Consider the following 54924-nt stretch of genomic DNA (forward strand, 5'->3'; position numbering starts at 1 on the left):
CGTACAGTTTTTTGCCCATTTCGGGACTCCTCAAATTACAAGAAACAAAAGCGATGGAGTCCCAGAATCACAACAAACAAAACCGCTGTGGCGCGAAACCGACCTATCACCGTTTGCCGGCCCGCAGGAACCTGCAGGAAAGCTGCGGCATTATCTGCCAAAGCACGCCGTTGTGCCGAAAAAAGAAAAATAGTTCACGTTGTTTCAACTCATGGCGCGAATTGGAATGCCTTCCCCGGTGAGCCGTTCGCGGATGTTTTTCGCGAACTGCAAGGCGTGGGCGCCGTCGCCGTGCAGGCAAACGGTCTGGGCATTCACCGCCACCGTGCTGCCATCGACAGCCGTCACTCTGTGGTCTCGTACCAACGAAATGGTTTGGGCAATGGCCTGGGCATCGTCCTCGATCAGCGCGCCCGGGAGCTTTCGGCTGACCAGGCTGCCGTCGGGGTTGTAGCCGCGGTCGGCAAAAACCTCTTCCACCGGTTTCAGGCCGGCGCGGCGGGCCGCGGCGATCATGCCGCTGCCGGCGAGCCCGAAGAACTTGAGCGACGGGTCGAAGCGCCTGACTGCCTCGCACAACGCATCGGCCAGCGCCGGATCCCTGGCCGCCTGGTTGTAAAGCGCCCCGTGCGGCTTGACGTGCGCGAGTGTCCCGCCCTCCGCCTTGACGATCGCGGCCAGCGCGCCGATCTGGTAGAGCGTGCCGGCAATGACTTCGTCCGCAGGCAGGTTCATTTCGCTGCGGCCGAAGTTCTCGCGGTCCGGAAAGCTCGGATGCGCGCCGATGGCCACGCCATTGGCAAGAGCCCAACGGACGCATTGCTGCATCGTCTTCGCGTCGCCCGCATGCCAGCCACAGGCAATGTTGGCCGAACTCACCAGCGCCAGCAGCGCCTCGTCGTTTTCGCAGCCTTCGCCGAGGTCGGCGTTGAGATCGATCGTCATGTTTTTCGCCTCCAGGCTGCGCGCACGTCGTGCGCTCCTCCCACCCCTACCGGGGGCGACACCAGCGGCCCGGCAAAGCCGCTTCCGCGGTGTCTCTCGAATGATGGTGGGTCGACGTCGTGGGGGGAACAGTCTACGTCTGCACGGGCCAGTTTGCGGAAATCAGGCCTTGTGCGACTTGCCGCAGGTAACGCTGTTGTGCGTCCCATGCGTCGCGGGCAGCGACGGCATCGACTTCCACCAGCCGCAGTCGCCCGTTCAGTGGCGCCTGCGCGAGCTTCCAGAGGTCGGCGCGGATCACGACGCCGATGCGCGGGTAGCCGCCGGTGGTCTGTGCATCGCCCATGAGGATGATCGGCTGTCCGGACGGCGGCACCTGGATCGTGCCGGGGATGACGGCTGACGAAAGCATGTCGGCATGGCGCCGGCGCTTCAGTTCCGTCCCGGCGAGCCGACTGCCCATGCGGTTGCTCTGGGTGGTGATGCGCCACTCTTCGCCCCACAAGGCAGCCCGGGCCGCAACCAGGTACTGCTCGTATTCCGGGCCCTGCATCACGCGCAGGGAGATGGGCTCGGTGAGGCCTTCGCCTGCCGCCCAACCGGGCGGGCGCAGGCCGAACTGGCGGCAAGTGCGCTGCGCCTCGTCGAGCGCCGACGGGCCGATCGACAGCTGATCGTTCTTGCGCAGCGCCCGGCCTTGATGACCGCCAAAGCCGGCCTTCAGGTCCGTGCTGCGTGATCCGAGCACCGGCAGGACGTCAATGCCGCCCGCCACGGCAAGCCAGGTGCGCAAGCCCGGCTTGCGGCCAGACGCATTGGTACCGCCCAACTTGAGAGTCTGGCCAGCGCCGACGGCCACGCTCCAGCAGGGCCACAGGCGCTGTCCATCGAGGCACGCGGAAAAGTCGTCGCCGGCCAGCGCGATGCGCGTGTCGGACTCGAAGCGAAGCTCGCAGTTGCCCAGTGTGATTTCCAGCCCCGCCGCGCCGTCCGCGTTGCCGACCAGTCGATTCGCCAGGGTCAGCGCCAGCGTGTCCAGCGCCCCGCCGGGACAGATGCCAAGCTGGCGATGGCCGTGCCGTCCCAGATCCTGCACCGAAGCCAGGATGCCGGGGCGCAAGACGGTGATCATGTCGTCACGCTTTCCGCAACGAAGCGCACGCGGTCGCCAGGCCGCAGCAGCGTCGGCTCCTTCGCGCTGGGGTCGAATATTTCCAGCGACGTGCGCCCGATGATGTTCCAGCCGCCCGGCGAGACCAACGGATAGATGCCGGTCTGCTCGCCGCCAATTCCGACTGATCGTGCGGGCACCGCCGTGCGCGGCTCCGCGCGGCGCGGTGTCGCGAGTTCGGGTGCAAGGCCGCCCATGAACGCAAAACCTGGGAGAAAGCCGAGCAGGTAGACGACGTAATCGCCCGCGCAATGGCGCCGCACCACTTCGTCCGGCGTCAGGCCGGTGTGGGAGGCGACATCGCCGAGATCGGGGCCATCGATGCCACCATACGCCACCGGGATCTGCACCTCGCGCCCTGCGATGGCGCCGGCCTTGAGCTTTGGCCACTGGGCAAGAATGCGCGCGCCGAGCGACTCCGCATCGGCGAGCGCCGGGTCGAACATCAACGTCAGGTTGTTCATGCCCGGCAGCACCTCGCCAACGCCAGGCCATTCCACCGCTTCGGCCGCAAGCGCCCAGATCCTTTGCTGCACCGCCAGTTGCGCAGGTGCCGGCAGTTCGCACAACAAGGCAGCGTCGCCCAGGGCGAAGAGCCGGGGCGGTCTGGATTCGTTCATTCCGCGGGGGCTGCGCGCATCATTCGCGCCCGAGGCTGCGCACCTTGGCCGCGAGCTTTTTCCGCACGCCAGAAGACACGAACTTGTCTATCTCGCCACCCAGCATTGCAATCTCGCGCACGAAGGTGCTCGAGATGAACTGGTATTTGTCGCTCGGCGTGAGGAACACGGTCTCGACATTCGGCATCAGCGACCGATTCATGCCGGCCAGCTGGAATTCATAGTCGAAGTCGGTGACCGCGCGCAGGCCGCGCACCATCGCCTTTCCATTGCGTGCGACGACGAAGTCGCGCAGCAGGCCTGAAAAGCTTTCGACCGTCACCTGGTCCTTGAACGGCTCGACCGCTTCGTGCACCATGCCGATCCGCTCTTCGAGCGAGAACAGGGCCTTCTTGTGGTGGCCAGCCGCCACCGCCACGATGACGTGCGAAAACAGCTGCGTAGCGCGCCGAACCACGTCTTCGTGGCCTAAGGTTATGGGATCGAAAGTGCCGGGGTAAACGGCAATCACGCTGGACATTTGTTTTGCTCCTCCACCGTCGGCCGGTTCGGCTTCGGGTCGGGCGGATTATGCAGCCGCATTGGCCAGCGGGCGCAGCAGATGTGCATGCACTGCGCCTGCCTTCATATAGCGAAAGCCGATGAGGCCCAGCGGCGCGAGTTCGTCGTCGGTCCAGCGCCGCGGCGCCTCGAGATACACCGCGCCGTCGGCATGCAAAGCACGAGCGGCGGCGCGTAGCGCGGGTTCGTACAGGGCCGCCTGCTCGAACGGCGGATCGAGGAACACCGCGTGCAGGCTGCCGACCGGCGCGCGTTCGACGGCTGTCACTCCGTTGCCGCGTTCGATGCGCAGGCTCGGGGCATCGAGCTTGGCCTTGATGGCTTGCAACTGCGCTACCAGGTCCGCGTCCTGCTCGCAGAGGATGACGCTGCCGGCCCCGCGCGATGCCGCCTCGAGCCCCAACGCGCCGGTGCCCGCGAAGGCGTCGATGCATTGCCAGCCCGGCAATTCGCCCCCACCCGCGCCAGCCAGGCTGGCAAGCCAGTTGAACAGCGTCTCGCGCACCCGGTCGGGCGTGGGGCGCAGGCCGGGCTTGTCGGCGACCGCGAGCCGCGTGCGCTTCCATTGGCCCCCGATGATTCGGATCTGGCGCGGCAACGCAGACTTGTGGCGCGGTGCCTTCGCGGGCCTTGCTGCCTTTGCTGCTGGCTTGGCCGTGGCCTTGGGTGCGGTTTCTTTCCTCATCGGGCCGAGCTTAACCGCGGCACGCCTGCTGCGCCTCGCTGCGGGGGGCCAGGCGTCAGGCCGTTATTCCTTGGCGCCGAGAATGACGGTCACCATGCGTTGCGGATGCAGCTTGCGCTGATACGCGGCCTTGATGTCGGCTGTGGTGATGGCGTTCATGCGCGTCGTCCAGGTGTCCAGGTAGTCCAGCGGCAGGCCGTACCAGGCGATGTTGGCCACGTTGCCAAGCAGCTTGCGATTACTGTCGAGGAGCAGCGGAAAGCCACCGATGAGGTTGTCTTTCGCTGCCTTGAGTTCGGCCTCGGTCGGGCCTTCGGCCACGAACTTCTCCAGCACTTCGCGCGAAAGCTTGACCGCCTGGTCCGCCTGGTCCGGCCGGGTCTGGAAGCCGATGCGGAACGCACCCGCATGCAGCCCCGGTGCAAAGCCGCTGTAGATGCTGTAGGCCAGCCCGCGCTTCTCGCGCACCTGCTCGGTGAGGCGCGACACGAACCCGCCACCACCCAGCACGTAGTTGCCCAGCGTCAGCGCGAAGTGGTCCGGGTCGCTGCGCGGATAGCCGGGCTCGCCGATATAGACATGCGCTTGCGCCGAGTCGAACGGAACGCGCTCTTCCTTCGCCCCCGTGAGCGGCATGACCTCCGGCACCACCGGCAGCGCAACGCATCCCGCCGGTTGCGCGGGCAAGCGCGACATCAGCGTCATGGCGATAGCCTCCGCCTGCGGCCGCGTGACCGCACCGACGATGCTCAGCTTGGCGCGGCACGGCGCGATGAGTTGCTCATAGCGGGTGCGCATCACCGCCGTGTCGATGCGCGCCAGCGATTCCTCGGTCACCTCCGCGCCGAAAGGATGGCTGCCGTATACCGCTTGCGAGAACGTGCGCGCAGCGACGGTGTCGGGCTTGGTGTTGGCTTCCTTGATCGCGGCGCCGATTCGTTCGCGCTCGCGCTTCCAGACGTCTTCCGGAAACGAGGGCTCGCCGATCTCGCGCGCGGCCAGCGCCACCGCCTTGTCAAGCAGCGCCGGATCGGACAGCGTGCGCAAGCTGAAGCTGGTGCGCTCGGGACCCGCTCCTGCATCGAAGCTGGCGCCAAGGTCTGCCCAGGCCTCGCCCAGCGCGTTCTCGTCCATCGCCTTTGGATACGGCCCGGAAGCCGGCGCCGCGCGAATGCCTTTCTCGATCATGCCGGCCGTGACGCTGGCCAGCCCGGCCTGCGCCTCCGGATCGCGTCGGCTGCCGGCGTCGAAGTCGAGTTGGAGGTCGAGGATCGGCAGCGAGTCCACACTCGCAAGCCAGACCTGCGCGCCGTTGGACAAGGTCCAGTGTTCGATCGGCACCGCCGCCTGTGCATTCAGGGCGATCAGCACTGCGGCGCTGGCCAGCAAGGCGCGCGTTGCGATTCTTTGGATAGCAAACATGGGAGAGGATGTCTTTCAGCGCAGCTCGCCTGCGGGCGCGGGACGCGGCCGGCGATTCTTGTCGGGCGGCAGTGGCCGCAGGACGGCGACCGTGAGTTGGTCATCGCCGAAATACTTGCCGGCGACCGCCTGCACCTGTTCGGCCGTGACGGCCTGCAGCCTGGACATCATCTGCATGCTCGCGTCCAGAGGCAGCCCCTGGATCCAGTTGCTGCCGAGTTCCCGCGCCTGGGCCATGACCGAGTCCAGCTTGTAGGTTTCGCTGGCCACCCACTGTGTCTTGACGCGCGCGAGCTCGGCCGCGCCGATGCCGTCCTTTGCGACGCGGGCCACCTCTGCGCGCAAGGCTGCCTCGACTTGCTCGGGCGTCTTCCCGGCCGCAGGCACGCCGTCGAGGCCGAACAGTTGCGGGCCTCTACCGATGAAGCCCGCATATGAGCCGGCGGAGTCGGCCACACGGTTCGGCCCCTGCGTCAGCGCGCGGTCGAGCCGCGCGCCCGCGTAGCCGTCGAGCACCGCCGAAAGCACCACCAGCGCCCACGCATCGCTCTCGCCGTCCAGACTCTCGAGCTTCGGCGTACGGAACACCAGCGACACGTACGACTGCTCGGCCGGCGCCTTGAACTCGACGCGCCGGATGCCGCGCTGCTCGGGTTCGATGCGCGGCTTGCGCACGGGCAACGCGCGGGCTGGGATGCTCCCGTAGTATTTTTCAGCCAGCTTGCGCACTTGTTCCACGTCCACATCGCCGGCGACCACAAGGGCGGCATTGGCCGGCACATACCAGCGCTGGTGAAAGTCGCGCACATCCTGGGGCGTCATCGCGTCGAGGTCGCTCATCCATCCGACCACCGGACGGTGATACGGCGACGCAATGAACACGGCCGCGTTCTGCTGCTCGCCGAGCAGCGAACGCGGCTGGTCTTCGGTGCGCATGCGGCGCTCTTCCTTGACCACTTCGATCTCGCGCTTGAACTCGTCGTCGGCCCACTGGTTGTGGGCGAAGCGGTCGGACTCCAGCTTCATCACTTCTTCCAGCTTGCCCATTGGAATCTGCTGGTAGTAACCGGTGTAGTCGCGCGTGGTGAAGGCGTTCTCGCGCCCGCCGAGCGCAGCCACACGGCGCGAGAACTCGCCGGGCTTCAGATCCTTCGTCCCCTTGAACATCATGTGCTCGAGCGCGTGGGCCACGCCCGAAGTGCCGTCGACTTCGTCCATGGCGCCGACGCGCACCCACACCATCTGCACCGCAGTGGGTGCCCGGCGATCGGGCTTGACGATCAGTGTCATGCCGTTGGCCAGCGTGAACTGCTGCGCCCGCGTGGACTGCGCGGAGGGTGGAGATGCGGCGGCGGTGGTCGGGTTTTGCGCAGCGACGGGCATGACCCAAAGCGCAAACAGCGCCGAGGCCAGCACCGCACCGAACGCAGCGCGGCGTGGCGAGGGGCGTTTCATAGAATGGGTCGGATTGTAAAAACGCTGCGATGTTCAGTTTCTTCAAGAAAAAAAAGCCCGAGGACGAGTTGTCTCCGGCACCAGATCCTTCTTTACCTCCCGCGCCCACAGTGGCAGCGGGTACGGTCCAGCAGGAGGTGCCGGCGTTCCTGCGCGACTTGCCGGCAGTATCGGTGCCAGCGCCAACCGACGCGGCCGCCGCTGCACCTGCACCCGTAGCACCCGTAGCACCCGCGCCCACGGCAGCCCCCTTTCTTCCGCCACGCTGGACGCGGCCTCCACCGCCCGCGCCGCTGGCGTTCAAGCCCCCACCGCCTGTTCCGCAGTCGGTGCCGTCGCAGACTCCTGCAGGTACCGAAGTCCCTGCGTTCCTGCGCGACCTTCCTCCCGCACCGACGCCGATTGCACCGCCCGCCGAGCAGCGCAAGCCCTCACCCTATCGCGCCGCGCCTGCGCCCCTGGAGCCTACTGAAGCCGAGCGCGCAGGCTGGCTCGCCAAGCTCAAGACCGGCCTCAAGAAGACCGGCACCGGCATCCAGGCCGTGTTCATCAACGCCCAGATTGACGAAGACCTCTACGAGGAACTCGAGACCGCCCTGCTGATGGCCGACACCGGCGTGAAAGCGACCGAGTCGATCCTTGAAGAACTGCGCCGACGCGTCAAGAGCACCATTGCCAAGGACGCCGCGCAAGTGCGCGTGCTGCTGGCCGATGTGCTGACCGACTTGCTCAAGCCTCTCGAAAAGCAACTCGTCATCGGCGAGCACACGCCCACCGTGATCATGGTCGCGGGCGTGAATGGCGCCGGCAAGACCACGTCGATCGGCAAGCTCACCAAGCACCTTTCCAGCGAAGGTTGCTCGACGCTGCTGGCCGCGGCCGACACCTTCCGCGCCGCCGCGCGCGAGCAGTTGCTGGTCTGGGCCGACCGCAACACGGTCGAGATCGTGAGCAACGAAGGCGGCGACCCGTCGTCCGTGAGCTTCGATGCGGTCAAGGCCGGCAAGGCGCGTGGCAAGGACGTCGTGCTGGTCGATACGGCAGGCCGGTTGCCGACGCAAATCCACCTGATGGACGAGTTGAAGAAGATCAAGCGCGTGGTCACCAAGGCCGACGAAAGCGCACCGCACGAGATTCTCCTGGTGATCGACGGAAACACCGGCCAGAACGCCGTCGCGCAGGTCAAGGCCTTCGACGATGCGCTCGGCCTCACTGGGCTGATCGTCACCAAGCTCGATGGCACGGCACGCGGTGGCGTGTTGGCAGCCATCGCGCGCGAGCGGCCGGTTCCCGTCTATTTCGTGGGCGTCGGCGAGAAGCTGGAAGACCTCGAGACCTTCAGCGCACGCGAGTTTGCGCAGGCTCTGCTGGGCTGAGCCCGGCAAGCTTTCGTAGCCGTTTCGGACACCACCCGGTGAACCACGCGGCGCCAGCCAATGCGCCGACGGTGATCGCAATTCTCCGTAGCTTCCCTCTCTCGCTCATGTGGCCCGCGCTGGCATCATGGCAAGGTTGCCGCATGACGCGGCGCCGGAGCAATCATGGATACCGCGCACGCCCCGCTGACGAGCACTGGTCGCAAGCTGGACCGCCTGCTCGCGCACTACGGCGAAAGCCACCGCAACCCGACCAACGAACTGATCCACTTCATCGCAATTCCGGCGATCCTGTTGAGCATCGTGGGGCTTCTGTACGCCCTGCATCCATGGGTGGCCTATGCCTTCGTCACGGCCAGCCTTGTCTACTACGCGTCGCTGCGCTCCATCGTGCTGTTCGCCACCATGGCTGTGTGCACTGTTGCTGCCGTTGCGCTCGTGCGTTCGCTTGGCGAGCTCGTGGTGCCAGTGTCTGCCACGGTGTTCGTGGTGGCCTGGATCTTCCAATTCATCGGCCACAAGATCGAAGGCAGGAAACCTTCGTTCTTTGAAGATATCCAATACCTCTGGGTGGGTCCGCTGTTCGTGGTGACGCAGCTCTATGTCAGGCTGGGCGTGCGCTGGTAGGGGAGACGAAGGTCTGGGTCTCAACCGACCAGCAAGAGTTCCCTGGGCAATTCGTAGTTGGTGTGGCGGCTCACGTAGCGCAATTCGCAGTCGCCGATACGTATCACATCGCCGTGGCGCAGCGCCCGCTGCTTCACTTTGCGTCCATTCACATAAGTTCCGTTGCTGCTTGCGAGGTCAATTACCCAGGTGGTGCCGCCTTCAACCCGCATTTCGGCATGATGACGACTGACGCTCGGGCGATCCAGTTGAAGATCGTTGGTCACGTCACGGCCAATCAGGGTGTGCTTGTCCGCCAACTCGATCTGTTTCGGCGAGTTGGTTTTCGTCATCAGGAGCAGGCGTGCCATTGGGTAATCTGTGAATGAAATCGGCTTCGGCAAGTGAGGGTGAATGTGCCTGAAGCGATACTTAACGATAAGTAACATTTTAGGATTTAATCCTTTTTGTTACATGAATGCGACAAAAGTGTGCATTTATGTGTCTCCAAAGGACGGCAAAAACTATCGACCCGATAGAAATAAGGGGGGACCCTGACCTTAGCACTCGCTCTAATCGAGTGCTAATATGTCCCGAATGAAAGGAGCTTCCTCAATGACAGCACTGTCTGGAGTCTCTGCCAAGTCACTCGCGGTCGCGAACCCATGGTCGGTCGTGCCACCGCTTGGCAATCTCGACGCCTATATTTCAGTCGCCAACCGCCTGCCGCTGCTCACGCTCGACGAAGAGCAGAGCTACGCGCGCAAGTTGCGCGACAACAATGACCTGGAGGCCGCGGGCGCGCTGGTGCTGTCGCACCTGCGCCTGGTCGTCTCCATCTCCCGCCAATACCTGGGCTACGGCTTGCCGCACGGCGACCTGATCCAGGAAGGCAACATCGGCCTCATGAAGGCCGTGAAGCGTTTCGACCCCAACCAGGGCGTGCGCCTGGTGAGCTACGCGATCCACTGGATCAAGGCCGAGATCCATGAGTACATCCTGAAGAACTGGCGCATGGTCAAGGTCGCGACGACCAAGGCCCAGCGCAAGCTGTTCTTCAACCTGCGGTCGATGAAGCAGGGCTTCAAGGCCGACTCGGCCGCCATCGATGCCGACACGCACCGCGAAACGCTGAGCACGGACGAAGTCGGCCAGGTCGCCGCCAGGCTGAACGTCAAGCGCGAGGAAGTGCTCGAGATGGAAACCCGCCTGTCGGGCGGCGACATCCTGCTCGACCCGAGCCCGTCTGACGACGGCGACGAAGCTTTCGGCCCGATCGCCTACCTGGCCGACGCAACGCAGGAGCCGACGGCGCAACTCGAAATGCGCGCGCGCGACAGACTGTCGAGCGACGGCATCTCGACCGCCCTCGAAGCCCTGGACGAGCGCAGCCGTCGCATCGTCGAAGAGCGCTGGCTGAAGGTGAACGACGACGGCACCGGCGGCATGACGCTGCACGAACTGGCCGCCGACTACGGCGTGAGCGCCGAGCGCATTCGGCAGATCGAAGTGGCAGCGATGAAGAAGATGAAGAAGTCGCTGGCAAGCTTTGCCTGATGGGGCTTGCGCGCCTTCGAAACGAGCCCGGCCAAGCGCCGGGCTTTTTCATGGGCGGCAGGCGGCCATTCGGCCCCGATGGAGCGCCGCCTACGCTTTTGACAACGTGCGCAGCGCGCGCTTCACGATGTACTTCGTTGCCGGTGCATCCGACGCCGCCAGCCAGCGCGCGCCCACAGCCTCCACCCACTCGCCTTGCGTCTTGCTGGCATCGTTGAGCCAGTTCGCGACCGAATTCTGAACATAGCGGCTGTCGTCGGCCTTCAGCGCTTCCAGCAGCGGAAGGGCCAGCCAGGGTTGCGCCTTGAGCGCTTCGATCTGCGCGCACCACACGCCGCGCGGGCGCGTCAGTTCGCTTGCAAACCGGCGGATGTTGGGATCGGGGTCACGCACCCACGGCGCAAGCAGTGCCAGTGCTTCATCGAGCGATTCGACGACTGCATCGCGCACCGACATCCACGCAATTTCGCGCACACCGAAGTGCGGGTCGGCAGCAAAGCGGCGCACCGCCTGAAGTTGCTCCGGCAGACCCATCCCGGACAACGCGATCCACTGCGCGGCCCAGCAGCGCGCCACGTCGCTCGGGTGCGTGGCGACGCGATGCGCGACGGCGTCGCGCGCGGGATGCAGCGCGGTGATGTCGTAGAGCGCGCGCGCAATATGGCCGTGCCGCTTCAAGGGCTTGAAGCTGGGCAGCATTGCGAGCGTGTCGTCGAGCCGTTCGTGCGCCGCATCGATGCCGATCTGGCCAGCCACGCTACGGGCCAGCCGAGGAAGATCGAGCGCGAGGAATTCGTTGAGGTTGACGGTCTCGATGCTCCCGTCGTTGAGCGCTTGCAGCACCTCGGGCGGGATCAGCGCAATGCGGAACGCGCCCCTTCGGCCTTTCAGGTGATCGAGCGGCACTGCCAACGGGGATTCAGGAGTTCAGCAACGCCTTGACGTCCGACACCATCGGCGCCACGCCCGCCCCGTAGCGCGCATAGAGGCGCAAGCGCCCATTGGTGTCATAGACGTAGCTCGCCGCAGAGTGATCCATGGAATAGCTCGTGGGGGTCTTGCCTTCGACCTTCTTGTAGTAGACCTTGAAGTCCTTCGCGACGGCAACGAGTTGCTCGGACGTGGGGATCAGCGCCACGAAGCTCGGGTCGAAGGCTCCCATGTAGGCTTTCATCACCACCGGCGTGTCGCGTGCCGGATCGACCGTGATGAACACGATCTGCAGCTTGTCGCCATCCTTGCCGAGTTGCTGCTTGACCTGCGCCATTTCGGTCATGGTCGTCGGGCACACGTCGGGGCATTGTGCGTAACCGAAGAACAGGACGACCACCTTGCCCTTGAAGTCGGCCAACGTCCGCTCCTTGCCGTCGGCATCGGCCAGCTTGAAGTCCTTTGCGTAGTCCGCACCCGTCAGGTCGACCGCGTTGAAACTCGGCTTGTTCTCGCTGCAAGCGGTGAGAGCAAGGCCCAGCGTGGTGGCAGCCGCGGTCCAGCCGGCACCCGTGGCAATCAACTTGATGGCATGTCGCTTATTCATGATTTCGGGCCCATTTCAGTTTTCCACAACGCTTTCGCGTGACCCGCAACGAATGAAACCAGGACGAAGCACGGCGAAGTCTGTTCGTGGGCACCCGCGGCACCGGCTTTGCCGGGCCGCCGGGTGCGCCCCTTGGAGGGGGAGGCGCCGCAGGCGCTTCGGGGGGGTGTCATCTCTGCCGCGGAACCGGCTTCGCCGGGTCGGGGGTGCGCCCCCTCGAAGGGGGAGGCGCCGCAGGCGCTTCGGGGGTGTTTCATTTCCAGTAGTGGTCGACCAGCAGCGCCGCGAACAGCACGCTCAGGTGGATCAGCGAGAAGCGGAAGGTCTTGCGCGCCAGCGTGTCCGAATAGTTGCGCCAGAGCGCAAACGCGTAGCCGGTGAAGCCGATGCTCACGCCTGTCGCCACAGCCAGGTACAACCAGCCGCTCATGCCGTAAATGAACGGCAACAGGCATGCGGCGAACAGGATGAAGGTGTAGAGCAGCACCTGCAGCCGGGTGAACTCGTTGCCGTGCGTGACCGGCAGCATCGGCAGGCCGGCCCTGCGATAGTCTTCGACACGGTAGAGCGCCAGCGCCCAGAAGTGCGGCGGGGTCCAGAGGAAGATGATGAGGAACAGGATCAGCGCTTCGGGCCCGACGTCGCCTCGCATCGCTGCCCAGCCGAGCACCGGCGGCATCGCGCCGGAGGCGCCGCCGATGACGATGTTCTGCGGCGTCAGCGGCTTCAGGATCACGGTATAGATCACCGCGTAGCCCACGAAGGTGGCAAAGGTGAGCCACATGGTCAGCGGGTTCACGGTGAACCACAGCACCGCCGAGCCGGCCGCGCACAGCAGAGCCGAGAAAATGAGTGCCTGGCGGTCGCTCAACTGGCCGCGTGCGGTCGGTCGCCAGGCGGTGCGCTTCATCTTGGCGTCGATGCCCTTTTCGACGAGGCAGTTGAATGCCGCCGCCGCGCCGGCCACGAGCCAGATGCCGGCACAGGCAAGCACGCAACGCTGTACTTCGGCCCAGCCCGGAACGCCCGGTACCGCCAACACCATGCCGATGAACGCACAGAAGACGATGAGTTGCACCACGCGCGGCTTGGTCAGCGCGTAGAACTGGCGCAGCACGTTGGCGGTGCTGGTGGTGTGCTGAACGGGTACCGGCGTGCTCATTTGGCAATCTCCGTGCTTCGCACTGCGGTATGAGCGCCTTCGAACGGCCTGGTGGCGGAGCTCATATGACCCTCCATATTGCCTGAGGCGCGCGCCTGCCCCGCGGCGCCCTGCGACACAACCACCGGCGCGCGCCGGCTTTCGCACAGCGTCCAGACCAGCACCACGGCCAGCGCCGCTGCACCGCCCGTGTGCAGGACGGCCGCCAGCAGAGGCCAGCCAAGCAACACGTTGCCAAGGCCGGTAGCCAGTTGCAACAGCGCCAGACCAGCCAGCCAGGTCGACTGCGGTCGCAGCGCCGCCACGGCGCGCAGGCGCCAGGCCAGAGAGCCGATCGCGATGAACACGAGGTAAGCCATCAATCTATGCACGTAGTGAATCGCCGTCAGCGCCGAAAAATCGACCGGGTTGCCCGCCGAGGTGACTCCGAGCGAGCGCCAGATCTCGAAGCCCTGCGTGAAGTTCATCGGCGGCCACCAGCTGTCCTGGCAAGTCGGAAACTGCGCGCAGGCGAGCACGGCATAGTTGGTGCTGACCCAGCCGCCCAGCGCAATCTGAAGGCCGAGCAGCAGGCTGGCAGCGACCAGCAGGGTGCGCAATGCGCCCGGCAACGCGGTCGGCAACCTGTCGCTGGCGGCTTGCTGGTAGCGCACGGCCTGCATGCAGAGCAGCGAAAGCAGCACGATGGCGCCTAGCAGGTGCAGCGTGACGATCGCGGGATAAAGCTTCATGGTCACCGTGAGTGCGCCAAAGGCGCCTTGCAGACACACCCACACCAGCGTCACGAACGGCCATCCCGGCCGCAGCGCCACACGTTGTGGGCCGACGGCAGGCCCGCGGCGCTGCTGGCGCCAGGCAACGAAAGTGGCCACGGCCAGCACGACGATCAACACGCCGACCCCCGTGGCCAGGTAGCGATGCACCATCTCGACCCAGGCCTTGCCGTGCGTCACCGGGCCGGTCGGCTGGATGGCTTGCGCCATCGCAATCTCATGGCGTGCGCCCATCGGGCTCGCATTGCCGTAGCAACCCGGCCAATCGGGGCAGCCGAGGCCGGAGTCGGTCAGTCGTGTGAAGGCGCCGAACATCGTGAGGTCGAAAGTCAGGAAAAGCGTCAGGACGGTCAGCGCATGCAGTCGCCGCGCAGTACCGTGGCCCGCGTTGCGCCGCCAGACCCACAGCAGCGGGCCGAGCGCAATGAGCACGCCCGTGCCCATGAGCCACGCGATGGGCGTCAGGTCGTAGGGCGCGGTAGCGGGAGTCATCGGCCCGGCTCATCCCAGGATGCGGAGGCTCGCAGCAGGCGCTCGATGTCGCGCTTGGCGCGCGAAGCGCCTGCGGCGTCCATCCGGGCCGGGAATCGCATCATCCAGTTGCCCATCGGGTCGACCACGTAGAGGTGTTCGGCCAGCGTGTGGCCCGACGCAGGTGCGAGCCATTGCGACAGCTGTGCGGACGGCACGCGCAGCACCGTGGCGCCGCGCAGGCCATTCTCCAGGCGCGCGGGCGGCGCCGCGGCGTCGCTGATCAGCCAGACGCGATCCACGCGCTCCTTCTCGCGCCCGAGGCTTTCGCGCAGTTGGCGCTGCAAGTAGAGCTGCTGTTCGCACAGCGAATCGCAGCCGGCGTCGGCCACGGCCACGATCAGCCATTGGCCCTTGAGAGAGGACATCGGCACCGACACACCATCGCGCGTGAGCGCATTCATCGCCGGAATGGTGCGCTGCGGCTCGATCAGTTCGCCATAGACGCTGCGCCCCTCCGGTCGGATCACGTAGTAAGTGAAATATGACGCTATGACGGGCGCCGCGCACATCAGCATCACCGCGATCATCTTCCAGCGGCCCGACACCGTGCGGCGGCCGGTCTCGGCGCCGAGCGCTTGCGGCGACGGCATCGAATGCACAGTGAGCCCGAGCGGCTCGTCAGCCACGGCGGGCACGGCGGAACGGGGCAACGATTTGGAACCAGACATAGAGGAAGGTGACGAGGGCCGCGAGGCCGAACCACTGAAACGCGTAGCCGTAATGCTTTTCGATGCCGAATGCCGGCGCCGGCCAGTCACGCTGCAAGCCTTCGGAAGCGGCACCGGTCTGCTGCAGCGACACATCAATGCGCAGCGGCAGCTTGGTTTCGGCCTTGAACGCCTCGAGGTCGAGATTTTGCCGGATGGGCGAAGCCCCCTGAGACTCCGCTCCTGCGGCTGCCGGGTCGGGGGCCTTGCCCAACTCCAGCAAGTGCGACGGCGGCGGCTCGATGCGGCCTTCGATCTCGACAAGTCCGGCAGGCGTCTGCACGGGCTGCAACTGCGTGCGACTCTCGAAATTGCGCTGGATCCAGCCGCGCTGCACCATCACCGTCTGCTGGCTTCCCTCGATGGCAAAAGGCGTGACGACGTAGAAGCCTGGCACGCCGTGCATCTGGCGGTTGTCGAGATAGACGGTCTGCGGCGCCAGCCACAAGCCACGCAGGCGCACCGGACGGTGCATGACTTCGCCGGGTTGCGCCATGGCCAGGAAGGCCTGCTGATCCAGGGGCGGCCGCGTCTGCTGCGATTCGATGTCGGCCTGGAGCGCTTCTTTTTGCGCGGCCCGCGACAGCTGCCAGCGACCCAGCGATACGGTGGCCGCAAGCATGAACATGGCGGCAATCGTGACAAGCCAGAAGCGGCCCCGGCGCGCGGGGCGCACCGCTTGCAGTGAGGTCGTGTTCACAGGACGAAACGGCGTGGTCGGCCGATAATGAGGGTCATGAAATATGTCGTCGCCCTCGCCTTTGCCGGCATCCTGGCGAGTCTCGGATTTGCGCTGTACTTCATGCTGAAGGACGGGCGCGACGGGCGCGCCAAGTCCGGTGGCATGGCGCGTGCGCTCACCGTTCGGATTGCCTTGTCGGTGATTTTGTTCCTGTGCATCCTGCTGGCCTGGAAACTTGGATACATCCAGCCAGGGGGCCTTCCGGTCGCCAGATAGGTCGGGGCGGGCGACATCGCCGCCCAGCCATGAAAAAAGCGCCTCGCGGCGCTTTTTTACCGTGCTGCCGAACGCCATCAAAGCCAGTACACCAGCGTATAGAGGCCGAGCCAGACCACGTCCACGAAATGCCAGTACCAGGCAGCGCCTTCGAAGCCGAAATGACGGTCGGGCGTGAAGTTGCCGTTCTTCAGTCGGATCGTGATGAACAGCAGCATCAGCATCCCGATGAACACGTGGAAGCCGTGGAAGCCGGTCAGCATGAAGAAGGTCGAACCGTAGGCGCCCGAACTCAGCTTGAGGTTCAACTCGGTGTAGAGGTGATGGTATTCATAGCCCTGCACGCCAAGGAACAGCATGCCCAGGATCACCGTCACGATCATGAAGCGGATGCACTGGGCGCGATGATTGGCCCGCAGCGCGTGGTGGGCGAAGGTGAGCGTCACGCCCGAGCTCAACAGCAAGGCCGTGTTGATCGTCGGCAGCCAGAACGGGCCGACGGTCTGGAACGGCTCCACGATGCCGGCCGGCGAGCCGGTGAAGCCTACCGCGGCGCTGGGCCAGACAGCCTTGAAGCCGGGCCAGAGCAACGCGTTGTCAAGGCTTCCGAGCGCAGGCAGCGCGTGGGTGCGGGTCCACCAGAGCGCGGTGAAGAAAGCACCGAAGAACATCACTTCCGAGAAGATGAACCAGCTCATGCTCCAGCGGAACGACACGTCGACCTTGTGGCCATACTGGCCGGCCTCGCTTTCGTGGATGGAGGTTCGGAACCAGGCGAACAGCGTGCCGAGCCAGAGCACCATGCCCGCGAGCAGCGAATACTTGCCCCATTCATGGCCGTTGATCCACTGGGCCGCGCCGAGGATCACGAAGAGCAACCCCGTCGCGGCCAGGACCGGATAGGCCGAGGGGGCGGGCACGAAGTAGTAGGGCGTGGTGCCGTGGGTGGATGAACTCATATCAGGTCCTGGCTTTCTTCTCTCGATTCAAATCTTATGGGGGTCAGGGCGCGACCACGAACTTGACCAGCACGATCAGGCCGACCACGAACAGCGCAACGGCCACGAGACCGACCCCGATGATGTGCAGTGGCGTGAGCTTTGCCATGTCTTCCTGAGAGGCGCTGTTCTTTCGCACGCCGAAAAAACCCCAGGCGACCGCCTTGACGGTGCGCAGCAACGAGCCCTTGCGTTTGGCGGGTTCCACGTCCACGGCCGGGCTCACGATTTCGGCTCCACCTGCAACTGCGGGGCGACTGCCGTCGGCGCCGGCGGCGTCTTGCCGCCCACCTCGAAGAAGGTGTAAGACAAGGTGATAGTCTTGACGTCCTTCGAGATCTTCGGATCGATCACGAAGGCCACGGGCCACTGCTTCTTCTCGCCCGCATCCAGCGTGTACTGGTTGAAGCAGAAGCACTCCAGCTTGTTGAAGTACGGCGCGGCTTGCTGCGGCGCGTAGCTCGGAATGGCCTGCGCAGCCATGCGGCGGTTCTGCACGTTCTGGAACTCGTACATCACGGTGTGCAGTTCGCCCGGATGCACCTGCATCGAGTTCTGCGCCGGCTTGAAATCCCAAAGACCACGCACGTTGGCGTCGAACTCGACGGTGATGGTGCGGCTCATGTCGACCTGCGAGTTGGCCGGCGGCTTGACGTTCTTGCCTCCCGAGGCGCCACCCGGCACCTCGAGTTCGGACAACGCCAGGATGTTGATGCCGGTCATTTCGCAGATGGCACGGTACAGCGGCACCAGCGCATAGCCGAACGCGAACATGCCAGCCGCCACGACGGCGAGCTTGCCCACCATCTGGATGTTGGCGCGACGAATGCGTTGACCGATGCTCATGGAATCCTGGCGGGCCTCAGTGGCCGATCCAGACCATGCGGACGATGAAGCCTACGAAGAACAGCAGCGCGATGGAGGCCAGTGTGAGCCCCATGCGGCGGTTGTTCTTCCTTTGCTCCGGCGTCATCACCTGGCCGCTCAACCGATCACCTTGGTCGCGGTCGGATCCAGCCGCGGGGGCGTTTCGAAAGTGTGGAATGGTGCCGGCGATGGCACTTCCCATTCGAGGCCTTCAGCGGCTTCCCATGGTTTTTGCGAGGCCCTCTCGCCCTTGCCGAGCATGGTCGGCAAGACGATGAAGAAGAAGAAGTACACCTGCGCCAGGCCGAAGAACAGCGCGCCGATCGACGCCACCGCATTGAAGTCGGCGAACTGCATCGGGTAGTCGGCATAGCGCCGCGGCATGCCGGCGAGGCCCAGGAAGTGCATCGGGAAGAAGGTGACGTTGAACGAGATCAGCGACCACCAGAAGTGGATCTTGCCGCGCGCTTCGTTGTACATCACGCCCGTCCACTTGGGCGACCAGTAATAGTAGCCAGCAAACATCGCGTAGAGCGAGCCGGCCACCAGCACGTAGTGGAAGTGGGCAACGACGTAGTAGGTGTCCTGCAATTGCGTGTCGATGGGGGCGACGGCCAGGATCAGGCCGGTGAAGCCGCCCATGGTGAACACGAAGATGAAGCCCACGGCAAACAGCATGGGTGTCTCGAAGGTCATCGAGCCCTGCCACATGGTCGCGATCCAGTTGAAGATCTTCACCGCCGTAGGTACCGCGATCAGCATCGTCGCGTACATGAAGAACAGCTGTCCGGTGAGCGGCATGCCGGTCGTGAACATGTGGTGCGCCCACACGATGAACGACAGGATGGCGATCGACGAGGTGGCATACACCATCGAGGCATAGCCGAACAGCTTCTTGCGGGCAAAGGCCGGCACGATCTGGCTGATGATGCCGAAGGCCGGCAAGATCATGATGTAGACCTCGGGGTGGCCGAAGAACCAGAAGATGTGCTGGTACATCACCGGGTCACCGCCGCCGGCGGGGTTGAAGAAGCTGGTGCCGAAGTGGCGGTCGGTCAGCGTCATGGTGATGGCGCCGGCGAGCACGGGCATCACGGCGATCAGCAGGTAGGCGGTGATGAGCCAGGTCCAGCAGAACATCGGCATCTTCATCAGCGTCATGCCGGGAGCGCGCATGTTGAGGATGGTGACGATGATGTTGATCGAGCCCATGATCGACGAAGCACCCATGATGTGCATCGCGAAGATGCCGGCGTCCATCGATGGGCCCATCTGCAGCGTCAGAGGTGCATAGAGCGTCCAGCCGGCCGCGGGTGCGCCGCCGGGCATGAAGAACGAACCCACCAGCATGATGGCGGCCGGGATCAGCAGCCAGAAGCTGAAGTTGTTCATGCGCGCGAAAGCCATGTCGGATGCGCCCACTTGCAGCGGGACCATCCAGTTCGCGAAGCCCACGAAGGCCGGCATGATCGCGCCGAACACCATGATCAGGCCGTGCATGGTGGTGAACTGATTGAACAACTCGGGGTTGACCAGTTGCAGGCCGGGCTGGAACAACTCGGCACGGATCAGCAGGGCCAGCAGGCCGCCCACCATCAGCATGGTGAACGAGAACAGCAGGTACAGCGTGCCGATGTCCTTGTGGTTGGTTGCGAACACCCAGCGGCGCCAGCCGACCGGGGCGCCGTGATGCTCGTCGTGGCCGTGCTCGCCGTGACCGTGTGCGTGACCGTGGGGGTCGAGGACTGCGCTCATGAATCTTCCTTGGAAATCGTGGGTCGGCAGCTTATTTGCTGCGCTCGGCCAGCACCTGGGCAGGCTGGACCAATTGGCCCGTCTTGTTCGACCAGCTGTTCTTGGTATAGGTGACCACGGCGGCGATGTCCGTGTCGCTCAATTGCTTCCAGGCCGGCATTGCGCCGTTGTTCTGGCCGTTCAGCACCACGTGGAGCTGCACTGCGGCGTCGGGATTCAACACCTTTTCGGCGGCATCGAGTGCCTTGATCGGGCCGGCGCCCTTGCCGTTGGCCTGATGGCAGGCCGCGCAGTTGGAGGCATACACCTTCTCGCCGCGCGCCATCATGTCGGGCAGCGTCCAGACCTTGTTCGGGTCGTCGAGCTTGGCGGCGGCTTCCTTCTTCTTGCCATCGACCCAGGCGGTGTAGTCGGCGGCCGCAAGCACCTTCACGTGGATCGGCATGTAGGCGTGTTCCTTGCCGCACAGTTCCTGGCATTGGCCGTAGTAGTCGCCGACCTTTTCGGCACGGAACCAGGTGTCGCGCACGAAGCCGGGGATCGCGTCCTGCTTGAGGCCGAGTTGCGGCACGGCGAATGCGTGGATCACGTCGTTGGCGGTGGTGATGATGCGGATCTTCTTGTCGACCGGAACGACCAGCGCGTTGTCGACCTTGAGCAGGTAGTCGACAGGCATGTCGCCGCGGGCGCCGGCATCGGACATGGCGCGCTGGCTGCTGTCGAGCGTGGAGATGAAGGAAAGCCCCTCGCCTTCACCCTTGATGTAGTCGTAGCCCCACTTCCACTGGTAGCCGGTGGTCTTGATGGTGAGGTCGGCGTTGGTGGTGTCTTTTTGCGCGACCAGCACCTTGGTGGCGGGCAGCGCCATCAGGATCACGATGATGAAGGGGACGATGGTCCAGATCACCTCGACCACGACCGATTCGTGGAAGTTGGCCGCCTTGTGGCCGACCGACTTGCGATGCTTCCAGATCGAATAGAACATGACCGAAAACACGGCCACAAAGATGACCGTGCACAGGATCATCATCACCGTGTGCAGGAAATGCTGTTCCTGCGCGATCTTGGTCACGCCGATGGGAAGGTTCAACTGGCGCACCGAAGGGCCGCCCGGCAGGCTTTCGACTGCGTTCGCAGCACCGCTGATCACCGCGCCGGCCGCCAGCAGCAGGGTTGCCGGCCAGGTCTTGTTGCGCCAATTGCTCTTCATCGTGTTTACTTCTTCAATTACCAGTTAACCCATTGGCCCGGTGCCAGCCCCGCGCGCCACTCACGCTGCGCGCAGTGCCATGCGAATCTCGCGCGCCAACGCGGCGCGCAACTCGGGCCGCACATAGCGCCCCACCCGGACCGAACGACCCTGCCCCGAGACCTCGATCAGCGAACGGTCGCTGGCCTGTGGCTCGACCCGCACCTGATGCGGCAAAAATTCCGTGCGCTCGTAGTGACCGCCGTTTTCCAGCTCGACCACCAGCCGGCCCTCCTGCAGCGCAATCTTCTCGCCATCGGTCGCATGCCGCGCATACAGCACGAACGCGACGCCGACGGCGACCAGTTCAAGCCACGCGAAAGGCAACACCAGCCTCGCACCATGCCACCAGAACACCGCGCCGATGCCCATCGACACAACGCACAGCGACGCGTAGAGCCAGCCCAGCTGGCTCGGCGTGACCGAGCAATTGCGCTTCAGGAACCAGTGGATGCTCTGGCCTGAGACAGTGGCAAAACGAAACACGGAATTCGACACGGGCGAGTTCAGCAAATCGGTGCGTCGACAGCCGTCAAACGAGAAGTGTTTGACGAACCGCGGTCGCGGGACCATACCCACGAGTTCACGCAACAGCGAATTGTAGCGGGTGGTTTCGAGCCAAACTTCACGGTCCGGGGCGTCCTCGCTGCAGCATGGAGCGCATCTCGCGCAGCGACACGGCGCTTTCTGCCGCCAGCGCGACTCGGGGCGCGGGCTTGAACGCGTGGCCATAGATGATCTCGAAGCCCAGCGCGATCCGACCGTCGTCCGGCCCGCCGCGGTTGGCCGTCGCGGCGAGCGCGGCTTCGAGCTGGCCACGCCACTCGCGGCCACGCACGGCGCCGAAGCGGGCCGGGTGCAGGTTGCGGCCGAGGGTGCGCAATTCGGCCAGCGCCGCCTCGGGGGTCGCCCAGGTGAGGGTCACACGCTCCATGTCCATGACCGGCTCGGCAAAACCGGCGTGTACCAGCATGTCGCCCCAATCGTGCATGTCGGTGAATTCGTGGCCGGCCGGCGGCCAGCCGAGGCGCGCGTAGAGCGCCCGCAGCTCGCGCACCGTGTCGGGACCGAGGCAGGAAAACATCAGGAAACCGTCGGTCGCGACGGTGCGGTGCCAGCGCTTGATGAGCGCCTCCGGGTCGGCCGCCATGTGCAGCGCCATATTGGCCCAGAGCAGGTCGACGCCGTCGTCGGGCGTCGCTTCGAAGCGCGGCTGCGCGCCCTGCCAGCGTTTGGCGCTCCACCATGGTGCGGTCAGCAAGCTGGCGGTGCGCGCGGCCAACGCGGCGTCGGGCTCGATCACATAGGGTGTGGCGGCGCTGTAGCGGCGTGCGACCAGCGCATGCGCCTCCAGGCCACCGCGCAGGGGCGACCAATCGGCCCAGGTCTTGGGCCTGGACGTGATCCACTGGAGACGGTCTTCCATGCGGCGACCGATTTCTTCATGCAGCCAGGGGGAATTTTGCGCAGGCGCGAGTCGGGACCAGCGGGCGGCCGCAGCGGCGTCGATGGTGGGCGGGCGCTGTGCGGGATCGGTAGCCATGGGCGGCCAGTATATTGAGCCATGCTTTCCCGCCTTGCCCTGCGACCATTCGCCGCCCTGCTCGACGCCTTGCCGAGCCAATGCGCGGTCTGCCGCAGTTGGCCGGCCAGGCCGATTTGCGATGCTTGCGTGGCCCGCCTGGCGCCGCCGGCACCGCGCTGCCTCACTTGCGCGATACCGGTGCCGGACGGAATCCAGCACTGCTCCGAGTGCGTGAGGCATCCGGCGCCGCTCGATTCCTGTCTGGCCGCTTGCGCCTATGAATGGCCATGGCCCGAGTGCATCGCGCAGTTCAAGTTCCACGGCAACGCAGGCTGGGCCGCGCCGCTTGCCACCTTGATGCGAAGTGCGCCGTGGGTCGAGCCGGCGCTGGAGCAATGCGACCTGGTGCTGCCGATGCCATTGGCACTGGAACGGCTGCGCGAGCGCGGTTTCAACCAGGCGCTGGAGTTGGCGCGCCGCCTCGCACCGGGCAAGGTCGATGCCACGCTCTTGTTGCGCACGCGCGAGACGGCGGCCCAGAGCGGCCTGCCGCGCGCGGAACGCTTGCTCAACTTGCGGGGCGCTTTCGCGCTGGAGCCCCTGCGCGCCCACGAAGTGCACGGGCGGCGCATCGTGCTGGTCGATGACGTGATGACCAGCGGCGCGTCGCTGTTCGCCGCCGCGGAGGTGCTGCGCGCCGCCGGAGCGACGCACGTCGCCGCGATCGTCCTGGCGCGCACCGGCGCTCCACAATAGGCGCCGTTTCAGCAAGCGCCGCGCAATGTTTCATATCGTCCTGGTCGAACCCGAGATCCCGCCCAATACGGGCAACGTCATCCGCCTGGCAGCCAATACAGGCTGCACGCTGCATCTGGTCGAACCGCTGGGTTTTTCGATGGACGACCGGCTGCTGAAGCGCGCCGGACTGGATTACCACGAGTACGCCGAAGTCCGGCGGCACGCGAACTGGCAGGCGCTGCTCGACGATGCGAAGCCACCGGCCGACCGCATGTTCGCGCTGACAACGCGCGGCACGCGGCTCGTGCATGAAGCCGCTTTCAGGCCGGGTGACTGGATGGTGTTCGGCGCCGAGACTCGCGGCCTTTCACCGGAGTTGCGCGAAAGCTTTGCCCCGGCGCAACGCCTGCGCCTGCCCATGCGGGCCGGCCAACGCAGCCTGAATCTGTCGAACGCGGTCGCGGTGACGGTGTTCGAAGCCTGGCGCCAGAACGCCTTCGCCTGAGGAAGGCTTCGCCTTGCGGCCCGCAAGACCCGCCGGAGCCTGGCGGCGCTGGGGCTGAACGCCCTGTCGAAGAACCTCCGGATTTCCCCGGGGGGGCAGATGGTTCAGGGGAAGCGCCGTACCACCGATTCGGCCACGCAGGCCGGCTTGGACGCGCCTTCGAGTTCGATGGTGATTTCCCAGACCATCTGGACGCCGCCCTTGTCGTCGATCGGCTCGCTCGAAATCAGCTTCATGCGGCCACGGACCCGGCCGCCGACCGGCACCGGCGCCATGAAGCGCACGCGGTTCAGGCCGTAGTTGACCCCCATGCGCGACTCGACCACCTCGACACCCTGCTGGAAGATCTTCGGGATCAACGCCAGCGTCAGGAAACCGTGCGCGATCGGGCCGCCGAACGGTCCGGTCTTGGCGCGCTCGACGTCAACGTGAATCCATTGGTGGTCGCCCGTGGCTTCGGCGAACTGGTTGACCTGCTCCTGGGTGATGGTCATCCAGTCGGTGGTTGCGACTTCCTGGCCGACGCAAGCAGCCAGGTCCTGAAGGGTTTGGTAAGTTTTCATCCGGCGAACTCTAGCCGCACGCCGCGCCGATCGCCTGTAGCGACAGCGACAAATACCCCCGGGAATCTACTGATCCAGCCAATGAAGCAATGGCTGCCACTGCTCCAGGTCACGCTGGACGCGCCCTGGCGCAATGTCGAACAGGGTGAGTCCGCGCGCCGCGAGCTGCACGTAGTTTTGCGTGTCGCGCAGTTCGGCCACCATCGGCACGCCGAGCCGGGCCACGAACTCGCGCAGGCGGTCGCCCGACAAGGTGTGGGCGCCCACGCGCATGCCGACCAGCCCGATGCGCGTCTTCCCGGCCTCGCGCTGGCCCTGCAGCCGGAGCAGGAAATCACGGGTGGCGTAGATGTCGAAGATGCTCGGCTGCAGCGGCACCAGGATCTGGTCGGCCAGCGGCACCACTTCCTTGAATCGCCACCCGTGCAAGCCGGCCGGGGTGTCGAGCACCGCATGCGTGGTGCCGCGCGGCGGGCGGACGATGGTGCCCTCGCCCGCCGCCTCCCAGGTAGCGATTCGTGCTGCCTTGGCAGGCCGCAAGTTGAGCCACAGGCCGGACGACTGCTGGCGATCGACGTCGCCCAGCATCACCGCGTGGCCCCGGCTGGCGTAGTAGCCCGCGATGTTGGTCGCGAGCGTCGACTTGCCAACACCACCCTTGGGGTTGGCAATCAGGACCACCGGCATGGCATCTCCTCGGTACGGAAGAAGGCGCCATCGTAGCCGCCCTGCCCCACGCCGTTCGCGCGATTGCGCTATGTTCGCGGGATGCCGGCCCTCACGACACCTTCAGGAACTCCACCCCGCGTCTATGTGATCGCCGCCCATCCGCACTGGCGCGACTCGCGCGTGAACCGCCAGTTGAAGCAGGCCGCACGCAGCCTGCCGGACGTGGATGTGAACGATCTCTATGGCAGCTACCCCGACTACGCCATCGACGTCGAGGCGGAACAGGAGCGCCTGGCGCGCGCCGACCTGCTGGTGCTGCTCCATCCGATCCAGTGGTATTCGATGCCGCCGCTGCAAAAGCTGTGGTTCGACGAGGTGCTGTCCTGGGGCTGGGCCTACGGGCCAGGCGGCACCGCGCTGCGGGGCAAGGACTGCTGGCTGGTCGCGACCACCGGCGGCCCGGAGTCGAGCTACCACCCGCAGGGATACAACCGCTACTTTTTCGACGCCTTCCTGCCGCCCTACGAACAGACCGCGGCGCTGTGCGGCATGCGTTTCCTGCCGCCGCTGATCTTCCACGGCGCGCGCAGCGCGACGCACGAGGAACTGCTTGCGCACGTCGCCGTGTTCAAGGACCGGTTGGCGAGCTATCCGAACTGGCCCGAGATGGACGAGCTCGACGGCTGCCCGAACTGCGTGGTGCCCGAGACCGACCGGCCGGCCGAACAGGAAGACCTCAGCAAGCTGGGCGAACAGGCGCTGAAGGACGCGCTGGCCCGCGTCGCCCCGAGCGAGACCGGGGTGGCCTGATGGCGCACGCACCCGCCTGGCTGGTCAACTCCCTCATCTACCTGGGCGCCGCCGTGCTGGTGGTGCCGTTGTCGAAAGCCCTCGGGCTTGGCTCGATCATCGGCTACCTGGTGGCTGGCATCGCAATCGGGCCATGGGGCCTGGGCCTGGTCACCAATGTGCAGGACATCCTGCATTTCGCCGAGTTCGGCGTGGTGCTGATGCTGTTCCTGGTCGGGCTCGAGCTGGAGCCCAAGCGCCTGTGGAACCTGCGGCGGCCGATATTCGGCTGGGGCGCCGCGCAGGTGCTGAGTTGCGCCGCCGTGTTGTTCGTGCTGGGGTGGGCAGTGGGCACCTCGTGGCGCGTGGCGCTGGTGGGGGCGCTGGGGCTGGCGCTGTCGTCGACGGCGATCGCGCTGCAGGTGTTCGGCGAGCGCAACTTGCTGAAGACGGCGAGTGGGCAGGCCGGCTTTTCGATTCTGCTGTTCCAGGACGTGGCCGCCATCCCGATCCTCGCGCTGCTGCCGTTGCTGGCCGGCGACGCCGCCGGCGATGCATCTGCAAGCGGTGCGGCAAGGCTGCTGGAAGCGCTCAAGATCATCGGCGTGATCGGTGGCATCGTGCTGGGCGGCCGGCTCGCGTTGCGGCCGCTGCTGCGCTGGATCGCGCGCAGCAACACGCCGGAGATCTTCACCGCTGCGTCGCTGCTGCTGGTGGTGGCGATCGCGGCGCTGATGCAGATCATCGGCCTGTCGATGGCGCTGGGCGCCTTTCTCGCCGGCGTGCTGCTGGCGGAGAGCGAATACCGGCGCGAACTCGAGACCGACATCGAGCCCTTCAAGGGCTTGCTGCTGGGCCTGTTCTTCATCGCCGTGGGCATGAGCATCGACTTCGGCGTGTTGATGCGGCACCCTGGGATGATGGCGCTGCTGGTGGTGAGTTTCATGATCATCAAGCTCGCGGTGATCTATGCGTTGGCGAAGGCGATGGACATTGCGTACCAGCACAGGCCGGTGTTCACGCTGTTGCTGGCGCAGGGAGGCGAGTTCGCGTTCGTGGTGTTCCAGGCGGCCGGGCCGGATGTGCTGCCGGCGGAGACCGCGTCGCTGCTGATCGCATCGGTGGCGCTGTCGATGCTGGTGTCCCCGCTGCTGCTGGTGGCGATAGACAAGTTCATCCTGCCGCGCTACGACCTGATGGGCGGCAAGGCGTTGGAGGAGATTTCCGAGCAGCAGGAGGGGAAGGTGCTGATCTGCGGCTTCGGGCGCTATGGCCAGATAATCGGGCGCCTGATGCTGGCCAACGCCATGCCGGTGACGGTGCTGGACCATGACGCCGACACGGTGGAGGGGCTGCGCGAGTTCGGCTTCCGGGTGTTCTATGGGGATGCGACGAGGCTGGACCTTTTGCGCATTGCGGGTGCCGGCAGTGCGAAGGCGATCGTGGTGGCGGTGGACGACATCGAGCAGTCGCTGGAGATCGTCGATCTGGTGCGCGAGCACTTTCCGCAGGCCGAGATCATTGCGCGCGCGCGCAACGTGGCGCACTACTACCAACTGCGCGACCGGAACGTGGAACGCATCGAGCGGGAGGTATTCGAGTCGTCACTGCGCAGCGCGCGCTCGGTGCTCGAGGTGCTGGGCTGGCCCGCGCATGAGGCCCGCCATGCGGCCATGCGCTTCAGGCAGCGAAACATCGGCATCACCGATGCGGGCTACCCGCACTACAAGGACCGCGCCAAGCTCATCGCCGTCGCCAAGGAAGGGCGGCAGCAGTTCGAGGAGCAGATGGCGCGGGAGCGGGCACAGCGGCAGCAGCGGTCGGCGCGGGGTTGGGAAGGCGAGTCTGTCGAGGAATAGGCGCCATGCCGAATGCCGGGCGCCCCGTTCGACGATGACGACCGTGCGTTGAAAGCCCGGCCTCAGGAAGCCTTGTCCAGCCCCAGCAACCGAACGGCATTGCCCTTCAGGATCGCCGGCATCACCTCCGGCTTGAACCCCGCGTCCTCGAAGTCCTTGAGCCAGCGGTCGGGCGTGATCAGCGGATAGTCGCTCGCGAACAGCACGCGGTCTTTCAGCAGCGTGTTGGCGTACTGCACCAGTTGCTTCGGAAAGTATTTCGGGCTCCAGCCCGACAGGTCGATCCACACGTTCGGCTTGTGGGTGGCAACGCTCAGCGCCTCGTCCTGCCAGGGGAAGCTCGGGTGCGCCATCACGATCTGCATGTCGGGGAAGTCGATGGCCACGTCGTCGAGGTGCATCGGGTTGCTGTATTCCAGCCGCAGCCCACCGCCGCATCGCATGCCCGAGCCGATGCCGCTGTGGCCGGTGTGAAACACCGCCGGCAAGCCGTATTCGGCAACCACTTCGTAGATCGGCCAGGCCATCTTGTCGTAGGGGTGGAATGCCTGGACGGTCGGGTGGAACTTGAAGCCTTTCACGCCGAATTCCTCGACGAGCCTGCGGGCCTCGCGCGCGCCCATCTTTCCCTTGTGCGGATCGATGCTGGCGAAGGCAATCATGACGTCGCTGTTGTTTTGCGCGGCCTCGGCGATTTCCTCGTTGGGAATGCGGCGGCGGCCCATGTTCGATTCGGCGTCGACCATGAACATCACCAGGCCGATCCTGCGCTCGCGGTAGTAGTCGATGCTCTCCTGGATGGTCGGACGGCGGCCGGACTTGAAGTACTTGTCGGCGGCGCGGTCGTACTCCTCGCCGTAGTTGTCGAACGGGTTCCAGCAACTCACTTCGGCGTGGGTGTGCGTATCGATCGCAATCAGGTTCTGATAGTCCACAAGCTTGTCTCCAGTTCGGGTAAGTACCGACGCCAGCCGCCCGATGCGGCCTTGAATTGGTTATTTTCAATAACCATAATCGAAGACACACCGGAACGCAATCATGAACCACCCCGATCTCCACATCGAGCTTCGCGACACCGTCGCCATCCTTCGCCTGACCCGCGCCGCCAAGCGCAACGCGCTGTCGGACGGATTGATCCTCGCGCTGCGCGATGCGTTCGAGAACCTGCCGGACACGGTGCGCGCTGCCGTCATTGATGGCGAAGGCCCGCACTTCTGCGCGGGGCTCGACCTGAGCGAGTTGAAGGAGCGCGATGCGGGCCAGGGCCTGCACCATTCGCGCATGTGGCACGCGGCGCTGGAGCGCGTGCAGTACGGGCCGGTGCCGGTGATTGCAGCGCTGCACGGCGCGGTGGTGGGCGGCGGCCTGGAACTGGCCAGCGCCTGTCACATCCGCGTGGCAGACAGCACCACGTTCTATGCATTGCCCGAAGGCTCGCGCGGCATCTTCGTGGGCGGTGGTGGATCGGTTCGCATTCCCAAGCTGATCGGCGCGGCGCGCATGACCGACATGATGCTGACCGGCCGCGTCTACAACGCGGAGGATGGCGAGCGCGCGGGCTTCGCGCAGTACCTCGTGCCAGAAGGCACCGCATTCGACAAGGCACTCGAACTGGCGCAACGCGTGGCGCAGAACGCGCCGCTCACCAACTACGCGCTGATGCACGCGCTGCCGCGCATCGCGGAGCAGCCCGCGGACCACGGCTTCTTCACCGAAGCCTTGATCTCCGGCATCGCACAGGCGGCACCGGACGCCAAGGAGCGCGTGCGAGCTTTCCTCGAAGGCCGCGCCGACAAGGTAAAGAGATGAAACACCCCCGAAGCGGCAAAGCCGGTTCCGCGGGTGCCCAGGAACAGACTTCGCGGTGCTCGTCCCGGTTTCCAACGTTGCGGACGACGCCCTGCGTCGTGGAGCACTGACATGGCAACGACTAGCCCCCGCTACCGCGCCCTCGCCTTCGGCATCACCCGCGGCGTCTTGACCGAAGGCGCTCCGGGGGTGCGCTACCTGAAAGCGGAGACGCCGCTCGCGCCGTATGTCGGCCGCATGACCGACCGCCTGGCGCACTGGGCCACGGTCGCACCTGAGCGCACCTGCATCGCGCGGCGCGAACGCCTGCCCGATGGCAGCACCGGCGACTGGATGCGCGTGACCTATGCCGAGGTATTGCACAAGGCGCGCAACATCGCTCAAGTGGTGATCGACCGCGGCCTGAGCGCCGAGCGGCCGGTGGCGATCCTCAGCGAGAACGGCATCGAGCACGCGTTGCTTGCGCTCGGCTGCCTATATGCAGGCGTGCCCTATTGCCCCGTATCGCCGCCCTATTCCATCGTGAGCCAGGATTTCGACAAGCTGCGCCATGTGCTGGACACTTTGACTCCGGGCCTTGTCTTCGCGGCCGATGCCAAGCGCTACGCACGCGCCATCGAGGCCGTGGTGCCGGCCGCCGTGGAGGTGGTGCTTGCGCAAGGCACGCTCGACAGCCGCGCGACCACATCGTTCGCCGACCTCGCCGCGACGCCCGCGACGCCGGCGGTCGATGCCGCGCTGGCCGCGACCGGCCCCGACACCATCACCAAGTTCCTGTTTACCTCGGGCTCGACCAAGCTGCCCAAGGCCGTCATCAACACGCAGCGCATGTGGTGCGCCAACCAGCAGCAGATGCGCCAGTCGATGCCGGTGCTGGGCGAGGAGCCGCCGGTGCTGGTCGACTGGCTGCCCTGGAACCACACCTTCGGCGGCAACCACAACTTCGGCCTCGTGCTGGACAACGGCGGCACGCTCTACATCGACGATGGCAAGCCGACGCCGGCCGGCATGGCCGAGACGCTGCGCAACCTGCGCGAGATCGCACCGACCGTCTACTTCAACGTGCCGACCGGCTTCGAGGCCATTGCGAATGCGATGGAAAGCGACCCGGTGCTGCGCAAGAACCTGCTGTCGCGCGTGAAGATGTTCTTCTACGCCGGCGCCGCGTTGTCGCAGCCGATATGGGACAGCCTGCATCGCACGCAGGAGGCCGAGGTGGGCGAGCGCATCGTGATGGGCACCGGGCTGGGCATGACCGAATCGGGTCCGTTTGCGCTGTACGTCACCGGGCCGGATGTGCAGTCGGGCGATCTCGGACTGCCGGCTGCAGGCATCGAGCTCAAGCTGGTCGACATCGACGGCAAGACCGAGGTTCGCTATCGCGGGCCCAACATCACGCCAGGCTATTGGCGCGCGCCCGAGGCGACGGCCGAGGCCTTCGACGAAGAAGGGTTCTTCTCGACCGGCGATGCGGTGAAGTGGATCGACGAATCGAACATCCATCGCGGCTTGCGCTTCGACGGACGAATCGCCGAGGACTTCAAGCTCGCGACCGGCACTTTCGTCAGTGTCGGGCCGATGCGCGCGAAGATCATCGCTGAGGGCGCACCGTACATCCAGGACGTGGTGCTGACAGGCATCAACCTCAAGGAAGTCGGCGCACTGGTGTTCCCGACGCAGGCGGTGCGCCATCTGGCCGGCCTTTCGCCCGATGCCACGATGCGCGAAGTACTCGACAGCGCGCCGGTGCGGGCGCACTTCCAGCAGGTGCTGGACACGCTGGCCGCCAGCAGCACCGGCAGCGCCAACCGCCTCGCGCGCGCCTGGCTCGTCGACGAGCCGCCTTCGATCGACAAGGGCGAGATCACCGACAAGGGCTCGATCAACCAGCGCGCGGTGCTCAAGCACCGTGCCGCGCTCGTCGATGCGCTGCATGCCGACACGCTGCCGAGCACATTGAAGCCCCGATAGGCAATTCCCATGGAGACATACCAATGAAGATCGAAGGACAAGCGGCACTCGTCACAGGCGGCGCGTCGGGGCTCGGTGAAGCGACCGCACGTGAACTCGCGCGCCTCGGCGCAAAGGTCGCCGTGCTCGACCGCAACGCGGAACTCGCAGAAAAGGTCGCGCAGGACATCAACGAAAAATCCGGCGACGGCCGCGCCGTGGCCTGCGCCTGCGACATCACCGACACCGCCAGCGTGACCGCCGCCATCGAGCGCGCCGCCGCCGCGCACGGCCCGGCGCGCATCCTGATGAACGTCGCCGGCATCGGCAGCGCGAAGCGCATCGTCGGCAAGGACGGCAACCCCGCGCCGCTCGAAGACTTCGTGCGCGTGGTCAACGTCAACCTCATCGGCGGCTACAACATGGCGCGCCTGTTTGCCGCGGCGTGCGCCAAACTCGACGCGCTGGACGGCGGCGAGAAAGGCGTGATGCTGTTCACCGCCTCCGTCGCCGCCTTCGACGGCCAGGTCGGCCAGCAGGCCTACAGCGCGTCCAAGGGCGGGCTGGTCGGCATGACACTGCCGATGGCACGCGATCTGGCACAGCACGGCATTCGCGTCTGCACTATCGCGCCGGGCCTGTTCGCCACGCCGTTGCTGATGGAGTTGCCCGAACCGGTGCAGCAATCGCTGGCCGCATCGATTCCGTTCCCGCCTCGCCTGGGCAAACCCTCAGAGTTCGCGGAGCTGGCCTGCCATATCGTGACCAACGGCCACCTCAACGGCGAGGTGATCCGCATCGACGGCGCGCTGCGCATGGCGCCGCGCTGACGACGACAACCGCTTTTGCTTCGCGACAACAACCGACCCAAGGAACAAGACATGAAATTCAGCAAGATCGCATTGGCCGTTTCACTCGCCTTCGCCGCGCTGGGCAGCGCGCATGCCGATCTCACCATCGGCGTGGTGCAGCCGCTCACCGGGCCGGCGTCGGGCCTGGGCATTCCGGTAAAGAACGGCATCATGATCTGGCCGAAGACGATCGGCGGCGAAACGGTCAAGCTGATCGTGCTCGACGATGCGAGCGACCCTACCACCGGCGTGAAGGACACGCAGCGCCTCGTCACCGACGACAAGGTCGACGTGATCGTCGGCTCGAGCGCCACGCCGGTCGCCATTCCGATGGCGGACGTGACGGCCGAAGCGGCCACGCCCCAGCTCGCGACCTCGCCGGCCGTGCTGCCGCCGGGCAAGGACAAGTGGTTCTTCCGCATGCCGCAGTCCACCGACGTGATGGCCTTCGCCGTGGCAAAGCACATGAAGGAACACGGCGTGAAGACGGTGGGCTTCCTGGGCTACACCGATGCGTACGGCGAGGCGTGGCTGAAGGCGCTGACGGCCGAGGGCGAGAAGAACGGCATCAAGATCGTCGCGACAGAACGATTCGCGCGCGCCGACACCAGCGTCACCGGGCAGGTGCTGAAGATCACGTCGGCGAACCCGGACGCGATCCTCATCGTGGCCTCCGGCAGCGGCGCCGGCATGCCGCAGAAGGCGGTGATGGAACGCGGCTTCAAGGGCAAGGTCTACCAGACGCACGCGGCGGCCACGCAGGATCTGATGCGCGTCGCCGGCAAGGATGCCGAAGGCGCCTATGTGGTGTCGGGTCCGGCCACGGTGGCCGAGCAGTTGCCCGAAAGCCACCCGTCGAAAAAGATGGCGGTGGACTTCGTGACGACCTACGAGAAGACCTACGGCGTGGGCTCGCGCAACCAGTTTGCCGGCCACAGTGCCGACGCGCTCACGGTGCTCGAGAAGGCGGTGCCGGTCGCGCTGAAGAAGGCCAAGCCGGGCACGCCTGAATTCCGCTCCGCCCTGCGCGATGCCTTCGAGACGATGGGCCGCACGGTGCTGGCCCACGGCATCCTGAACTGGACGCCGGACAACCACTGGGGCTACACCAATGAGACGGGTGTGATCCTGAAAGTGGTGAACGGCCAGTTCAAGGTCGACCAGTAGGCAACACCTTCATGGACTTCTCGATCGCCGGCATCCTGGCGCTGGACGGCCTCACCAACGGTGCGATCTACGCCCTGCTGGGCGTGGGCATCGTGCTGGTGTTCACCGTCACGCGCGTCATCTTCATTCCGCAGGGCGAGTTCGTGGCGTACGGCGCGCTCACGCTGGCGATCTTCCAGACCGGCAAGGTGCCGGGCACGGTGTGGCTGCTGTTGATCCTGGCCGGGGTCGCGGCGCTGATGGAACTGGTGGCGACCTGGCGGCATCGCGGCCGCATGGGCGCCGCGGTCGTCGCGGCGTTGCGCACCTTCGTGCCGCCGGCCGTGGTCTGCGCCGTTGCAGCCTGGGCCGGGCCGCGCAACTTGCCGCTGCCGCTGCAGGCGGTGCTGACGGTATTGATCGTGACCGCGTTCGGACCGCTGGTGTATCGCGTGGCGTACCAGTCGCTCGCGGGTGCGAGTTCGCTGGTGCTGCTGATCGTCTCGGTCGGCGTGCACTTTGCGATGACCGGGCTGGGACTGTTGTTCTTCGGTGCGGAAGGTTTTCGCAACCCGCCTTTCTGGGACGAGCGCCTTGCGCTGGGGCCGCTTGCCGTGAGCGGGCAGGCGCTCATCATCTTTGCCGCGTCGGCTGCGTTGATCGTGCTGCTGTGGCTGTTCTTCGAGCGCAGCCTGTATGGCAAGGCATTGCGTGCCACGGCCGTCAACCGGCTGGGCGCGCGGCTGATGGGCATTTCCACGCAGGCGGCGGGGCAGCTCACGTTTGCGATGGCGGCGCTGATCGGCGCGCTGTCGGGGTTGCTGATCGGGCCGACCACGACGGTGTTCTTCGACTCGGGCTTCCTGATCGGACTCAAGGGCTTCGTGGCCGGCGTGATCGCCGGGCTGGCGAGCTATCCGGGCGCGCTGGTGGGTGCGCTGGCGGTGGGCGTGATCGAGTCTTTCGGCTCGTTCTGGGCGAGCTCGTTCAAGGAGGTGATCGTGTTCACCATCGTGCTGCCCGTGCTCATGTGGCGCTCGCTGCGCGCCGGCTCCGAGGAACATTGAGATGGACGCCGCGCAATCGACCTCCGCTGTCCCGCTGGTGCAAGAACGCCCGAGCGCGCTGCGGCGCTGGGGATTGCCCGCGCTGTTGGCGCTGATCGTGGCACTGCCGCTGCTGCCGCTGCCCAACTTCTGGATCCTGCAGCTCAACTACATCGGCATCTACGCGTTGCCGGTGCTGGGGCTGGTGTTGCTGACCGGCGTGGCGGGGCTCACGTCCTTCGGACAGGCCGCGTTCGTGGGCATCGGCGCCTACACCACGGCCTACCTCACGGTAAACCTGGGTGTGTCGCCATGGCTCACGCTGTTCATCGGCCTGGCGCTCACGGGCGTCAGCGCCGCGGTCATCGGCGGCATCACGCTGCGGATGTCGGGGCACTACTTGCCGCTGGCGACGATCGCCTGGGCGCTGTCGCTTTACTACCTGATGGGCAACGTCGATGCCCTCGGCAAGTACGACGGCATCCTGGGCGTCAAGGGGCTTTCCGTGTTCGGCTTCGAGCTGGGACAGCAGCGCGTGTTTTATGTGGTGGTGTGGTCGCTGGTGATGCTGGGCGCGCTGGCGCTGTTGCGCCTGCTCGATTCGCGCAGCGGCCGCGCCATCCGCGCGCTCGCCGGCGGCTCGCAGATGGCCGAGGCCATGGGCGTCGATACCTTCCGCCACAAGGTCGGCATCTTCGTGCTGGCCGCGCTGCTGGCATCCGTGTCGGGCTGGCTGTTCGCGCATCTCCAGCGCACGGTAAACCCCTCGCCGTTCGGTATCCGCATGGGCATCGAGTACCTGTTCATGACGGTGCTCGGCGGCGCGTCGCATGTCTGGGGTGCAATCGCCGGGGCCGGCATCGTCAAGCTGATGGAAGACCAGTTGCAGGTAATGCTGCCGAAGCTGATCGGCACGGCCGGGAGCTATGAGCTGATCGTGTTCGGCATCCTGATCGTGCTGGTGCTGAAGTACCTGCCCGACGGCGTATGGTCGTTCGTCGACCGCAGGCTGCCGCGCCAGCCTCGCGCGGTCGACTGGCGCGACGCCGCGCCGCTACCGACGCGCCTCAAGCCGGCGCATGGCGAGGTGGTGCTCGAGGTGCAGGCGATCCGCAAGGTGTTCGGCGGGCTGGTCGCGGTGAACGACATCAGCTTCAGCATCCGGGCCGGGCAGATCGTCGGGTTGATCGGGCCGAATGGCGCGGGCAAATCGACCACCTTCAACCTCATCACCGGCGTGCTGGACAAGACGAGCGGTGCGGTGCGGTTTCGTGGCGAGGCGATCGGCGGGCTGTCGTCGCGTCGCATCGCGGAGCGCGGCGTGTCGCGCACCTTCCAGCACGTGAAGATGGTGCCGGACATGACGGTGCTCGAGAACGTCGCGCTGGGCGCGCACCTGCGCGGGCACAAGGGCGCGATCTCGGCCATGCTGCGCATCGACCGCCCCGAGGAACGCCAATTGCTGCGCGAGGCCGAGCGTCAATTGCAGCGCGTCGGCATGGGCGATCTGCTGCATGAGCAAGCGGGCAACCTTGCGATGGGGCAGCAGCGCTTGCTGGAGATCGCACGCGCCCTGTGCGCCGACCCGGCCCTGCTGCTGCTCGACGAGCCCGCGGCCGGCCTTCGCCACAAGGAAAAGGAGGCGCTGGCCGACGTGCTGCGCAGCCTCACAGCCGAGGGCATGAGCATCCTGCTTGTGGAGCACGACATGGGCCTGGTGATGGACATCTGCGACCACATCGTGGTGATGGAGTTCGGCACGCACCTCATGGAGGGCACGCCGGCCGAGGTGCAGCAAAGCCCGAAGGTGCGCGCCGCGTATCTAGGCACGGAACATTGACATGACCCACCCCCGAAGCGCCTGCGGCGCCTCCCCTCGAGCCCCTCGAGGGGGCACACCCGGCGGCCCGGCAAAGCCGGTTCCGCGGGTGCCCACGAACAGACTTCGCCGCGCTCGTCTTCGATCTTTGCGTCGCGGAATGCGCACCAGCGCCATGGAGCACTGAGATGAGCACACCGCTTTTGCAGATCAGGAACCTGCACGCCGGCTACGGCCGTGCCGAGGTGCTGCACGGCATCGACCTGCAAGCCGGCCTGGGCAGCGTCATCACCGTGATCGGGCCCAATGGCGCCGGCAAGTCCACGTTGCTGAATGCACTGATGGGTGTATTGCCATCGAAGGGCGCGATCGAGTTCCAGGGCCACGACATCAGCACTCTCTCGCTGGAGGAGCGCGTGATGCTCGGCATTGCCCTCGTGCCCGAGAAGCGCGAGCTGTTCAGCACGATGCCCGTGGAAGACAACCTCGTGCTCGGCGCGTTCCGCCAGGTGCGGCTGCGCAACCGCCAGTGGCGTGAGCAGATCGAGCAGGTCTACACGCTGTTCCCGCGCCTGAAGGAACGGCGCGCGCAACTGGCCGGCACGCTATCGGGCGGCGAGCGCCAGATGCTGGCGGTCGGCCGCGCGTTGATGTCGCGCCCCACGCTGCTGATGCTCGACGAGCCCAGCCTCGGCCTGGCGCCGCTCGTGGTTCAGGAGATCTTTCGCACCGTGAACGCGCTGCGCAAGACCGGCGTGACCATCCTGCTGGTCGAACAGAACGCACGCGCCGCACTGGAGGTGGCCGACCACGGCTATGTGCTGGAAACGGGCAGCGTCAGCGTCGAAGGACCGGCGCGCGAATTGGCCGGTGACTCGCGTGTCATCGACACCTACCTGGGTACCGCAAAGGCATGAAATGACCCACCCCCGATGCGCCTGCGGCGCCCCCCCTCGAGGGGGCGCACCCAGCGGCCCGGCAAAGCCGGTTCCGCGGTGGAGATGACCCACCCCCGATGCGCCTGCGGCGCCTCCCCCTCGAGGGGGCGCACCCAGCGGCCCGGCAAAGCCGGTTCCGCGGGTGCCCACGAACAGACCAGGATGAGCCCTCCCCGAATCGCCTGCGGCGCCTCCCCCTCAAGCCCCTCAAGGGGGCGATACCAACGGCCCGGCAAAGCCGGTTCCGCGGTATCCCTGGAATTTGATGGCGCCGGTTTCATCTGTCGCGGGTCGCGCGAAGCGCGTTTGAGCAACTGAAATCGGAGACAACATCCATGGGCTACCAACCTCGACCGCAAGACCAACGCTTCGTGCTCGACGCCGTGCTCGGCACCACGGCGAAGCTGCAGGCCCTCGCGCCATTTGCCGAGTTCGACGAATCATTGCAATCGCAGTTGCTCGACGAGGCGGCCCGCTTTGTCGGCGGGGTCATTGCGCCACTGAACCGCATCGGCGACGAAGCCGGTTGCCGATTCGACAAGGGCGAAGTCACTTCGCCGCCGGGCTTTCGCGAGGCCTACCGCGCGCTCTGGCAGGCAGGCTGGCCCGCGTTGTCCGCTGCGCCGGAAGATGGGGGTCAGGGCCTGCCATCGCTGATGGCGGCCATCGTCTCGGAATGGCTCAGTGCGTCGAACCAGGGATTCAACATGGCGCCGGGCCTGCTGCACGGCGCATATGAATGCATCAAGCACCACGGCAGCGATGAACTGAAGCAACGCTACCTGCCGAAGCTCGCCAGCGGCGAATGGCTGGCGACCATGTGCCTCAGCGAAGCGCATGCCGGCAGCGACCTGGGCCAGGTGCGCACGCAAGCCCTGCCGCAGGCCGACGGCAGCTTCCGGGTGAGCGGCAGCAAGATCTTCATCTCGGGCGGAGAGCACGACCTGAGTGACAACATCGTGCATCTGGTGCTCTGCCGGGTGCCGGGCTCACCGGCCGGGCCGAAGGGCCTGTCGCTCGTGCTCGCGCCCAGGATGTTGCCTGATGGCGCACGCAACGCGGTTCACTGCGAGCGCATCGAGGAGAAGATGGGCCTGCACGCCAGCCCCACCTGCCAGATGCGTTTCGACGAGGCCACGGGCTGGCTCATCGGCGAGCCGGGCCGCGGACTCCAGGCGATGTTCGTGATGATGAACTCGGCGCGCCTGCTCACCGCCCTGCAAGGCATCGGCCTGCTCGATGCGGCCTGGCAAAAGGCCGATGCCTATGCGCGTGAGCGCCGGCAGATGCGCGCGCCGCAAGTGCCGCCAAGCCGGGGCCCGAACGATGCGGCCGACCTGATCATCGAGCACCCCGCGATGCGGCGCATCCTCGACACACAACGGGGCTGGATCGACGGCGCACGCGTGCTGGCGTACCGCACGGCCCTGATGCTCGACGTCGCGAAGCACACCACCGACGGCGCCGAACGCGAGCGAGCGCAGCGCTGGTGCTCGCTCATCACGCCGGTGCTCAAGGCCGCCTGCACGCAGCAGGGGTTCGACGGCGCAAGCGCGTGCCTGCAGGTGTTCGGCGGCCACGGCTATGTTCGCGAATGGGGTGTCGAGCAGATCGTGCGCGACGCGCGCGTGTCGATGCTCTACGAAGGCACCAACGAGATCCAGGCAATCGACCTGCTGGTGCGCAAGGTACTGCCCGACGGCGGCGCCGGCATGGGCAAGCTGCTCATCGAACTGCGCGACGAACTTGAAGCATCGCGCGACACCGATGCGGATGCGCAGCGCCGGTTGGCGCAACTTCGCTACCTCACGACGACGGTCGCGATGGCCTCGCACGCCGACCCGGCGCTGCCGTACGAAGTGGCCGACGACTACCTGCGCGTGGTCATGCTCACGCTGATGGCCTGGGCCTGGGCGCGCATCGACGTGGCCGCGTCGGGCGAGCCTGATACATCACGCTGGTCGGTTCCGGCCGCCGCCTTCCGCCGCCATTCGTTGCCCGAGTTCGACATGCGGCTGGGCATCGTCAAGCGGGCATGCGAGACCGTGACGGCGCAGGCACAGGCGAATTCACAGGCACAGCCAGTGGCCTGACGCACCGACTCCGGATTCCCGCTACCCGATACATCCGCTACGCTCACCCCATGGCGACGCCACGCACATCCCCTTCCGAATCCGCTCCGGCCGCCCCCCGGTCGGACCGCCTTGACACTCAAGTACTCGATGCCCTGGTCGGCTACAACACACGCCGTGCGTGGATCGTCATCAGCTCGGTTTTTGCCGAACGCATGGCGGTGTACGGGCTCAAGCAGGTGGATTTCTCGGTGCTGTCCCTTCTGGCGCACAACCCCGGCGCGACGTCGCGCCAGCTCTGCGCCACGCTCGACATCCTTCCGCCCAACCTGGTGAGCCTGGTGGCCACGATGGACAGCCGCGGCCTCATCGAGCGTCGGCCGCATCCGCGCGACGGCCGTGCCGTCGGCCTGCACCTGACTGCCGCCGGCAAGAAGCTGGTGCGCGAAGCCGAACAGACCGTGACGCAACTGGAACTGGATGCGAGCGCCAAGCTCACTGCGCGTGAACGCGAGACCTTGATCAAGCTGCTGCAGAAGATCTATCTGTAGGGGCGATGCGGCGCAAATCAAATGTCCCGCACATCCGCCACCGGCTTGCTCCCGAAGTCAGCCCGATCCAGATAGCCCAGCACTTTCGCGGCGGCGGTCTCGGGCGAGTCCAGCAAGCCTTGCGCCTTCAATTGCACGAAGCGCTCGCGGTCGGGAAAGTCTTCGGCTACGGTGCTGCGTAGCGTGACCTGCATGTCGGTGTCGATCACGCCCGGCGCCAGCGACACGATCCTCGCGCCATTCGGTCGCGCCGCCTCCTCCAGCGCCACGGCCCGCGACAAGTGGTCCATGCCCGCCTTGGCCGCGCAATACGGCGCCTGGCTGGCCATTGCGTTGCGGCCCAGGCCCGACGAAATGTTGAGCACTTCGCGCCGGCCCGGCCAGTCGCGCGTGGCACCGAGAAAAGCGCTGGTCAGCAGCACCGGCGCACCGAGCCCGACGCGCAGGGCCTGCGCCAGTTCGGCAATCACGCCATCGGCCAGCGGCCTTGGGTGGCCGACAGTGCCGGCGTTGTTGATGAGCGTTGCGCGCTCGAAGCGTGACGGGTCGACGGCTTGCAGCCATGCGGCGAGCCGTTCCGCGGCGACAACCGAATTGGCCAGATCCTGCTGCCATTGCTCCAGCACCACACCGGCGGCGCGGGCCGCTTCCGCCAGCGTGGGATCGACGTGCCGCGAGATGCAGACCAGCGTCGCACCGGGCTGCAGCAGCTGGTGCGCCATGGCGCGCCCGAGGCCGCGCGATGCGCCGGTGAGGATGGTGAGGCGTCTGGAAGAAGTGGTCGTCATGTCGTGCCCTTGTCTGTTTGTGATTTTCAGGTTCAAGCAATGAAGCCGTCCCACGCCAGTTTGAGCCCGGTCAACAACATGCCGAGGTACAGCATGCGATAGAACCAGGTCGCACTGATGCGGCGCGCGATGCGCACACCCATCCACACGCCGCATGGCGCCAATGGCAACAGCACCAATGAGGTCGCAAGGTTGCGCCAGTCGAGCAGCCCGAGCCAGGCGTACGGCACCCACTTGCTCAGGTTCACGATGAAGAAGAAGTACGCCATCGTCGCGGTGAACACCACGGGGGCGAGCCGCAACGGCATGACATAGGCATTGACCGGCGGGCCACCCGCGTGCGCGATGAAGCTGGTGAAGCCCGAGATCGTCGTCAGCACGCCGCCCGCGAGGCGTGACGGCGGCGCCGTGTCGGCCCGCGGCGGAAACAACAGCCGCTGCGCCAGGAACAGCAGCGTGAACAGCCCGACGATGCCGGCGACCGTGTGCGCCGGTAGCGTGCGAAACAGCAGCGCACCGATCAGCGTGCCAAGCAGCCCGCAGGGAACGAGAAATGCCAGCAGCCGTCGATCGAAGTCGCGCCGGAACGCGGCGATGCCGAGCAGGTCCATCAAGAGCAGCACCGGCATCAGGATCGCGGCCGCTTCGGGCACCGTCACGGCCAGCGCCATCAGCGGCACCGCCAGCGAACCGAAGCCGGCTCCGAATCCGCTCTTGCTGATGCCGAGCAACAGCACTGCCGGTACGGCAGCGGCATAGAAATGCGGGTCGGTGATCGGCGTGAACTGCAAGCGACCGATTTTCACATGCAGGCCGTAGTCCGGCCCCTACCCTTTCACGCACACCACCTGCTTCAGCGTGTGCACCACCTCCACCAGGTCCTTCTGCGCATCCATCACTGCGTCGATGTCCTTGTAGGCCATCGGGATCTCGTCGATCACGTCGGCGTCCTTGCGGCATTCGACGCCCTGGGTCGCGGCGATCTGGTCGGCGACGGTGAACAGCTTCCTGGCCCTGGTGCGGCTCATCGCGCGCCCGGCGCCGTGGCTGCAGCTCATGAAGCTTTCGGGGTTGCCCTTGCCGCGCACGATGAAGCTCCTTGCGCCCATGCTGCCGGGGATGATCCCGAGTTCGCCGAGCCTGGCGCTCACCGCGCCCTTGCGCGTGACGAACACGTTTTCGCCGAAGTGCGTTTCACGGCTCACGTAGTTGTGGTGGCAATTGACTGCCTCCACCTGTGCATCGAAGGGTTTGGCAATGACCTTGCGCACGGCCGCGACCACGCGCTGCATCATGACCTCGCGATTGGCACGCGCGAATTTCTGCGCCCAGCCCACCGCCTGCACGTAGTCGCCGAAGTGCTGCGCGCCTTCCTCGAAATACGACAGGTCCTGGTCGGGCAGGTTGCGCTGGTGCAGTTCGGCATCCTTTTTCGCGAGCTCGATGAAATGGGTGCCGATGGCATTGCCCACACCACGCGAGCCCGAGTGCAGCATGAACCACACGGCCCCTGCCTCGTCGAGACAGACCTCGATGAAGTGGTTGCCTCCACCCAGCGTTCCCAGGTGCTTGTGGTTGTTGGTGGCCTTCAGGCGCGGATAGTTCTCGCAAAGGAGGTCGAACTCATCCACCAGCTTCGCCCAGGCCACGTCGGTCTCGCCGGGCGGCGTTTCCCACGAGCCCTTGTCGCGGCCCATCCGCCTGGGGTTGGAGCCGTGCGGCACGGCCTTCTCGATGGCCGAACGCAGCGGCCCGAGGTTGTCGGGCAGGTCGCGTGCGTGGAGCGTGTTCTTGCAGGCCATCATTCCGCAACCGATGTCCACGCCGACCGCGGCCGGGATGATGGCCTTGAAGGTCGGGATCACCGATCCCACCGTGGCACCGATACCGTAGTGCACGTCGGGCATGGCCGCCACGTGCCTGAACACGATAGGCAGGCGCGCAGCGTTCTCGAGTTGCCTTTGCGCCTCGGCTTCGACCGGCACCCCGCGGGTCCACATCTTCACGGGGACGCCGTTTTCGACTTGATGCAACGTGTAGCCCTTGTCGGATTTCATGTCCCATTTCCTCTTCGGGTCGTCGGGGAAGGCATCGCCTCGTGCGCCTTCCCGCGGCTCACGCCACCGGCGCTTCCCTCGGCGTCGCGAAGAGTGTGCCCCACTGCGCCCCATACACAGCATCCGGGTAATTCCCGATCTCAAGTATCTAACTAGTTAGTAATATCCGGATCAACAGGCAACGTTCTTGCCTTCAAGGGATTCGTGATGAAGAAGTCTTGTCAGCGAGGGTTGCGCGCATGCAGTCCAGTCTGAAGATCGCGGTGTTCGGCACCGGCCTCGCATGGCGGCCGCATTGCGACAGCCTCGCCGAACTCGCCGGCCAGATCTGCGTCGCGTGGATCGTGGGCCGCGACATCGGACGCGCCAACGCGCAGGCCGCATTGTTCGCCGACGCCCGCGCCACCACATCGATCGAAGAAGTGCTCGCGGACCCGAGCGTCGGTGCGGCGCTGGTTCTCACGCCGCCGAACACCCATCTTGAGATCGTCGAGCGTCTGGCGGCGCGGGGCATCCACGTGCTGCTCGAAAAGCCATTGGACATCGACATCGCACGCGCACGCGCAGTGGTCGACGTGTGTCGAGCGCACGGCGTGACGCTCGGCGTCGTGTTCCAGCACCGGATGCGGCCGGCAGCCCGGCATCTCAAGCAACTGCTGGCGGACGGCGCGCTCGGCACGCTGACGCATGCGCTGGTGGACGTGCGCTGGTGGCGGCCGCAAAGCTACTACGATGCGCCCGGTCGGGGCACGCGCGCACGCGATGGCGGTGGCGTACTGTTGACGCAGGCGATCCACACCCTCGACCTGTTCCTCGACCTCGTTGGACCCGTCGACGAAGTCGCGGCGTTGTGCACGACCAGCGCGGCGCACCGCATGGAATGCGAAGACGTCGTCTGCGGCACGCTGCGCATGCGCAATGGCACGTTGGCAAGCCTGATTGCGACAACGACCGCGTTCCCCGGCTTTGCCGAGCGCATCGAACTCGGAGGTACGCTGGCGAGCGCCACGCTAAGCGCCGGCGAACTGCGCGTGCAATGGATGGACGGGCGCGAAGAGCGGTGCGGCGAGCCCTCGGCGACGGGTGCCGGCGCACAGCCCATGGCATTCGGACACGCGCCGCACCGCGCCCTCCTCGCCGATTTCGTGGAAGCGATCCGCGAGCGGCGCGCCCCCGCGGCCGATGGAACAGCCGGCCTTGCGGTGCACCGCCTGATCGAAGCGTTGATCGAATCCTCGGCAACGCGCAATTTCGTTCCGATCGATTGCAGCGAGGCCTGCGCATGAAACCATCCAACGCGCCGATCACCGGCGACACGCGCCTGTTCGCCATCGTCGGAGACCCGATCGCGCAGGCGAAGTCACCGGCGCTCTTCAACCAGCTTTTTGTCGACCTCGGAGTCAACGCCGTGCTGGTCCCGCTGCAAATACCAAGCGCCCGGCTCCCCGTCGCAATCGCCGGCCTGAAGGCTTTCGCCAACCTCGATGGCATCGTCGTCACGGTGCCGCACAAGGTGGCAATCCTGGAACACCTCGACCTGCTGGGCGCCCATGCGCAAGCGGTCGGTGCGGTCAACTGCATGCGCAGGCTTGCGGACGGACGCTGGGAAGGCGAGATGTATGACGGCGCCGGCTTCGTGGCAGGCCTGCATGCGCAAGGACTTTGCAGCGCAAACTGGCGGGTGTTCCTCACGGGGTGCGGCGGCGCGGGCAAGGCCGTGGCGCACGCCATGGCCGGCGCAGGCATCGCTGCAATTCGACTGGTCGATTCGCAATTGCATCGCCAGCATGAACTCGCCGAGCAGCTGCGTGCAATCCACCCGCGCCTGCACGTCAGCCAAGGCGGGGTCGCCGACGCCGAACACGACCTCGCGATCAACGCCACACCCTGCGGCATGGCCGAGGGCGACCCGCTGCCATTTGCGATCGACAAGCTGCGGCCGGATGCCATCGTCGCCGACCTGGTCATGAAGCCTGAGCGCACGCCACTGCTCGCCGCAGCCGAGGCACGCGGGCATCGCATCCATCTCGGGCGACACCTGCTCGAAAACCAGGCAGCACTGGTCGCCGCGTTCTTCGGCGCAGCCACGTCGCTGCAAGCAACACCAACCCACGGAGAGTACCCATGACATCCAGAGCTTTCGGCACGTTGCCCCGCTTCACCCGACGCGCAGTCTGCGCCACCGGCCTGCTGGCAATTGCCATGAGCAGCCAGGCAGCGGACTACCCGACGCGGCCCGTCGAATTGATCGTTCCCTGGGCCGTCGGTGGCGGCAGCGATGCCGTGGCCCGCGCCTTTGCCGACGTGGCCGGCCGCAACCTGCCACAGCCGGTGATCGTGGTGAACCGGCCGGGCGCCTCCGGCTCGATCGGCCACACCGAAGGCGCCAACGCCAAGCCCGACGGCTACAAGCTCACGCTGGTGACGCCGGAGGTTTCGCTGGCTTACCTGCAGGGCATCGGCAAGACCCAATGGCAGGACTTCAACTACGTGGCCCGCATCAACGCCGACCCGATCGCACTGGTCGTCAAGGCGGATGCGCCCTGGAGCACGCTCGAGCAATTCCTGGCCCATGTGCGAAACCAGCCCGGCAAGACGACCGTCTCGAACTCGGGGGTAGGCGCCACCTACCATCTGGCCGCGGTCGCGCTTGAAAAGAAAGCCAACCTGGAGTTCAACAACGTTCCCTACATCGGCGCAGGGCCGGCCGTCGTCGGCCTGTTGGGCGGCCAGGTCGACGCCACGTTTGCCACCACCGGCGAAGTTGGCGTGCACGTGCAGGGCGGCAAGCTGAAGATGCTGGCCGTGATGTCGGACAAGCGCCTGAAGGACTTTGCCCAGGTGCCGACCTTCAAGGAGCGCAACATCGACCTGCAACTGGGAACGTGGCGGGCGCTGGCCGTGCCGAAGGCGACACCGCCCGACGTGATGGCCACGTTGCGCAAGGTCGTCGACAAGGCCGTGCAGGACCCGGCGTATCGTGAATTCTTCACGCGCCAATTTCTCGGCCTGGTCAACGAGGATGGCGACAAGTTCCGCGCGGTGCTCGAGCGCGAGAACGCGTTTTATGTGGATATCGTAGGCAAGCTGCAACTCGGCAAGTAGCCCTGTTGGAAGGGTGCGTGCGGCCTATCCGGCTCCGCACGCCTGCACCATCCGGCTCAACCGCGCGACGTCGCGCAGCACCATCGCCTTGCCGTCTTTTCCGATGACGCCATCGCGGGCGAGATGGGTCAACTCGCGCGTGACCTGCTCGCGGTTGGTGCTGATCCGGCTGGCCAGCGCCTCGTGAAGCGGCGCGGGGTCGAGCCTCGCGACATTGTCGACCACGCCTTCCGCGTGCGCCATGCGCAGCAACTCGGCGTGCAGCCGGTTCTGCACACCCAGCGTGCTCAGTTCGATCACGCGTTGCGACAGTTGCCGCACCAGCGTCGCGAGGTGGCGCATCTCGCGCTCGGCAACGATCGGCTCCTCGCGCAGCAGCGCCATGAACGCGGCACTGCCGAGGCTCGCCACGGTGCTGGTCTCCAGCGTCACGACGTCGGCCGAGCGCGGCTCGCCGTCGATGGCGGCCATGTCGCCGAACCAGTCGCCCTTGACCGAATCGCGAAAGCTCACCTGGCGGCCGTTGGCCGAATAAATCGTCACGCGCAGCCGGCCCGTGAGCAGGAAGTAGACATCGCGTGGCGGATCGGAGCGCAGCAGCAGGGGCTGGTGCGCCGAAAGGTTCTGCCACTGGCATTGCTGCGCCAGTTGCTCGAGCCGCGCGTCGGAAAGGCCGGCGAACAGCGGCAGCGTGCGCAATGCCAGGCTGGAGCGAAGCGGCGGGTCCATGATCGTCGGGGGGTCTGTCATTCTGCGCGCCCGGCCGCGAGTTGCGCAAACCTGTGCGCCAGCGCACATCGCGTCAGGCCGCCAGATTCCAGACTGCATAGCGTGATGGGCGCGATCCCGCAGTCCGCACACCGCAGTTGAGGACCCTCGATATGAATGGCAGGCAAATCGCACTTTCGGCGGCGCTCGCGGCCAGCGGCACCGCGTCATCCGCCCAGCCCGCCCCGGCAGAACAGTGGGTGGGGCCGCCGATTTCGACGGCCGGAGGCGCCGTCAATCGTGCCGACGTCGTATCCGAACTGAACAGCTTCCTGGCGCAGCCGCAAGCGGCGTCCGAAGCCTGGGCCGGCACTGCGGCCTCGGCGGGCGTCCATGCGGGTTACACCCAGCGCGCCGAGGTGGCGGCAGACACGCACATGGCGATCCGCGCGCGCCTGACCGACTACACGACCCGCAACGAGTACGACCCGGCCAGCGCGGAGGCACAGCGCCGCAACGCGCGGTATACGAGACTTCGCTTCGGCCCCGAGTACACGGACGAGGTTTCGCAGTTGCAGGATTCAAGCGACGCCGCGTCGACGACGACCACCCGAAGCACCGCACCCGGCACATGAGGCCACGCCGGCATCAGCACGATTTTCTTGTCACTTCTGGAGGTGTCCTTCCGCGCTTATAGTCTGGCCGGAAAAATCACCACAAGGGAAGACAAGGGATGACGATGCCTCCAGAGAGTTCCGCGCCGACGCTTTCACCCATGGACAACGAGATGCCGGTGCGCTGGCTGCACCGGTTGCGTCTGGTCCCGCCCAATGAGTTGGGCACTGTCCGCCGTGCCGTGTTCCTGGCGTTGTTGGCCTGGTTGCCGATCGTCATCTGGACGGTCACCAGCCGCCGCCTCGGCAACATCGACCCGAGCGAGTCGCTGCTGCAGCACTACGGCGTTCATGTCCGCTGCCTGCTGGCGATTCCGCTGCTGATCCTGGCCGAAGGCCCTGTGCAGACCATGTTGCAGAAGATCGTCCAGCAGTTCCACTTCAGCGGCATCGCCCCCAGCGGGCCGGGCTCCGCCTTCAACAGCCTGATCGCCGAAGTACGCCGGGCGCGTGACGGGACCATGCCATGGATCGTGGTGCTGGGCGCCGCGTTCACGTGGGCCGTGACCAACCATCCTTCGAATCATGACGACGCGATGAATTGGGCCGTGGCTGCTGACGGCGACCTCGGCTTTGGCGGATGGTGGTTTTCCTACGTGGCCCGCCCGATCTTCATTGCGCTGGTGCTCGGCTGGGTGTGGCGGGTTCTGCTGGTCACCTGGTGTTTCTGGCGCATCAGCAGGCTGGACCTGTCGCTTGTGCCGGCCCACCCCGACCGTACCGGCGGCATGGGATTTCTCGCGAAGCTGCCGCGCGCATTTGCGCTGGTGACCTTCGTGCTCTCGGCCACGATTTCATCGCACTGGGCGCACGAGATCGTCATTCATGGCGCAAAGCTCGATTCGTTCAAGATGCCCGCGCTGCTGTTCGTGGTGTTGTGGACGGTGTACCTGTTGCTGCCGCTGCTGGTTTTCGCGCCGACCCTGTTCGCCGCGCGTTCGCACGCGGTGGCGGCCTATGCGGCGCTGGTGGGCCGGCAAGGCCGACTGCTGCACCGGCGCTGGATACTGGGCGAGACCGTGGAAGACGAGACGATCCTCGAAGCACCGGGCATCGGCGTTGTCGCCGACGCGGCCTCGATGTACGAGGCCGTCTCGAAGATGCGGCTTGTGCCCATCGGTGGCAAGACGCTGTTGTACATCGCCGTCCCGATGGCGTTGCCATTCATCGTGGTGGCGAGCTTGCAGATTCCGTTTCTGGAACTGCTGATGAAGCTGGCGAAGGCGCTCTAACCGGTCTGCCGCGGCCGCCGGGCGGGCGGCCCCGGTGGATCAGACGCGCTCGAGGATGACGGCGATGCCCTGGCCCACGCCGATGCACATGGTGCACAGCGCGTAGCGGCCGCCCTGCTTGTGAAGTTGGTTGACGGCCGTGGTCGCCAGGCGCGCGCCGCTGGCGCCGAGCGGGTGACCCAGCGCGATGGCGCCACCGTTGATGTTCACGCGTGGGTCGTCGTCGTTCAGGCCCAGCATGCGCAGCACCGCGAGGCCTTGCGCCGCAAAGGCTTCGTTGAGTTCAATGACGTCGATCTGGTCGAGCGTCAGGCCGGTCAGCGCCAGCACCTTTTGCGAGGCCGGCGCCGGGCCGATGCCCATGACGCGCGGCGGCACGCCGGCCGTCGCCATGCCGACCACGCGGGCGCGCGGCGTGAGACCGTATTTGCCGGCGCTGGCTTCGTCGGCCAGCAGGAGCGCGCAGGCGCCATCGTTCACGCCGCTGGCATTGCCCGCCGTCACCGTGCCGTCGGGCCGTACCACGCCCTTGAGCTTGGCCAGCGCTTCCATGGTGGTGTCGCGCGGATGCTCGTCCTTGCTGACGACGATGGCGTCGCCCTTCTTCTGCGGCACGCTCACCGGTGTGATCTCGGCATCGAAGAAACCCGACTTCTGCGACGCGACCGCACGTTGCTGCGACGCGAGCGCCATGCGGTCCTGTGCCTCGCGCTCGATCTTGTAGTCGGTGGCGACGTTCTCCGCCGTCTCGGGCATCGAGTCGACTCCGTACGCCTCCTTCATCTTCTTGTTGATGAAGCGCCAGCCGATGGTGGTGTCGTACACCGCGTTGGCACGGCCGAAAGCCGACTCGGCCTTGGGCATGACGAAAGGCGCACGGCTCATGCTTTCCACTCCGCCGGCGATCATCAGGCCCGTTTCGCCGGATTTGATGGCGCGGGCCGCGGTGCCCAGGGAATCGAGACTGGAGCCGCAGAGGCGGTTGATGGTCGAGCCCCCGACCGAGAGCGGCAACCCGGCGAGCAGCGCCGACATGCGCGCAACGTTGCGATTGTCTTCACCGGCCTGGTTGGCACAGCCGTAGATCACGTCGCTGACAGCTTGCCAGTCGACCTTCGGATTGCGCGCGATCAGCGCCTTGAGCGGCACGGCCCCGAGGTCGTCGGCACGCACGCTGGAGAGCGCGCCGCCGTAGCGGCCGAAGGGGGTGCGGATAGCGTCGCAGATGAAGGCTTGATTGGTCATGAAACGTGTCTCTGATGAAGTTGAATTGAAAGCGGGATCGAACGCGCAACGCGCCGCAGGCGGGTCGGCCGTCCGTGCCTATTGCGCGATCGGCAAGCCTACGAGCTTTTCGAGTTCTGCGTGATCGAGGCCATCGACTTTGTCGATCAGCTTCAGGCCGTTCGGCGTGCACTCGAGCGTGGCCAGATCGGAATACACGCGCTTGACGCAGCCGATGCCCGTGAGCGGGTAGGTGCACTGCTTGACCAGTTTGCTCGCGCCTTGCTTGGTCAGCAAGTCCATCATCACCCAGGTTTGCTTGGCGCCGATGGCAAGATCCATCGCGCCGCCGACGGCGGGAATCGCATCTTTCTCGCCCGTGTGCCAGTTGGCCAGGTCGCCGGTGGCCGAGACCTGGAAGGCGCCGAGCACGCAGATGTCGAGATGGCCGCCGCGCATCATCGCGAAGCTGTCGGCATGATGGAAGTACGAGCCGCCCGGCAGCAGCGTGACGGGTTGCTTGCCGGCGTTGATGAGGTCGTAGTCTTCCTCGCCTGCCTTGGGCGCGGGGCCCATGCCGAGAATGCCGTTCTCGCTTTGCAGGATGACCTCGCGACCTTCGGGAAGGTGGTTGGCCACGAGCGTCGGCTGGCCGATGCCGAGGTTGACGACGGCTCCGTCGAAGATGTCCTGCGCGACGCGGGCGGCGAGTTGGTCTTTGGTGCGGCGTTGGTAGGTCATGGTCATGCTGCCTTCTTGAAACCGCCGGCCTGGGTGGCGACGCGTTCGATTTTTACGACTTGGTGGACGAAGATGCCTGGCGTCACGATGGTCTCCGGGTCCAGCGTTCCCAACTCCGCCACTTCATGCACGGTGGCGATCGTCTTCTTCGCGGCCATGGCCATCACGGGCCCGAAGTTGCGCGCCGCCTTGCGATAGACCAGGTTGCCCCAGCGGTCGCCGCGCTCCGCCTTGATGAGCGCCACGTCGCCATGGATCGGGTACTCCAGCACGTAGTGCACGCCGCCGATCACGCGGGTCTCCCGGTCGCCCGAGAGTTGCGTGCCGTAGCCGGTCGGGCAGAAGAAGCCGCCGATGCCGGCGCCGGCCGCGCGGATGCGCTCGGCCAGGTTGCCTTGCGGCACCAGCTCCAGTTCGAGCTTGCCGGCGCGGTAGAGGCCGTCGAACACCTGGCTGTCGGCCTGGCGCGGAAAGCTGCAGATGATCTTGCGCACGCGTCCCGCCTTCAGCAGCGCCGCCAGCCCGACTTCGGCATTGCCGGCGTTGTTGTTGACGACGGTCAGGTCTTTCGCGCCTTGCTCGATGAGGCCGTCGATCAGCTCGTTGGGAATCCCGGCGGTGCCGAAGCCGCCGATGAGAACGGTCGAACCGTCCTTGATGTCGGCCATTGCCTCGGCAACCGAGCGCGCGATCTTGTTGATCATGTGAACTTGTCTCCTGGGGGATTGAGGGGAAGCACTGAACAATTCGCTGCGACTTCTTGTTCGCATGTCGAACGTTTGTTCTTATAATGAATTTTAGGAGGATTCATCCAGCATGGCAACCCCGATACAAAGCCACACATCTGACGACGTGCCGCCCAAGCCCGGCGACACCTATGTCCAATCGTTCGCGCGCGGCCTGGAAGTGATCCGGTCCTTCAGCGCGGACGCCCCGCGGCAAACGCTGAGCGAAGTCGCTGCGGCGAGCGGCCTTACGCGTGCCGGCGCACGGCGAATCCTGCTCACGCTGCAGACTTTGCGCTATGTCGAGACGGATGGAAAGCACTTCGCGCTGACGCCGCGCATCCTCGACCTCGGCTTTGCCTACCTTTCGTCGATGCCGATCTGGAACCGCGCCGAGCCGGTCATGGAGGCGCTGGTGCAGGAGGTACAGGAGTCCTGCTCGGCGGCGGTGCTCGACGACACCGACATCGTCTACGTGATGCGCGTGCCCACGCACAAGATCATGAGCATCAGCCTCGGTGTCGGTTCACGGCTGCCGGCATATTGCACGTCGATGGGCCGGCTGCTGCTGGCCGAGTTGAGTGAGGACGAATTGCGCACGCGTCTCGAAGCGTCGGCGCCGCAATCACTCACCAAGCACACGGTGACCGACATCGACGCCCTGCTCGCGAAGGTTGCGCAGGCGCGCCGCCAGCGCTGGTGCCTGGTCAACCAGGAATTGGAGGAAGGCCTGGTCTCGATCGCCGCGCCCATCGTGAATCGCGCCGGCCGCGCCGTGGCAGCACTCAACATCAGCGGGCAAGCGAACCGCACGAGCGCGAAGGTGATGCAGGAGACCATGCTGCCGCCCTTGCTGGAAGCGGCGCAGAAGATTTCGCGGATGCTTTAGGTGGAACCCCCCCGAAGCGCCTGCGGCGCCTCCCCCTCAAGCCCCCTCAAGGGGGCGCACCCGGCGGCCCGGCGAAGCCGGTTTCGCGGGTGCCCACGAACAGACTTCGCAGTGCTCGTCCTGGGTTCCTGCCCGCGGAAGATGCGCGGCGTCATGGAACACTGAAAGGCCGCGGCGGGGCGACTCGGGCACGCTGGCCTACGCCGTGCGCTCGCGCAAATGCATGCGAAGTCCCACCGGCGCCATCGTGAATGCCAGCAATTCGCGCGCCGGCCCGCCGTCGGGGGTGTCGATGCTGGCAATGTCGAAGCGGCTGAGCAGCACGGCCATGGCCATCTTCATTTCGAGCAGCGCAAGGTAGCGTCCGGGGCAGATGCGCGGGCCGGCGCCGAAGGGCATCGAGGTGCGCCTCGCGCTGCCGGCCATCGCGCCGGGGCCGCCATCGGCCATCCACCGCTGGGGCTCGAACGCCGCGGCGCGCGGCACGTGGTTTTCGTTCACGCCGTCGCGCCGCATGAGGTTGACCACGACCGTGCCGGCCGGCACCTGGATGTCGCCGACGACCGCCTCCTTCTTTGCCTGCACGCTGAGGATGGGCGCCACCGGCCGCAGGCGCATCGTCTCGTGCGCGCAGGCCTCGACGAAATCGAGCTGGCCCATCTGCTCGAAAGTCGGCCGCGCCGTATCGCCGACCACGCGGCGCACCTCGTCGGTGGCGCGCGCCAGGGCATCAGGATGTCGCCACAGCAAGTCGATCATCCATGCGATGGTGTTGGCGGTGGTGTCTTCGCCGGCCAGCAGCATGGTCATGACGTTGCCAGCGACCTGGACGTCGGTGATGCCGCTGTCCGGTTCGTCGGCGGCGGCAATCATGGCTTCGAGCAGGTTGCGCGGACGCGTGCGCAATGCGGGATCGGCTTCCATGCGCCGGCGCGCCTGCGCGACGAACGCGTCGACGGCTTCATTGACCGCCACCACCCCGCGCGCAAGCTGGCGGTCCGCGGCAGATGGAAACCAGCGCCACGTGGGCAGCGGCGACAGCATGCGCTTGAGCAGCGCCGGAAAGATCTTGTCGAGGTGCTGCTGGATCACGTCGCCATCGGATTCGAGCGTGTTCACCTCCGCGCCGAACGCCAGCCCGGCGATGGTGTCGACGGTGTAGCGCATCAGGTCGGCCTGCAGGTCGATGGCGCTGCCGCTGCGCGCGGCCGCTTGCCAGCGCCGGAAGAGCCGGTCCGCCACGCCTTGCAGCGACGGAAAGTAGCCCTTGACATGCGCCGGGTCGAAGCCCGCCATGACCATGCGGCGCTGGCGCCGCCAGTCGTCGTCGTTGGCGCCGAACACACCGGGCTTCAGGCCCATTTCCCGGCCGACCTGTTCGAGCCGCGTGGTGCGCTTGAAGCCATCGGGCCGATCGCGCAGCATGGTCGCGACGGCCTGGTGATCGCCGACGATCAACAGGTAGCGGCGGCCGAGCTTTACCTTGAAGAACGGGCCGAACTCCCGGCACCACTGTTCCAGCTGTTGATGCATGCGCGGCGGATCGAGCTGGAGCAGATTGCCGAGAAGCGGAAGGCCACGCGGGCCTGGCAGGTCGGCAATCTTGCGAGGCGCGGGCCTGGCCGGGGCGTCAGGCTTGTCGAGGGTCGGCGAGTCCATGGTCATGGCGCTATTGGGCCATTTTTGAACGCCGGCCGCGAGCACATGGTTTCCCTTGCCGTCACCTTTTCGCGGGCAGACCTCGGGGCCGCGAGGATGAGCTCTGCGAAGCTGTTCGTGGGCGCCCGCGGAACCGGCTTTGCCGGGCCGCCGGGTGCGCCCCTTCAGCCCTCCATGGGAAGGCGCCGCAGGCGCTTCGGGGGTGTTTCAATTCAAGCTGCGGCGCTGACCATCGCCTTGCCCGCAAGCGCGGCGGCCAGGTTTTCTTCCACCCGCCGCGCCATCGCCTCGCGCGTTTCGTGCGTGTTGCTGGCCAGGTGCGGCAGCAGCACCACGTTGTCGAGTTCAAAGAAGGCCGGCGGCACGTTGGGCTCATCCTCGAACACATCGAGTCCGGCGCCGGCGATGCGCTCTTGTTGCAGCGCCTCGATCAACGCCTTCTCATCGACCACGCTGCCGCGCGAGATGTTGACGAGGTAGCCGTCCGGCCCGAGGGCGTCGAGGATTTCGCCTGACACGAGCCCGCGCGTCTCGGGGCCACCGGCGCTTGCAATCACCAGAAAGTCGGCCCACTCTGCCAGCCCCTTGAGCGTGGGTTCGTAGCCGTGCTCGGTGTCCGTCAACGGCCTGCGGTTGTGGTACCTCACCTCCATGTCGAAGCCCGAGGCGCGTCGCGCGATAACGCGCCCGATCCGCCCCATCCCAAGAATGCCGAGCTTCTTGCCCGACACCTTGGTCGCGAGCGGAAACTGGCCCTTGGGCCAGTCGCCGCGCCGCACGAACCGGTCAGATGCGGTGATGCGACGCGCCACGTCCATCACCAGCACGAAGGCCGTGTCGGCCACGCAGTCGTTCAGCACGTCGGGCGTGTAGCCGACCGCGATGCCGCGCGCGCGGGCCGCATCGAGATCGAGCGTCTCAAGGCCGACACCGAAGCTCGAGATCACCTTCAGGTTCGGCATGGCGGCGATCAGGGCCGCGTCGGCGCCGAAGCGGGCCGAGGTGACGAGCGCGGTGAATTCGCCGCCGTGCGCAGCCAGGAACGCCTTCGGGTCGGCCTCCTGCCACAAGGGGTGAACGTCATAGGTCTCGGCCAGACGTTTTTCGAGCGCCGGCAGCAGCCGGCCCTGTTGCAGTACGCGGGTCTTGGGCATGGGTCGATCTCTTTTCTGTCTTCATTCAAGCTGGATGCCAGCGTCCTTCGCGACTTTGGCCCACTTGACCATCTCGCTCGCGATGAAGGCACCGAATTGCAGCGGCAGGCCGCTGCCGGGCTCGATGCCGTTGGCCAGCATCGTCTTGCGCACTTCCGGCAGCGCGAGGATGCGGTTGACCTCGGCATTGAGCTTGTCGA

General features: G+C 66.0%; 59 protein-coding genes (2 of these 59 running past the window's edge). 23 read left to right on the top strand and 36 right to left on the bottom strand.

Annotation, left to right across the window (positions count from 1 at the left end; all coding sequences use genetic code 11):
* The 8 genes from WKW80_RS21775 to WKW80_RS21810 form a co-directional block, all read right to left on the bottom strand.
* A protein-coding gene (locus WKW80_RS21775; protein WP_340365654.1) for an RNA recognition motif domain-containing protein crosses the window boundary here: on the bottom strand, window positions 1-19 show its 5' portion. The gene continues 419 nt to the left of window position 1, outside the view; the window shows 19 of its 438 coding nt (coding positions 1-19); it begins with the start codon at window positions 17-19; the stop codon falls past the left edge of the window.
* Window positions 20-204: 185 nt separating this feature from the next.
* On the bottom strand, window positions 205-945 hold the full coding sequence (gene pxpA / locus WKW80_RS21780) for a 5-oxoprolinase subunit PxpA (protein WP_340365655.1): 741 nt from the start codon (window positions 943-945) through the stop codon (window positions 205-207).
* A gap of 133 nt (window positions 946-1078) precedes the next feature.
* The gene (locus WKW80_RS21785) at window positions 1079-2077 is read right to left on the bottom strand and encodes a 5-oxoprolinase subunit C family protein (protein ID WP_340365656.1); all 999 of its coding nucleotides are present in this window, start codon (window positions 2075-2077) and stop codon (window positions 1079-1081) included.
* On the bottom strand, window positions 2074-2736 hold the full coding sequence (pxpB, locus tag WKW80_RS21790; RefSeq protein ID WP_340365657.1) for a 5-oxoprolinase subunit PxpB: 663 nt from the start codon (window positions 2734-2736) through the stop codon (window positions 2074-2076). Before pxpB ends, WKW80_RS21785 begins: the two co-directional genes overlap by 4 nt.
* Window positions 2737-2755: 19 nt before the next feature.
* The gene (gene coaD / locus WKW80_RS21795) at window positions 2756-3256 is read right to left on the bottom strand and encodes a pantetheine-phosphate adenylyltransferase (protein WP_340365658.1); all 501 of its coding nucleotides are present in this window, start codon (window positions 3254-3256) and stop codon (window positions 2756-2758) included.
* Between the two features lie 48 nt (window positions 3257-3304).
* Window positions 3305-3982, bottom strand: coding sequence for an RsmD family RNA methyltransferase (locus WKW80_RS21800; RefSeq protein ID WP_340365659.1), 678 nt, complete (start codon window positions 3980-3982; stop codon window positions 3305-3307).
* A gap of 63 nt (window positions 3983-4045) precedes the next feature.
* A complete protein-coding gene (locus WKW80_RS21805) occupies window positions 4046-5404 on the bottom strand; it encodes a M16 family metallopeptidase (RefSeq protein ID WP_340365660.1) in 1359 nt (452 codons plus the stop codon).
* A gap of 15 nt (window positions 5405-5419) precedes the next feature.
* Window positions 5420-6859: a M16 family metallopeptidase gene (locus tag WKW80_RS21810; protein WP_340365661.1), complete on the bottom strand. Its 1440-nt coding sequence runs from the start codon at window positions 6857-6859 to the stop codon at window positions 5420-5422.
* Window positions 6860-6888: 29 nt separating this feature from the next.
* Here WKW80_RS21810 and ftsY point away from each other — a divergent pair, with 29 nt between their 5' ends.
* On the top strand, window positions 6889-8235 hold the full coding sequence (gene ftsY / locus WKW80_RS21815) for a signal recognition particle-docking protein FtsY (RefSeq protein ID WP_340365662.1): 1347 nt from the start codon (window positions 6889-6891) through the stop codon (window positions 8233-8235).
* A gap of 162 nt (window positions 8236-8397) precedes the next feature.
* Entirely contained in the window at window positions 8398-8862 is a 465-nt protein-coding gene (locus tag WKW80_RS21820) for an Mpo1 family 2-hydroxy fatty acid dioxygenase (RefSeq protein ID WP_340365731.1), read from the top strand.
* A 20-nt stretch (window positions 8863-8882) separates the two neighbouring features.
* On the opposite strand, the gene WKW80_RS21825 is transcribed toward WKW80_RS21820, so the two are convergent.
* Complete coding sequence (locus tag WKW80_RS21825; RefSeq protein WP_340365663.1) at window positions 8883-9212, bottom strand: FHA domain-containing protein; 330 nt, start codon at window positions 9210-9212, stop codon at window positions 8883-8885.
* Window positions 9213-9456: 244 nt separating this feature from the next.
* Between WKW80_RS21825 and rpoH the strand changes: the two genes are divergently transcribed.
* Entirely contained in the window at window positions 9457-10398 is a 942-nt protein-coding gene (gene rpoH, locus WKW80_RS21830) for an RNA polymerase sigma factor RpoH (protein WP_340365664.1), read from the top strand.
* A 90-nt stretch (window positions 10399-10488) separates the two neighbouring features.
* On the opposite strand, the gene WKW80_RS21835 is transcribed toward rpoH, so the two are convergent.
* The 6 genes from WKW80_RS21835 to WKW80_RS21860 form a co-directional block, all read right to left on the bottom strand.
* The gene (locus WKW80_RS21835; RefSeq protein ID WP_340365732.1) at window positions 10489-11304 is read right to left on the bottom strand and encodes a DNA alkylation repair protein; all 816 of its coding nucleotides are present in this window, start codon (window positions 11302-11304) and stop codon (window positions 10489-10491) included.
* Window positions 11305-11317: 13 nt separating this feature from the next.
* On the bottom strand, window positions 11318-11935 hold the full coding sequence (locus WKW80_RS21840) for an SCO family protein (protein ID WP_340365665.1): 618 nt from the start codon (window positions 11933-11935) through the stop codon (window positions 11318-11320).
* Window positions 11936-12188: 253 nt separating this feature from the next.
* A complete protein-coding gene (gene cyoE / locus WKW80_RS21845) occupies window positions 12189-13097 on the bottom strand; it encodes a heme o synthase (protein WP_340365666.1) in 909 nt (302 codons plus the stop codon).
* Window positions 13094-14362 carry a COX15/CtaA family protein gene (locus tag WKW80_RS21850; protein ID WP_340365667.1) on the bottom strand — a complete coding sequence of 423 codons (1269 nt, stop codon included), beginning with the start codon at window positions 14360-14362 and terminating at the stop codon, window positions 13094-13096. Before WKW80_RS21850 ends, cyoE begins: the two co-directional genes overlap by 4 nt.
* Entirely contained in the window at window positions 14359-15072 is a 714-nt protein-coding gene (locus WKW80_RS21855) for an SCO family protein (RefSeq protein ID WP_422822942.1), read from the bottom strand. The genes WKW80_RS21850 and WKW80_RS21855 overlap by 4 nt, the downstream gene beginning before the upstream one ends.
* Window positions 15023-15739, bottom strand: a complete 717-nt coding sequence (locus WKW80_RS21860) for an SURF1 family protein (protein ID WP_340365733.1) — start codon at window positions 15737-15739, stop codon at window positions 15023-15025. Before WKW80_RS21860 ends, WKW80_RS21855 begins: the two co-directional genes overlap by 50 nt.
* Window positions 15740-15838: 99 nt before the next feature.
* On the opposite strand from WKW80_RS21860, the gene WKW80_RS21865 reads away from it, so the two are divergent.
* On the top strand, window positions 15839-16069 hold the full coding sequence (locus tag WKW80_RS21865) for a twin transmembrane helix small protein (protein ID WP_340365669.1): 231 nt from the start codon (window positions 15839-15841) through the stop codon (window positions 16067-16069).
* Window positions 16070-16146: 77 nt separating this feature from the next.
* Here WKW80_RS21865 and WKW80_RS21870 read toward each other — a convergent pair whose 3' ends face one another.
* The 8 genes from WKW80_RS21870 to WKW80_RS21905 form a co-directional block, all read right to left on the bottom strand.
* On the bottom strand, window positions 16147-17028 hold the full coding sequence (locus WKW80_RS21870) for a cytochrome c oxidase subunit 3 (RefSeq protein WP_340365670.1): 882 nt from the start codon (window positions 17026-17028) through the stop codon (window positions 16147-16149).
* 43 nt (window positions 17029-17071) lie between these two features.
* Window positions 17072-17293 (bottom strand): DUF2970 domain-containing protein, encoded by a 222-nt coding sequence (locus WKW80_RS21875; protein WP_340365671.1) that lies wholly within the window; start codon window positions 17291-17293, stop codon window positions 17072-17074.
* Complete coding sequence (locus tag WKW80_RS21880; RefSeq protein ID WP_340365672.1) at window positions 17290-17913, bottom strand: cytochrome c oxidase assembly protein; 624 nt, start codon at window positions 17911-17913, stop codon at window positions 17290-17292. The genes WKW80_RS21875 and WKW80_RS21880 overlap by 4 nt, the downstream gene beginning before the upstream one ends.
* Before the next feature lie 16 nt (window positions 17914-17929).
* Entirely contained in the window at window positions 17930-18040 is a 111-nt protein-coding gene (locus WKW80_RS21885) for a cytochrome oxidase small assembly protein (protein WP_340365673.1), read from the bottom strand.
* Between the two features lie 11 nt (window positions 18041-18051).
* A complete protein-coding gene (gene ctaD, locus WKW80_RS21890; RefSeq protein WP_340365674.1) occupies window positions 18052-19689 on the bottom strand; it encodes a cytochrome c oxidase subunit I in 1638 nt (545 codons plus the stop codon).
* 31 nt (window positions 19690-19720) lie between these two features.
* Window positions 19721-20899 carry a cytochrome c oxidase subunit II gene (gene coxB, locus WKW80_RS21895; protein ID WP_340365675.1) on the bottom strand — a complete coding sequence of 393 codons (1179 nt, stop codon included), beginning with the start codon at window positions 20897-20899 and terminating at the stop codon, window positions 19721-19723.
* Window positions 20900-20959: 60 nt separating this feature from the next.
* On the bottom strand, window positions 20960-21436 hold the full coding sequence (locus WKW80_RS21900; RefSeq protein ID WP_340365676.1) for a DUF2244 domain-containing protein: 477 nt from the start codon (window positions 21434-21436) through the stop codon (window positions 20960-20962).
* A 127-nt stretch (window positions 21437-21563) separates the two neighbouring features.
* Window positions 21564-22481 (bottom strand): biotin synthase, encoded by a 918-nt coding sequence (locus tag WKW80_RS21905; protein WP_340365677.1) that lies wholly within the window; start codon window positions 22479-22481, stop codon window positions 21564-21566.
* A 21-nt stretch (window positions 22482-22502) separates the two neighbouring features.
* Here WKW80_RS21905 and WKW80_RS21910 point away from each other — a divergent pair, with 21 nt between their 5' ends.
* Together WKW80_RS21910 and WKW80_RS21915 are read left to right on the top strand one after the other, a co-directional pair.
* Entirely contained in the window at window positions 22503-23219 is a 717-nt protein-coding gene (locus tag WKW80_RS21910; RefSeq protein ID WP_340365678.1) for a ComF family protein, read from the top strand.
* Window positions 23220-23244: 25 nt separating this feature from the next.
* Complete coding sequence (locus WKW80_RS21915; RefSeq protein WP_340365679.1) at window positions 23245-23706, top strand: tRNA (cytidine(34)-2'-O)-methyltransferase; 462 nt, start codon at window positions 23245-23247, stop codon at window positions 23704-23706.
* A gap of 104 nt (window positions 23707-23810) precedes the next feature.
* On the opposite strand, the gene WKW80_RS21920 is transcribed toward WKW80_RS21915, so the two are convergent.
* Together WKW80_RS21920 and WKW80_RS21925 are read right to left on the bottom strand one after the other, a co-directional pair.
* Window positions 23811-24269, bottom strand: a complete 459-nt coding sequence (locus WKW80_RS21920) for a MaoC family dehydratase (RefSeq protein WP_340365680.1) — start codon at window positions 24267-24269, stop codon at window positions 23811-23813.
* A gap of 66 nt (window positions 24270-24335) precedes the next feature.
* Window positions 24336-24956, bottom strand: coding sequence for a nucleotide-binding protein (locus tag WKW80_RS21925; protein ID WP_340365681.1), 621 nt, complete (start codon window positions 24954-24956; stop codon window positions 24336-24338).
* An 81-nt stretch (window positions 24957-25037) separates the two neighbouring features.
* Between WKW80_RS21925 and kefF the strand changes: the two genes are divergently transcribed.
* Complete coding sequence (gene kefF / locus WKW80_RS21930; RefSeq protein ID WP_340365682.1) at window positions 25038-25748, top strand: glutathione-regulated potassium-efflux system oxidoreductase KefF; 711 nt, start codon at window positions 25038-25040, stop codon at window positions 25746-25748.
* Window positions 25748-27586 (top strand): glutathione-regulated potassium-efflux system protein KefC, encoded by a 1839-nt coding sequence (gene kefC, locus WKW80_RS21935; protein WP_340365683.1) that lies wholly within the window; start codon window positions 25748-25750, stop codon window positions 27584-27586. Before kefF ends, kefC begins: the two co-directional genes overlap by 1 nt.
* A gap of 62 nt (window positions 27587-27648) precedes the next feature.
* Here the strand turns inward: kefC and WKW80_RS21940 are convergent, their stop codons facing one another.
* Window positions 27649-28521 carry an amidohydrolase family protein gene (locus WKW80_RS21940; RefSeq protein ID WP_340365684.1) on the bottom strand — a complete coding sequence of 291 codons (873 nt, stop codon included), beginning with the start codon at window positions 28519-28521 and terminating at the stop codon, window positions 27649-27651.
* Between the two features lie 103 nt (window positions 28522-28624).
* Between WKW80_RS21940 and WKW80_RS21945 the strand changes: the two genes are divergently transcribed.
* The 9 genes from WKW80_RS21945 (at window position 28625) to WKW80_RS21985 (ending at window position 39768) form a co-directional block, all read left to right on the top strand.
* A complete protein-coding gene (locus WKW80_RS21945) occupies window positions 28625-29395 on the top strand; it encodes a crotonase/enoyl-CoA hydratase family protein (RefSeq protein ID WP_340365685.1) in 771 nt (256 codons plus the stop codon).
* 111 nt (window positions 29396-29506) lie between these two features.
* Window positions 29507-31366: a feruloyl-CoA synthase gene (locus WKW80_RS21950; protein WP_340365686.1), complete on the top strand. Its 1860-nt coding sequence runs from the start codon at window positions 29507-29509 to the stop codon at window positions 31364-31366.
* A 23-nt stretch (window positions 31367-31389) separates the two neighbouring features.
* A complete protein-coding gene (locus WKW80_RS21955; RefSeq protein ID WP_340365687.1) occupies window positions 31390-32175 on the top strand; it encodes an SDR family NAD(P)-dependent oxidoreductase in 786 nt (261 codons plus the stop codon).
* A 51-nt stretch (window positions 32176-32226) separates the two neighbouring features.
* Window positions 32227-33363: an ABC transporter substrate-binding protein gene (locus WKW80_RS21960; RefSeq protein ID WP_340365688.1), complete on the top strand. Its 1137-nt coding sequence runs from the start codon at window positions 32227-32229 to the stop codon at window positions 33361-33363.
* An 11-nt stretch (window positions 33364-33374) separates the two neighbouring features.
* Complete coding sequence (locus tag WKW80_RS21965) at window positions 33375-34409, top strand: branched-chain amino acid ABC transporter permease (protein ID WP_340365689.1); 1035 nt, start codon at window positions 33375-33377, stop codon at window positions 34407-34409.
* Window position 34410: 1 nt separating this feature from the next.
* Window positions 34411-36228 (top strand): branched-chain amino acid ABC transporter ATP-binding protein/permease, encoded by a 1818-nt coding sequence (locus tag WKW80_RS21970; RefSeq protein WP_340365690.1) that lies wholly within the window; start codon window positions 34411-34413, stop codon window positions 36226-36228.
* Window positions 36229-36395: 167 nt separating this feature from the next.
* Window positions 36396-37124, top strand: a complete 729-nt coding sequence (locus WKW80_RS21975; RefSeq protein WP_340365691.1) for an ABC transporter ATP-binding protein — start codon at window positions 36396-36398, stop codon at window positions 37122-37124.
* Window positions 37125-37480: 356 nt separating this feature from the next.
* Complete coding sequence (locus tag WKW80_RS21980; RefSeq protein ID WP_340365692.1) at window positions 37481-39238, top strand: acyl-CoA dehydrogenase family protein; 1758 nt, start codon at window positions 37481-37483, stop codon at window positions 39236-39238.
* A gap of 50 nt (window positions 39239-39288) precedes the next feature.
* Window positions 39289-39768 (top strand): MarR family winged helix-turn-helix transcriptional regulator, encoded by a 480-nt coding sequence (locus WKW80_RS21985; protein WP_340365693.1) that lies wholly within the window; start codon window positions 39289-39291, stop codon window positions 39766-39768.
* Window positions 39769-39785: 17 nt separating this feature from the next.
* Here the strand turns inward: WKW80_RS21985 and WKW80_RS21990 are convergent, their stop codons facing one another.
* Genes WKW80_RS21990 through WKW80_RS22000 form a run of 3 tightly spaced genes read right to left on the bottom strand, consistent with a single transcriptional unit; the run spans window position 39786 to window position 42613 of the window.
* On the bottom strand, window positions 39786-40556 hold the full coding sequence (locus tag WKW80_RS21990) for an SDR family NAD(P)-dependent oxidoreductase (protein ID WP_340365694.1): 771 nt from the start codon (window positions 40554-40556) through the stop codon (window positions 39786-39788).
* A gap of 32 nt (window positions 40557-40588) precedes the next feature.
* Window positions 40589-41347 (bottom strand): sulfite exporter TauE/SafE family protein, encoded by a 759-nt coding sequence (locus WKW80_RS21995; protein WP_340365734.1) that lies wholly within the window; start codon window positions 41345-41347, stop codon window positions 40589-40591.
* Window positions 41348-41383: 36 nt separating this feature from the next.
* A complete protein-coding gene (locus WKW80_RS22000) occupies window positions 41384-42613 on the bottom strand; it encodes an RtcB family protein (RefSeq protein WP_340365695.1) in 1230 nt (409 codons plus the stop codon).
* 239 nt (window positions 42614-42852) lie between these two features.
* On the opposite strand from WKW80_RS22000, the gene WKW80_RS22005 reads away from it, so the two are divergent.
* From WKW80_RS22005 to WKW80_RS22015, 3 genes are read left to right on the top strand one after another with little or no spacing between them, the layout of a single operon-like run.
* The gene (locus WKW80_RS22005) at window positions 42853-43899 is read left to right on the top strand and encodes a Gfo/Idh/MocA family protein (RefSeq protein WP_340365696.1); all 1047 of its coding nucleotides are present in this window, start codon (window positions 42853-42855) and stop codon (window positions 43897-43899) included.
* Window positions 43896-44741, top strand: a complete 846-nt coding sequence (locus WKW80_RS22010) for a shikimate dehydrogenase family protein (protein ID WP_340365697.1) — start codon at window positions 43896-43898, stop codon at window positions 44739-44741. Before WKW80_RS22005 ends, WKW80_RS22010 begins: the two co-directional genes overlap by 4 nt.
* Entirely contained in the window at window positions 44738-45718 is a 981-nt protein-coding gene (locus tag WKW80_RS22015) for a tripartite tricarboxylate transporter substrate binding protein (protein ID WP_340365698.1), read from the top strand. Before WKW80_RS22010 ends, WKW80_RS22015 begins: the two co-directional genes overlap by 4 nt.
* A gap of 24 nt (window positions 45719-45742) precedes the next feature.
* Here the strand turns inward: WKW80_RS22015 and WKW80_RS22020 are convergent, their stop codons facing one another.
* A complete protein-coding gene (locus tag WKW80_RS22020) occupies window positions 45743-46447 on the bottom strand; it encodes a Crp/Fnr family transcriptional regulator (RefSeq protein ID WP_340365699.1) in 705 nt (234 codons plus the stop codon).
* A gap of 152 nt (window positions 46448-46599) precedes the next feature.
* Between WKW80_RS22020 and WKW80_RS22025 the strand changes: the two genes are divergently transcribed.
* Both WKW80_RS22025 and WKW80_RS22030 read left to right on the top strand, forming a co-directional pair.
* Entirely contained in the window at window positions 46600-47061 is a 462-nt protein-coding gene (locus WKW80_RS22025; RefSeq protein ID WP_340365700.1) for a hypothetical protein, read from the top strand.
* Window positions 47062-47159: 98 nt separating this feature from the next.
* Entirely contained in the window at window positions 47160-48332 is a 1173-nt protein-coding gene (locus tag WKW80_RS22030; RefSeq protein WP_340365701.1) for a hypothetical protein, read from the top strand.
* A 39-nt stretch (window positions 48333-48371) separates the two neighbouring features.
* On the opposite strand, the gene pcaF is transcribed toward WKW80_RS22030, so the two are convergent.
* From pcaF to WKW80_RS22045, 3 genes are all read right to left on the bottom strand, one after another.
* Window positions 48372-49577 carry a 3-oxoadipyl-CoA thiolase gene (pcaF, locus tag WKW80_RS22035; RefSeq protein ID WP_340365702.1) on the bottom strand — a complete coding sequence of 402 codons (1206 nt, stop codon included), beginning with the start codon at window positions 49575-49577 and terminating at the stop codon, window positions 48372-48374.
* A gap of 78 nt (window positions 49578-49655) precedes the next feature.
* Window positions 49656-50303, bottom strand: a complete 648-nt coding sequence (locus WKW80_RS22040; protein WP_340365703.1) for a 3-oxoacid CoA-transferase subunit B — start codon at window positions 50301-50303, stop codon at window positions 49656-49658.
* Window positions 50300-51001 carry a 3-oxoacid CoA-transferase subunit A gene (locus tag WKW80_RS22045; protein ID WP_340365704.1) on the bottom strand — a complete coding sequence of 234 codons (702 nt, stop codon included), beginning with the start codon at window positions 50999-51001 and terminating at the stop codon, window positions 50300-50302. The genes WKW80_RS22040 and WKW80_RS22045 overlap by 4 nt, the downstream gene beginning before the upstream one ends.
* Window positions 51002-51113: 112 nt before the next feature.
* Between WKW80_RS22045 and WKW80_RS22050 the strand changes: the two genes are divergently transcribed.
* Complete coding sequence (locus WKW80_RS22050; protein WP_340365705.1) at window positions 51114-51911, top strand: IclR family transcriptional regulator; 798 nt, start codon at window positions 51114-51116, stop codon at window positions 51909-51911.
* Between the two features lie 198 nt (window positions 51912-52109).
* On the opposite strand, the gene WKW80_RS22055 is transcribed toward WKW80_RS22050, so the two are convergent.
* From WKW80_RS22055 to WKW80_RS22065, 3 genes are all read right to left on the bottom strand, one after another.
* Complete coding sequence (locus WKW80_RS22055) at window positions 52110-53570, bottom strand: cytochrome P450 (RefSeq protein ID WP_340365706.1); 1461 nt, start codon at window positions 53568-53570, stop codon at window positions 52110-52112.
* Window positions 53571-53782: 212 nt separating this feature from the next.
* Window positions 53783-54724 carry a 2-hydroxyacid dehydrogenase gene (locus WKW80_RS22060; protein ID WP_340365707.1) on the bottom strand — a complete coding sequence of 314 codons (942 nt, stop codon included), beginning with the start codon at window positions 54722-54724 and terminating at the stop codon, window positions 53783-53785.
* A 21-nt stretch (window positions 54725-54745) separates the two neighbouring features.
* Window positions 54746-54924 carry the 3' portion of a tripartite tricarboxylate transporter substrate binding protein gene (locus WKW80_RS22065; RefSeq protein WP_340365708.1) on the bottom strand. It continues 793 nt past the right edge of the window, so 179 of the gene's 972 nt are visible here — the last part of the coding sequence; its start codon lies off the right edge, out of view; it ends in the stop codon at window positions 54746-54748.

Origin of the sequence: Variovorax humicola, from assembly GCF_037889915.1 — a bacterium.
Lineage (GTDB): Bacteria > Pseudomonadota > Gammaproteobacteria > Burkholderiales > Burkholderiaceae_C > Variovorax > Variovorax humicola.

Bases quoted from the DNA above. Each gene is read 5' to 3' on its own strand.
- pxpA (WP_340365655.1), bottom strand. From the start codon at position 945: ATGACGATCGATCTCAACGCCGACCTCGGCGAAGGCTGCGAAAACGAC.
- WKW80_RS21785 (WP_340365656.1), bottom strand. From the start codon at position 2,077: ATGATCACCGTCTTGCGCCCCGGCATCCTGGCTTCGGTGCAGGATCTG.
- pxpB (WP_340365657.1), bottom strand. From the start codon at position 2,736: ATGAACGAATCCAGACCGCCCCGGCTCTTCGCCCTGGGCGACGCTGCC.
- coaD (WP_340365658.1), bottom strand. From the start codon at position 3,256: ATGTCCAGCGTGATTGCCGTTTACCCCGGCACTTTCGATCCCATAACC.
- WKW80_RS21800 (WP_340365659.1), bottom strand. From the start codon at position 3,982: ATGAGGAAAGAAACCGCACCCAAGGCCACGGCCAAGCCAGCAGCAAAG.
- WKW80_RS21805 (WP_340365660.1), bottom strand. From the start codon at position 5,404: ATGTTTGCTATCCAAAGAATCGCAACGCGCGCCTTGCTGGCCAGCGCC.
- WKW80_RS21810 (WP_340365661.1), bottom strand. From the start codon at position 6,859: ATGAAACGCCCCTCGCCACGCCGCGCTGCGTTCGGTGCGGTGCTGGCC.
- ftsY (WP_340365662.1), top strand. From the start codon at position 6,889: ATGTTCAGTTTCTTCAAGAAAAAAAAGCCCGAGGACGAGTTGTCTCCG.
- WKW80_RS21825 (WP_340365663.1), bottom strand. From the start codon at position 9,212: ATGGCACGCCTGCTCCTGATGACGAAAACCAACTCGCCGAAACAGATC.
- rpoH (WP_340365664.1), top strand. From the start codon at position 9,457: ATGACAGCACTGTCTGGAGTCTCTGCCAAGTCACTCGCGGTCGCGAAC.
- WKW80_RS21840 (WP_340365665.1), bottom strand. From the start codon at position 11,935: ATGAATAAGCGACATGCCATCAAGTTGATTGCCACGGGTGCCGGCTGG.
- cyoE (WP_340365666.1), bottom strand. From the start codon at position 13,097: ATGAGCACGCCGGTACCCGTTCAGCACACCACCAGCACCGCCAACGTG.
- WKW80_RS21850 (WP_340365667.1), bottom strand. From the start codon at position 14,362: ATGACTCCCGCTACCGCGCCCTACGACCTGACGCCCATCGCGTGGCTC.
- WKW80_RS21855 (WP_422822942.1), bottom strand. From the start codon at position 15,072: ATGTCTGGTTCCAAATCGTTGCCCCGTTCCGCCGTGCCCGCCGTGGCT.
- WKW80_RS21860 (WP_340365733.1), bottom strand. From the start codon at position 15,739: ATGTTCATGCTTGCGGCCACCGTATCGCTGGGTCGCTGGCAGCTGTCG.
- WKW80_RS21865 (WP_340365669.1), top strand. From the start codon at position 15,839: ATGAGGGTCATGAAATATGTCGTCGCCCTCGCCTTTGCCGGCATCCTG.
- WKW80_RS21870 (WP_340365670.1), bottom strand. From the start codon at position 17,028: ATGAGTTCATCCACCCACGGCACCACGCCCTACTACTTCGTGCCCGCC.
- WKW80_RS21880 (WP_340365672.1), bottom strand. From the start codon at position 17,913: ATGAGCATCGGTCAACGCATTCGTCGCGCCAACATCCAGATGGTGGGC.
- WKW80_RS21885 (WP_340365673.1), bottom strand. From the start codon at position 18,040: ATGACGCCGGAGCAAAGGAAGAACAACCGCCGCATGGGGCTCACACTG.
- ctaD (WP_340365674.1), bottom strand. From the start codon at position 19,689: ATGAGCGCAGTCCTCGACCCCCACGGTCACGCACACGGTCACGGCGAG.
- coxB (WP_340365675.1), bottom strand. From the start codon at position 20,899: ATGAAGAGCAATTGGCGCAACAAGACCTGGCCGGCAACCCTGCTGCTG.
- WKW80_RS21905 (WP_340365677.1), bottom strand. From the start codon at position 22,481: ATGGCTACCGATCCCGCACAGCGCCCGCCCACCATCGACGCCGCTGCG.
- WKW80_RS21910 (WP_340365678.1), top strand. From the start codon at position 22,503: ATGCTTTCCCGCCTTGCCCTGCGACCATTCGCCGCCCTGCTCGACGCC.
- WKW80_RS21915 (WP_340365679.1), top strand. From the start codon at position 23,245: ATGTTTCATATCGTCCTGGTCGAACCCGAGATCCCGCCCAATACGGGC.
- WKW80_RS21920 (WP_340365680.1), bottom strand. From the start codon at position 24,269: ATGAAAACTTACCAAACCCTTCAGGACCTGGCTGCTTGCGTCGGCCAG.
- WKW80_RS21925 (WP_340365681.1), bottom strand. From the start codon at position 24,956: ATGCCGGTGGTCCTGATTGCCAACCCCAAGGGTGGTGTTGGCAAGTCG.
- kefF (WP_340365682.1), top strand. From the start codon at position 25,038: ATGCCGGCCCTCACGACACCTTCAGGAACTCCACCCCGCGTCTATGTG.
- kefC (WP_340365683.1), top strand. From the start codon at position 25,748: ATGGCGCACGCACCCGCCTGGCTGGTCAACTCCCTCATCTACCTGGGC.
- WKW80_RS21945 (WP_340365685.1), top strand. From the start codon at position 28,625: ATGAACCACCCCGATCTCCACATCGAGCTTCGCGACACCGTCGCCATC.
- WKW80_RS21950 (WP_340365686.1), top strand. From the start codon at position 29,507: ATGGCAACGACTAGCCCCCGCTACCGCGCCCTCGCCTTCGGCATCACC.
- WKW80_RS21955 (WP_340365687.1), top strand. From the start codon at position 31,390: ATGAAGATCGAAGGACAAGCGGCACTCGTCACAGGCGGCGCGTCGGGG.
- WKW80_RS21960 (WP_340365688.1), top strand. From the start codon at position 32,227: ATGAAATTCAGCAAGATCGCATTGGCCGTTTCACTCGCCTTCGCCGCG.
- WKW80_RS21965 (WP_340365689.1), top strand. From the start codon at position 33,375: ATGGACTTCTCGATCGCCGGCATCCTGGCGCTGGACGGCCTCACCAAC.
- WKW80_RS21970 (WP_340365690.1), top strand. From the start codon at position 34,411: ATGGACGCCGCGCAATCGACCTCCGCTGTCCCGCTGGTGCAAGAACGC.
- WKW80_RS21975 (WP_340365691.1), top strand. From the start codon at position 36,396: ATGAGCACACCGCTTTTGCAGATCAGGAACCTGCACGCCGGCTACGGC.
- WKW80_RS21980 (WP_340365692.1), top strand. From the start codon at position 37,481: ATGGGCTACCAACCTCGACCGCAAGACCAACGCTTCGTGCTCGACGCC.
- WKW80_RS21985 (WP_340365693.1), top strand. From the start codon at position 39,289: ATGGCGACGCCACGCACATCCCCTTCCGAATCCGCTCCGGCCGCCCCC.
- WKW80_RS21990 (WP_340365694.1), bottom strand. From the start codon at position 40,556: ATGACGACCACTTCTTCCAGACGCCTCACCATCCTCACCGGCGCATCG.
- WKW80_RS22000 (WP_340365695.1), bottom strand. From the start codon at position 42,613: ATGAAATCCGACAAGGGCTACACGTTGCATCAAGTCGAAAACGGCGTC.
- WKW80_RS22005 (WP_340365696.1), top strand. From the start codon at position 42,853: ATGCAGTCCAGTCTGAAGATCGCGGTGTTCGGCACCGGCCTCGCATGG.
- WKW80_RS22010 (WP_340365697.1), top strand. From the start codon at position 43,896: ATGAAACCATCCAACGCGCCGATCACCGGCGACACGCGCCTGTTCGCC.
- WKW80_RS22015 (WP_340365698.1), top strand. From the start codon at position 44,738: ATGACATCCAGAGCTTTCGGCACGTTGCCCCGCTTCACCCGACGCGCA.
- WKW80_RS22020 (WP_340365699.1), bottom strand. From the start codon at position 46,447: ATGGACCCGCCGCTTCGCTCCAGCCTGGCATTGCGCACGCTGCCGCTG.
- WKW80_RS22025 (WP_340365700.1), top strand. From the start codon at position 46,600: ATGAATGGCAGGCAAATCGCACTTTCGGCGGCGCTCGCGGCCAGCGGC.
- WKW80_RS22030 (WP_340365701.1), top strand. From the start codon at position 47,160: ATGACGATGCCTCCAGAGAGTTCCGCGCCGACGCTTTCACCCATGGAC.
- pcaF (WP_340365702.1), bottom strand. From the start codon at position 49,577: ATGACCAATCAAGCCTTCATCTGCGACGCTATCCGCACCCCCTTCGGC.
- WKW80_RS22040 (WP_340365703.1), bottom strand. From the start codon at position 50,303: ATGACCATGACCTACCAACGCCGCACCAAAGACCAACTCGCCGCCCGC.
- WKW80_RS22045 (WP_340365704.1), bottom strand. From the start codon at position 51,001: ATGATCAACAAGATCGCGCGCTCGGTTGCCGAGGCAATGGCCGACATC.
- WKW80_RS22050 (WP_340365705.1), top strand. From the start codon at position 51,114: ATGGCAACCCCGATACAAAGCCACACATCTGACGACGTGCCGCCCAAG.
- WKW80_RS22055 (WP_340365706.1), bottom strand. From the start codon at position 53,570: ATGGACTCGCCGACCCTCGACAAGCCTGACGCCCCGGCCAGGCCCGCG.
- WKW80_RS22060 (WP_340365707.1), bottom strand. From the start codon at position 54,724: ATGCCCAAGACCCGCGTACTGCAACAGGGCCGGCTGCTGCCGGCGCTC.